This window comes from Jatrophihabitans sp. (assembly GCF_046262535.1).
In the GTDB taxonomy this organism is placed as follows: domain Bacteria; phylum Actinomycetota; class Actinomycetes; order Mycobacteriales; family Jatrophihabitantaceae; genus Jatrophihabitans.
Window position 1 is genome coordinate 1 of record NZ_JBHEMO010000139.1, and the last position, 48516, is coordinate 48516.

Sequence of the window (48516 nt, forward strand, 5' to 3'; positions counted from 1 at the left end):
CTCTACTCCTCGTCCTCATCGCTCCTGGCGAGATAGGTGGCGAAGCGGTCGATGGCGGTTTCGAACTCCGGGTTGGCGTCGACGAAGGCCTGCAGATGATCGGCCAGCCACTCGACGCTGACCTGTTCCTCGCCGCGGCGGGCGACCAGCTCTTCGATTCCGCGGTCGGTGAAATACACGGCTCAGTCCTCTCTGTCGGCTGAGTACCGGACGCCGAGCTGGCGACGCGTCTCGTCCAGCACCTCGAGGATGGCCACGGTCTGGTCGAGGGGCACCAGCGGGCTCTCCAGTTCGCCGGCGGCCAGGCAGCGCTGTACCTCGAGCACCTCGTAGCCGTAGCCGCTGCCCGGCGCCGGCTCACCCTCGACGATCTCTTCGCCCGACCGGTCGGACACCACCAGTCGCTCGGGCCGGTGGATGCGCGGCTCGACGCGGATCCACCCGTCCGTCCCGTTGATCAGCGCCGCGAACGGACTGTCGCCGGCGGCGCTGCAGTACAACTGGGCCAGCCGTCCGTCCGAGTAACGCCACTGCATCGCGGTGGTGAGGTCGGAGCCGGTCGGTGAGTACGACGCGACCGCCTGGATCGTGTCCGGACGCCCGAGGAACAACCACGCGACCGTGACCGGGTAGATCCCCAGGTCGAGCAGCGCACCACCGCCGGCGGCCAGGTCGAACAGGCGGTGGGCCGGGTCATAGGGGAAGTGCCGCGACAGGTCGCCGCGGACGCCGACCACGTCACCGATCCGGCCGCTGTTCGCGATTTCGACCGCCTGGCGGATCAGCGGGTTGAGGCGCGTCCACATCGCTTCCATGCAGAACAGGTTCCGCGCGCGGGCCTCGGCGACGACCTCTCGGGCCTGGGCCGCGTTGAGGGTGAACGCCTTCTCGACGAGTAGTGGCTTGCCGGCCCGCAGCGCCATCAGCGCGTGGTCGCGGTGCTGGCCGTGCGTCGTGGCGATGTAGACGACGTCGACGTCGTCGTCGGCCAGCAGCTCGGCGTAGGAGCCGTACGAGCGGGCCACCCCGTGCTCGGCCGCGAACGCCGCCGCCCGGTCGGCATCCCGCGCCCCGACCGCCTGCAGGACGTTGCCCGGCGTGGCAGCGATGTCGGCACCGACCGTGGCCGCGATACCGCCGGCCCCAAGGATCCCCCAGCGGAGCGGCGTGTCAGTCATGCCGCCATCCTTCCCGACCGAGTTGTCCGTGCGTCACCACGGCATGGTGTGGCGAAGCGCGGACAACTTCGGGGGAGATCAGCCGAACGCGGTGGCGACGACCTCTTGCTGCTGGGCCTCGTGCACGGCATGTGACCCGACGGCGGGGGACGCCGACGCCTTGCGCGAGGCCCGCAGCAGCGGTCGTCCCTCGAGGTGCTCGGGCAGGTTCAACGCCATGAAAGGCCAGGCGCCCTGGTTAGCCGGTTCCTCCTGCACCCACACGACCTCAACGCTCGGGTAGCGCGACAGCTCGGCCTGCAGCTCGGCGACCGGCAGCGGATAGAGCTGCTCGACCCGCACGATGGCGAAGTCGGTGCGGCCGTTCCGCTCGCGCTCCGCGACGAGGTCGTAGTAGACCTTGCCGGTGCAGAGCAGCACCCGCTTGACCCCGGCCGGATCGACCGCGGCATCGGGCAGCACCGGCTGGAACGTGCCGCTGGTGAAGTCCTCGACCTCGCTCACGGCAGCTTTGAGCCGCAGCAGCGACTTCGGGGTGAACGCGATCAGGGGGCGGCGCACCGGCGACAGACCCTGCCGACGCAGCAGGTGGAAGTAGTTCGCCGGCGACGAGCACATGGCGATCGTCATGTTGTTCTCCGCGGCGAGCTGCAGGAACCGTTCCGGCCGGCCGGACGAGTGGTCGGGTCCCTGACCCTCGTAGCCGTGCGGCAGCAGCAGCGTCACCGCGGACCGCTGGCCCCACTTGGCCTCGCCCGAGGCGATGAACTCGTCGATGATGATCTGGGCTCCGTCGGCGAAGTCGCCGAACTGGGCCTCCCAGAGCACGAGCGCGTCGTCGCGCACCACCGAGTAGCCGTACTCGAAACCCATCGCCGCGTACTCCGACAACAGCGAGTCGTAGGCGAAGAAGCGGGCCTGCTCGGGCGCGAGATCCTTCAGCGGCGTGTACTCCTCGCCGGTGTTGCGGTCGATCAGGGTTGCGTGCCGCTGGGTGAACGTTCCGCGCCTGGAGTCCTGCCCGGTCAGTCGCACGGCCCGGCCCTCGAGCGCCAGCGAACCGAGGGCGAACAGTTCGGCGGTGGCCCAGTCGACGTTGCCGGCGCTGGCCATCGCGACCCGGCGGTCGATCTGTGGCTTCAACCGCGGGTGGATCGTGAAACCCTCGGGTGGGTTCGCGTACGCCTCGGCGATGCGCTTCACCGTGTCGAGGGGGATCGACGTCGTGACCTGTTGCGACGGCGTCTCGCGCTCGAGGTCGGGCGCATCGGCCGCCTTGCCCGAGGCGTTGCGAGTCTCGACGAACACCTTCTCGAGCTGGGTCTGGAAGTCCTTGAGCGCGGCCTCGGCGTCCTCGAGGGTGATGTCGCCCCGGCCGACCAACGCCTCGGTGTAGAGCTTCCGCACACTGCGCTTGTGGTCGATGATGTCGTACATCAGCGGCTGGGTGAACGACGGGTTGTCGGCCTCGTTGTGCCCGCGCCGGCGGTAGCAGACCATGTCGATGACGACGTCCTTGCGGAACTCGCGGCGGTACTCGACGGCCAGCCGGGCCACGCGCACGCAGGCCTCAGGGTCATCACCGTTCACGTGGAAGATGGGCGCCTGGATCATCCGGGCGACGTCGGTGGCGTAGAGCGACGAGCGCGACGACGACGGCGAGGTCGTGAAGCCGACCTGGTTGTTGACGACGACGTGAACGGTCCCGCCGGTGCGGTAGCCGCGCAGCTGGGAGAGGTTGAGCGTCTCGGCGACCACGCCCTGACCGGCGAACGCGGCGTCGCCGTGCATCATGACCGGCAGCACGCTGTAGCCGTCGTCGCCCTTGTCGAGGAGGTCCTGCTTCGCTCGGACGATGCCCTCGAGCACCGGGTCGACCGCCTCGAGGTGGGACGGGTTGGCGGTCAGCGAGACGGCGATCTGCTTGCCGTTGGCGGAGCGGAAGGTGCCGTCGGCGCCGAGGTGGTACTTCACGTCGCCCGAGCCCTGTGCCGTGCCCGGGTCGATGTTGCCCTCGAACTCATTGAAGATCTTCGAATACGGCTTGCCGACGATGTTGGCCAGGACGTTGAGCCGGCCCCGGTGCGGCATGCCGACGACGACCTCGTCGAGATCCTGGTCGGCCGCCTCGGCGAGTACGGCGTCCAGCAGCGCGATGACGGTCTCGGCACCTTCGAGCGAGAACCGCTTCTGGCCCACGTACTTGGTCTGCAGGAACGTCTCGAACGCCTCGGCGACGTTGAGCCGGCCGAGGATGTGCAGTTGCTGCTCCCGCGTGGGCGCGGCGTGCTTCACCTCCACGCGGCTCTGGATCCACATCCGCTCTTCGGGGTCGCTGATGTGGCGGAACTCCACGCCGACGCGCCGGCAGTAGGCATCGCGCAGGACACCGAGGATGTCGCGCAGCTTCATCATCTTCTCGCCGGCGAACCCGTCGACCGGGAATTCGCGGTCGAGGTCCCACAACGTCAACCCGTACTTGATGATGTCGAGATCCGGGTGCTTGCGCACGGTGTACTCGAGCGGGTCGGTATCGGCCATCAGGTGGCCGCGGGTGCGGTACGCGTTGATCAGCTCGATGACCCGGGCGCTCTTGTCGATCTGGCCCTCGTGGTGGAAATCGCGATCGACGCGCCAGCGCACCGGCTCGTAGGGGATCTTCAGGGCGGCGAAGATCTCGTCGTAGAACTCGTCGGCCAGCAGCAGTTCGTGGATCTCGCGCAGGAACTCGCCGGACTGCGCGCCCTGGATGATCCTGTGGTCGTACGTCGAGGTGAGCGTCATGATCTTGCTGATCGCCCGGTCGACTAGCTGGTCGGGATTCATGCCGCTGAACTCGGCCGGGTACTCCATCGCCCCGACGCCGACGATCGTCCCCTGGCCGGCCATCAGCCGCGGGACGGAGTGGTTGGTGCCTATCGTGCCGGGGTTCGTGAGGCTGATCGTGGTGCCGGCGAAGTCCTCGGTGGTCAGCTTGCCGTTGCGGGCGCGCCGGATGATGTCCTCGTAAGCGTTCCAGAAGGTGGCGAAGTCCATCGTCTCGGCCGCCTTGATCGAGGCGACGACGAGTGACCGCGCACCGTTCTTCCCGGCCAGGTCGATGGCGATGCCGAGGTTGACGTGCTCGGGCGTGATCACGGCCGGCTTGCCGTCGATGTCGCCGAAGGCGTTGTTCATCTCCGGGTGGGCGATCAGCGCGTTCACCACCGCGTAGCCGATGATGTGCGTGAAGCTGACCTTGCCGCCGCGAGCGCGGCGCAGATGATTGTTGATGACCACGCGGTTGTCGAAGATGAGCTTGGCCGGTACGGCCCGCACGCTGGTGGCGGTCGGGACGTGCAGCGACTGCTCCATGTTGCTGACGACGCGGGCGGCGGCGCCGCGCAGCTGCACGGTGGTGGTCTTGATCGCCTCCTCGGCCGGGGGGCCGGACGTCGGTGGCTTGTCGTCCTTGCCGGCCGGCTTGGGCGGCTCAGCGCTCCGGACGGGTACCGGCTTGTTCTCGGCCGCCGGGCTCTCGGCCGGGGCTCCGGCCGCGGGGCGGGCGGCAGGGGTCGGACGGTTCTGCGATGACACCGGCTGGGCGACCGCGGCCTCGGCGGGCGAGCTCGCAGCTTCGGCCTTCGCACCGGCGGCCGGGGCGGCGTCGCTGGTAGGGGCGGTGCCGGAAGCCTTGCTCGGAGTAGAGCCGTTGCCCGCTGCCGCGCCGTTGGGGCGGTAGTCGTCGAAGAAGTCGTGCCAGGCGGCGTCGACGCTGTTCGGATCGGCGAGATAGCGCTCGTACATGTCCTCGACGAGCCACTCGTTGGCGCCGAAGTCGCCGAGGTTTGCCGGGGTTTCGGTACTCGTCGGCTGGTCGGTCGTCGCCACTTTTTCCAGGCCGTCCTCAGGTCGTCTCGGAGCTGTCCGCCACCTGACGAGCCTACGCGTCACGCGATGTCGGGGCATGCCCGACCGCCGGGATGTGCGCCATCAGACGCCCGGAATGAGCCGGGTCGCGGATCAGGTGATATCGCGGTTCATCGTGAAGGCGGCGCCGATCACCGCCGGCACGAACGCCCACAGCAGCAGCACGACAACTCCGCCGCCGGTGGAGAGCAGATGCACTCCGTTGTCGAACTCGCGGTCGCCGTGCGTGTAGAGCATCGCCTGGGTGGCGCCGTTCGGGGTGTAGGGCCACGCCTTCTTGACGACCGGGATCGCCAGCAGAATGTTCTCGAGCACGATCAGGAAGATGATGCCGACGACGACAGCGACGATCTGGTTGCGCAGCAGCGCGCCGATACCCAGGCCGACGATGCCGAACAGGGCCAGGACGCCGAACGTCGCGATGATCGCGTGCTGGACCTCGCCGTTGCCGAAGTGCACGTCGATTCCCTTGGCCGACAGCCAAGGGATGCCGACCACGGCCTCGGCCGCCAGGGCAGCGATCGAGTACAGGACGCCGACGATCGCGTAGGTGATCATCTTGGCCGTGACGATCGTCCAGCGCGACGGCGTCTGCAGCACCGTGGGGGTGATCGTCTCGTAACGGAACTCGGTGGTCACCCCGAGAACGCCCAGGACGAACAGGATGATGTATCCCGGGGCCGCCGCGAACGCGGCGAACAGATCCGGAACCGACTGCTGGCTGCGGATGCCGTCGTGCGGGGCGATCTGTGCGACCGCGAGCAATGCGCCCACGGCAACGGTGGACAACAGCAGCCAGAACCACACCTGGGTGGTGCGCAGCTTCAGGAACTCGCCGCGGATCAGCCGGATCATGCGGGCACTCCCTGCGGGTTGGGCGTTTGCTCGCTGGTGAGGGCGAAGAAGAGTTCCTCCAGATCGAAGCGCTGGCTGCTCAGCTCGTGCAGCTCCACACCGGCGGTGAAGGCAAGGTTGCCGACCTGGGGCGCCGACAGCCCACGGATCCGTAGGCCAGTGGCGTCGAGCGGCTCTACCTGGATCGCCTGGCCGGTCAGTGCGGTGTGTAGGGCGGCGAGATTGGGGGAGCGCACGATCACGGAATCCGATCCGGCCGTCAGCTCGTCGATCGAACCGGACTGGACGAGCCGTCCGTGGTTCAGGATCACCACGCGGTCGGCGATCTCCTGCACCTCGTTGAGCTGGTGGCTTGAGACGAGCACCGTCCGTCCCTGGTCGGCCAGATGGCGCAACAGACCGCGCAGCCAACGGATCCCGTCCGGGTCGAGGCCATTGGCCGGCTCGTCCAGCACCAGGACGCGCGGGTCACCGAGCAGTGCGGCGGCCAGCGCAAGGCGCTGGCGCATGCCCAACGAGTACCCGCGCACCTTGCGCTTGGCCGAGTCGCGCAGGCCGACGAGGTCGAGCACCTCATCGGCCCGCGCGACCGGGATGCCGCCGACCGTGCAGAGGATTCGCAGGTGGTTGCGGGCGGTGCGGGCCGGATGGAAGCTCGACGACTCCAACGCCGCCCCGACAGCGGCGGTGGGATTGGGCAGGTGCCGGTACACCTGGCCGCCGATCGTGGCCCGTCCGTTGGTGGGCCGTACGAGCCCGAGCACCATCCGCAGCGTCGTGGTCTTGCCGGCCCCGTTGGGTCCCAGGAAGCCGGTCACGGATCCCGGCTCGACGGTGAAGCTGAGCCGGTCGACGGCTCGCACGTTGCCGCGAAACACCTTCGTCAGGTCATCGACGACGATCCGCCCGTCGTCGCTCATCGGGCGAATGCCGGGATGACGCTGTCGGCGAACAGCCGCATGCTCTGCGGATCCAGCGCCGCGTCGACGAAGTATCCGATCATGTAGGCCAGCCCGGCCCGCTCGACCTCTTTGAGCCGTTCGACGATCTGTTCCGGAGTGCCGACCAGCGGGCCGGTCCGGAAGAGGCGATCGGTCCGGGCGACCTCGTCGGCTTGATCGACGTAGCGGCCGTAGTGCGCGTGGATCCAGTCGAGCTTGTCCTGCACGTCCTGCTCGCTCTCGCCGATGACGACGTTGTAGTTGGCCGACCGGGTGATCTCGGTGAAGTCTCGGCCCAGCTCGCGGCAGTGGTGCTCGAGGACGTCGGACTTGCGCTTGAACGTCTCGGGCGTCCCGTCGAAGTTCGTGTACTGCGCGTACTGCGCGGCGATCCGCAGTGTCTTCTTCTCGCCGCCGCCGGCGATCCACAGCGGGATCCCGTTGGGTTGCAACGGCAGCGGACGGCTGATCGCGCCGGCAACCTGGTAGTGCGTGCCGTCCAATGTGGCGGTGCCCTCGGTCCAGAGCTGGCGCATGATCTGCACGCCCTCGTCCAGCATGCCGAGCCGCGCGCCGGCCGATGGAAAGTCGTAGCCGTAGGCGTTCCACTCGTGCTCGTACCAGCCGCCGCCGATGCCCATCTCGACCCGGCCTCCGGAAATCACGTCGCAGGTCGCGGCGACCTTCGCCAGGTAGGCGGGATTGCGGTAGCCCATGCAGGTGCACATCTGCCCGAGGCGCACCCGTTCGGTGGTGGCGGCGAGTGCGGCCATCAACGACCAGGCCTCGTGGGTCGCGTCATCGGTCGGCACCGGAACGGTGTGGAAGTGGTCGTAGACCCAGATCGATTCCCACGGCCCGGCTTCGGCCTGCTTGGCCACGCCGAGCATCGACTGCCAGTGCCGCTCGGGCGGTAGACCAGCGAGATCGAGACGCCAGCCCTGGGGGATGAAGACTCCAAATTCCATGCGATCACTCTAGGGGCGTCGAAGGTCGCAGGAGCCTCGAACAGTCACTAGCGAAGGCCGATGGTCTGAGCGCCAGGCCCGGGCAAGGTCGAAAGGGCCTGACACAGAAAACATCCGTGCACGCGCTGGAGCGACCTGCGCGCTTGCTGACATCATTCCCCGCCCACTCAGGCTCGTGGACGCGCAGACCGATCGGCAGTTGTGGCGCTTCGAGGCTCTTGACAGGTCCCGCCAGGCGGCCCAGCCTGGGTGTACAGACGTGCACTGACTTTGCCTGATCGGAGTGGACCGATGGCTCGTGCCGCAGAGCAGATCGTCCCGAAGCGCGACCTGCACGCGCGGCGGATCAAGTTCCACTACTCGCCGCCGGCGAGGGACCGCCACTACGTGCAGGGCGACCTGGTGATGAGCCACGTCGTGTCGATGCTGTCGGCGATGTTTCCCGAGGGCGAGGACTTCTTCGTCCGGTCCGTTCGGGCCCACGCCCACCAGATTGCCGATCCGGAGCTCGCCCGGCAGGTGCGCGGCTTCGTCGGCCAGGAGGTGACGCACGGTCGGGAGCACCGCTCCATAAACGAGACGCTGGCCGAGATGGGGTTCCGGACTCGCGGCATGGACCGCTACATCCACCACAGCCTCGCGCTGATCGAACGGATCTGGTCGCCGCGGGTCTGTTTGGCGATCACCGCGGCCCTCGAGCATTACACCGCCACGCTGGCCGAGACGCTGTTGTCGGATCCCGCGGCGCAGGAACTGTTGGGCGACAACGAGGTTCGCTCACTGCTGCTATGGCACGCGTTGGAGGAGTCGGAGCACAAGGCGGTCGCGTTCGACGTGTATCAGCAGGTCTACGGCGACGAGACGATCCGGATCCGCTCGATGCAGCTCATCTCGATCGGGTTCTGGGTCTCCCTGATCGCCTGGACGGCGTACTCCCTCGCATGGGACCGCGCCACCTACCATCCCACGCGCCTCGTCCGGAGCTTGGCCAGGCTGCGTCACTCCCCGTTCTTGAAGCGCGCGGTGTTGCGGCGGCTGCGGCGCTATGACCAGCGCGGCTTTCACCCAGACGACTTCGACGCCGCCGAGCTGCTCGCGCGGTGGCGCACAGAGCTGTTCGGTGAGGACGGCATGCTGCGCGACCACCTCAGGTAGATGATCATGCTGGTCACCCGCGGGTCGCGTTTCGGGGCAACCTAGGTCAGCCGCGGAACCGCCGCGTGTTCCGACCCGGCAGATGCGGGCGAAGTAGGCCCGGACCTTCGGACGCAGCACGGAAAAGACGAGCGCGGCGCGGACCAGCGCCTGCAGGAGCGCCTCGACCCGCATCCACGCCGGGTACGGCGTGGCCTGGATCAGCAGTAGTCCGATGTTGCCGATCACCCGGCCGATCACCGCGCCGATGTAGCCGTCGCGCAGCGCGGCCCGCTGGCGGTGATGTGGCACGGTCGAGCTGGTAGTTGACGATGCTGTGCCGCGCCAGGACGGTGACCACAGTCAGCACGAGGGACAGCGTCAGGTTGGCGACGAGGAGGCCGACGAGCGGCGCAGCTCGCGAGGCGGCGGGGGAGCCGGCTCCTGCGGGGCGCCCCACGCCGGCTGTCCGAGCGTCGGGTAGGACGGATACCCCGACTGCGGATAGCCGGCCGCGGGATAACCCGGCGGTGGCGGCGGATACGACGACGGCGGCGAAGTGCCGTAGGGCTGGGATCCGCAGGGCGGCGGGGGCGGAGCGGTCACGGCCGACAGCCTGCCCGCTGGGAGGGCCGGCGTGCTCAGCGCCGGCGGCCCACCAGATGGAACACCCGGCTGAGCTGCCGGTACGGGTCCCGCAGACTCGCCTGCAGTTCGACCTCGGCCACGGCGGCGACGTCGGTGGACTCGACCTCCAGGTCCATCCAGTCGGCGAACAACCAGACGCCGTACCAGCTGTCCGGCTCGACGCCGGCGGCCCGCAGCAGATCCGAGAGCCCGTCGACGGTGTCGCCCCGCGTGTCGGTGCCGAGCACGCCCACCTCTGAACCGGCATCGAAGGCGGCCAGCGCATCGGCCCAGCGCTGTTCGAGCGCCGGCCGGACCGCCAGCGTCTGCGCGTTCAGCGCCATGATCGACACGACGCCCTGAGGCGCGAGGCAACGGCACAACGCGCTCACCAACGGTGCGGGGTCGTCGACATACATAAGCACGCCGTGGCAGAGCACGGCGGCGAACTGCTCGCCCTTCGTAGCGACGTCGGCCCGCTCACCCGGCGCTTCGATCAGCCGGACGCGCCCGCGGACCTCGTCGGGCTCGGCCGACAAGCGCTCGCGCGCCTTGGCCAGCATCGCGCTCGACGGGTCGAGCACCGTCACGTCGTAACCGAGCCGCGCCAACGGCAGCGACTGGTGCGCGGCGCCGCCGCCGACGTCGAGGACCGTTGCCGGTGGGGGAGGCAGATGCCGCAGCAACTGCTGGTGCAGGACGTAGGTGCGTACCCGTCCCTTCACCGAGGCATACGCGCCGTCGACGAACGGATCGGCCAGTTCGGCCCACGCGTCTTCGGGCACGGAGTCATCCTTGCAGTCGGCGATGCCGACCCGACCCCTGCGTGACGACGATCTCGCCGCGTCGCGTCAGGGCGCGAGGCGATCGAGCGGGTTGACGGTGATCCGGTCGGGCAGGCCGCCGCGCATCGCCTCGGCCGCCGAGCTGCCCGGCTTGCGCTCGGCCTGGTCGCGGAAGCAGGCGAGGAACCGGTCGACCAGATCCAGCCGCGGGTAAGCGGCGACGATCTCGCGCAACAGTTCGGGCGGCCACCCGTCGGGGCCGCGCCCGGAGATGTCCAGGCCGGTGGCGATGTCGAGCAGGTGACCCTCAGGGTCGGTCGCCGGGTCGGCGCCGACCATGTGCGCGACGACCACCCCCGCCGCCCGGCGCCGGCGCTCCGCCGGCCAGCCGGCGCCGGCGGCGAACACCCAGGCCACGTGGCCTCCGGCCTGCTCGAACGCGATCGTGTGGCTGTCGAACGCCGGCTCGAGGCCGATGTCGTGCAGCATCGCTGAGACGTACAGCAGCTCGAAGTCCACCGGGAGGCCGTCCAGCTGGGCGCGGGCCGCAGCGAACAGGTAGGCGCGGATGCAGTGGTTCACCAGCGCCGGGGCCGAGTATTGCGCCACCACCTCGGCCGCGGCTTCCGCGGCGGCGGTGGACGGGACGGGGATGTCGGCCAGGTGCATCGGGTCAGTATCCCGACCGCAGCCGCGCCAGGGGTATTGATAAACCGTGACGCAGACGCGACCCGAACTGACGGGTGACTTCGGCATGGTGGCCTCCACGCACTGGCTGGCGTCCGCGGTGGGCCTGTCGATGCTCGAGCGCGGCGGCAACGCCTTCGACGCGGCGGTCGCGGCCGGCTTCACCCTGCAGGTCGTCGAGCCGCACCTCAACGGCCCAGGTGGCGAGGTGCCGATGCTCATCCGCGTCGCGCCCGGCGACGAGATCACCGTCGTAGCCGGCCAGGGCGCCGCACCGGCGGCCGCGACGGCCGAGCACTTCGCCGGTCTCGGCCTCGACCTGGTTCCCGGTACCGGACATCTCGCCGCCTGCGTCCCGGGGGCGTTCGACGCCTGGCTCACCGTTCTCCATCGGTTCGGCACGATGTCGTTGCCCGACGTGCTCGCCCCCGCGATCGGGTATGCCCGCCAGGGTTACCCGGTGCTCCCGTCGATCAGCCGCACGATCGGCGCGGTCGAGCAGCTGTTCACCGAACACTGGCCGACCTCGGCCGCGGTTTATCTGAGCGACGGAGCGGTGCCCGCTCCCGGATCGCGCTTGCGCAATCCGCAGCTCGCCGACACATACGCGCGCATCGTCGTCGCGGCGGAGGGCCGGTCGCGCGACGCCGGCATCGACGCCGCTCGGGCCGCCTTCTACCGGGGCTTCGTCGCCGAGGCGATTGATTCCTTCGTGCGGACCCCGGCGATGGACACGACGGGGACGCCGCACGCCGGCGTGCTGACGGCGGCAGATCTCGCGGCGTGGCAGACACCGCTCGAGCCGCCGGCGACGTTCGACTTCGGTGCCTATCGGCTCGCCAAGACCGGGCCGTGGGGGCAGGGGCCGGTGCTCCTGCAGCAGCTCGCCCTCCTGGCCGGGTTCGACCTCGCCGACACGGGGCCGGCCGACCCCGCCCTCGTTCACACGGTGATCGAGTGCGCGAAGCTCGCGTTCGCCGATCGCGAGGCGTTCTACGGCGACGTCGCCGATGTGCCGCTCGATGCCCTTCTGTCGGGGGCCTACAACGACGAACGTCGTCGCCTCGTCACCGGCGACGCGAGCTCGGAGCTGCGGCCCGGGTCACCGGACGGCCGCACCGCGAGATTGCCGGCGCCGGTGACGGGCGAGGACGCCGCAGGCGTAGGGGAGCCGACGCGCGGCATCGAGCCGCAGGTCGACTCACGCGGCCTTACCCGCGGCGACACCTGCCACATCGACGTGATCGACCGGTTCGGAAACATGGTCTCGGCCACGCCCAGTGGCGGCTGGTTGCAGAGTTCGCCGGTGATTCCGGAACTCGGCTTCGGGCTGGGCACACGGGCCCAGATGTTCTGGCTGGAGTCCGGGCTGCCCAACTCGCTGGCCCCGGGCAAGCGCCCGCGCACGACGCTCTCTCCCTCGCTCGCGCTGCGCGACGGCGAGCCGTACATGGCCTTCGGAACTCCTGGGGGCGATCAACAGGATCAGTGGCAGGTCCCGTTCTTCCTGTTCCACACCGTTTTCGGCATGAATCTGCAACAGGCCATCGACGCGCCGACGTGGCACAGCACCCACCCCCCGTCGTCTTTCTACCCGCGGGCATCCATGCCGCGCGGGATGGAGGCGGAGGCCCGGCTGGGTGCCGCGACGATCGGTGAGCTGCGCCGCCGCGGCCACGACGTCACCGAAGTGGACGGCTGGTCGCTGGGTCGGTTGTCGGCGGTGACCCGCTCGCCGGACGGTTTCCTGCGGGCCGCCGCCAACGCCCGTGGCGCCCAGGGATACGCCGTCGGCAGATGACGTCGGCGTTTTCGGCAGGAAGGTACGGCCGGCAGGTGACACCATGGCCCGATGATCGCGAACGGGGGCGGGCGAGTGGATCGATTGAGCGCGGAGGATTACTTCCGCGAGGCCTTGGCCGTGCTCAGTGAGTACGGCAGCGAGGCGATGACGATCGCAGTGCTCTGTGAACGCCTCGAGGTCACCAAGGGATCGTTCTACCACCACTTCGGCGGCATGCCGGCCTTCACCAGCCAGTTGCTCGCGTACTGGGAATCCGAGCACAGCGAACGGCTCATCGCGATCTCCAAAGCTCAGCCCGACCCGACCTTGCGCATCACCACCTTGACCGAGCTCGGCGTCGGCCTCCCCCACGGTTCGGAGGCGGCCATTCGCGCGTGGGGGCGCAGCAACCCGGAGGTCGCCGAGGTGACCGCCCGTGTTGACAGGCGCCGCGAACGCCACGTGGTCGACGCCTGCGCCGCACTGGGCATCGACCGCCCACGGGCCCGACTGCTCGGCCGGATCGCGCTCAACCTGCTGGTGGGGACCCAGCAGCGCGAGCACCCCGTCGACCTCCGCCGCCTTCGTCAGATGTTCGAGGAGGTCAACAGGCTGGTCTTCCTCGAAGCCGACCCCGATCTCGTGGCTCGACTGATGGAGCTCACCGGAGCCTGATCAGGCGGCGCCATCGGTTGTCCGCCCGTTGAAGAACCAGTCGACGGCGAGCAGCCACGCGGTGCCGAGCAGCCACCCGCCGAGCACGTCGCTCAAGTAGTGGACGCCGAGCGCCATCCGGCTGAAGCCCACCGCCGCCACCGCAAGGACCGCGACAGCGACCGTTTCGCGCCGCCGGCGCCCGGCCATGATCACCGCCACCCCGAACACAGTCAGCGACGTCATGGCGTGCCCGCTCGGAAAGGACCCTCCGGCCGCGTGCGCCACGGGGTCGGAGAACACCGGCCGGGCCCGGCCGACGATCACTTTGGTCACCAACTCGAGCGTTGCCGCACCGACGACCGCGACGGCGACGAAGACGGCCGTACGGCGCCGGCCCCGAAGCCACAGCACGATGACGGCGACGAGGGCGACCACGCGCAGGACCGTCGGGCTGAGGCCGTCGCTGACCCAGCGCCACCACCGCGTCTGGTTGGGATCGTCGATCGCCGTCCGGTGCAGCGAACGCGCCGTACGCAGGTCGAGGCGATGCACCGGACCCCACCGCAACTCGACCACCGCGAGCAGCACCGCGAACGCGAGCAGCAGTACCGCCGGCAGCGCAGCGCGCCACGTCGACAACCGAGCCACCCACGTCATCGGCCGTTGTCCATGACCGCTATCGCCGCTTGGTCGAGCGGCCCTTCCCGCCGCCCCCGCTTCCGGTGTCCCGCGCGCTGCTCGGCTGATCGAACGCCAACGACCGGGGCTCGCGGCCCGGCGGCGGCGAGGGCGTCGGGGTCAGCGGCCGCACCGGGCGCCACGTGCGGGTGACCGGCTTGCCCGGCTTCACGGTGATCTCGGCCGTGCGCCGGCCGGAGCAGTGGGTGAGGTCGACCGCCTCGTCGCCATCGACGGAGTACTCGACGCGATCGGGAGTGATGTCGACGTGCAACCGCTGGCCCCGGGGCCGCACGGAGAAGTGCAGCCGCTGCCAGCCCGGCGGCAACTGCGGCCGGAACAGCAGGTGCTCGCCGCTGTCGCGCATGCCGCCGAAGCCGGCGACCAGGGCCAGCCAACCGCCGGCCAGCGACGCGATGTGCAGGCCGTCCTTCGCGTTGTGTTCGAGGTCGCGCAGGTCCATCAGGGCCGCTTCGGCGAGGTAGTCGGCAGCCAGGTCGAGGTGCCCGACCTCGGCGGCCAGCACCGCCTGCGTGCAGGCCGAGAGCGAGGAGTCCCGCACGGTCAGGGGCTCGTAATAGGCGAACGCCCGAGCCTTCTCCTCCGCCGTGAACGCCTCCCCGGCCCAGTGCAGGGCGAGGACCAGGTCGGCCTGCTTGATCACTTGGCGTGGATACAGCTCGAAGTACGGCGCGTGCAGGAGGAGCGGGTACTCCTCCTCGCGGGCCGACCGCTCGAAGTCCCATTTCTCGTGCGAGGTGAAGCCGCGCGACTGTTCGTGCACGCGCAACGTCACGTTGTAGGGCACGGCCATCGTTTCGGCGGCCCGCAACCATGCCTTCGGCTCGTCGCGGGAGACCTCGTACTCGCCGGGCCAGCGGCGCACCGCGTCGGCGGCGGCGCGAAGGTTCTGTGCCGCCATCAGGTTGGTGTAGGTGTTGTCGTCGGCCAGGGCGGTGTACTCGTCCGGACCGGTCACCCCGTCGATGTGGAAGCAACCGTCATCGCCGTCGTAGCCCAGGGACATCCACAGCCGGGCCGTCTCGACGAAGATCGGTAGCGCGCAGTGGCGTCCGAAGTCCTCGTCGCCGGTCCACCACAGGTGCCGGGCTGCCGCGACCGCGATGTCGGCGTTGACGTGGACGGCCGCGGTCCCGGCCGGCCAGTACGCCGAGCACTCGTGTCCGCGGATGGTCCGCCACGGGAAGGCGGCGCCGTCGAGGCGCAAGGTGCCGGCCCGTTCGAGGGCGAGGTCGAGGGTGGTGGCCCGCCACCGCAATGCGTCGGCCGCGGCGTCCGGCGCCGTCGCGCTCAAGAGGGGCAGGACGAACGACTCGGTGTCCCAGAACGCGTGCCCGTCGTAGCCGGTGCCGGTAAGCCCCTTCGCGGCGATCGCCCGCTGCTCGGCCCGCGCACCCGCCTGGTAGGCGTGGAAGATGCCGAATCGGACGGCCTGCTGGATCTCCGGCGGCCCGTCGAGCTCGACGTCGGCGCCGGCCCAGAAATCGGTGAACGCGTTTTCCTGCTCGGCGACCACGGCCTCCCAACCGGCCTCGCGGGCGTTGAGCAGCCCGGCCGCCACCTGGTCGCGCAGCGCCGACACCGAGCGTTGGCTCGACCATCCGTACGCGACGAACTTCGTCAGGTTCAAGGCCTCCCCGGGCGAGAGCGCCGTCGAGAGCGTGAGCCGGGCCCAGTCGGGATGGGCCGTGACCTCGGTGACCAGGTCGGCCGCCGTGGCGTCCACGACGTGGTCCATCATCGCCGCCATCAGCAGCTTGCTGGCGCGGGTGCGGTGGACCAGCAGGGCCCGCAGGCCCTCGCAACCGTGTTCGACGGCTTCGAGCGGGTTCTCGATCACGGCTGTGACGCGGGGGTCCCCGGACTGCGGTGGGGTGTGTTCGTTGGCGACGAGTTCAGACTGGGCGACGACCCGTACCCGGGCGTCGACCGGCTCGACGCAGTAGTCGATCGCCACGATCGAGCGCCGGGTCAGCGAGACCAGCCGGGTGCTGCGCACGCGCACCCGCGCACCGGCGGGCGAGCGCCAGACCAGCTCGCGCTCGAGCAGGCCACGCCGCAGATCGAGCACCCGTTCGTGCGACTCGACGGTGCCGTAGCGCAGGTCCAGCGGCTCGTCGTCGACGAGGAGCCGGATCAGCTTGCCGTTGGTGACGTTGACGACCGTCTGGCCTGACTCGGGGTAGCCGTAACCGGCCTCGGCGTAGGGCAGCGGCCGGGTCTCGTAGAACGAGTTGAGGTAGGTGCCCGGGAGGCCGTTCGGGTCGCCCTCGTCGAGGTTGCCGCGGATGCCGATGTGCCCGTTCGACAGGGCGAACAAGGACTCGGACTGGGCCAGTGACGCGTGGTCGAGCCCCACCTCGCGGACCGACCACGGCTCGACCGGAAACCGCTCGTCCGTCCTCATAGCAACTCAGAAAGGTCGCGGACGACGACGTCGGCGCCGTGCGCGTGCAGCGCCTCGCCGTGCGCGTCGTCGAGCCGGTTGACGCCGACGACGAAGCCGAAGTTGCCGCGGCGCCCGGCCTCGACCCCGGCGGTGGCGTCCTCGAACACCGCTGCCCGGCCCGGGTCGACGCCGACGCGTTGCGCTCCGGCGAGGAAGGAGTCCGGGGCCGGCTTCCCGGCCATCCCGGTGCTTTTGATCGTCACCCCGTCCACGCGGTCCTCGACGTAGGCGTCCAGCCCGGTCACGGCCAGGACGTCGGCGGTGTTGGCACTGGACGAGACCACCACCCGACGCAATCCCGCCTCCGTCGCCGCTTTGAGATACGCCAGGGAACCGGGGAACACCCTCACCCCGTCGGTCTTGATCCGCTGCAGCACGTCGCGATTCTTGCGCTCGGCGACCGCGTGGATCGTGTCGTTGCCGGGCTCGTCGTCGTCGGTGCCCTCGGGCAGGTCGATGCCGCGCGAGGCGAGGAAGTCCCGCACGCCGTCTAGACGGGGCTTGCCGTCCACGTATTCGTCGTAGTCGGCCTGGCTGAACTCCGGTTGCCCGTGCGCTTGCAGCACCGGGTCGAAGGTGCCGGCCCACGCGACCTTGTGCACCGCTGCGGTGTCGGTCAGCACTCCGTCGAGGTCGAACAGGCAGGCGTGGATCATGTCCGGCAGTCCCAGCATCCGCTCATCGTTCCCTACAGGCCGTGGGCTATATCGACCTGATATCGAACCCATGGCGTCGGAGGGTCTTTTTGGGGGTATGGTCGGTTGCAGTGCCGGCCCGATGGGCTCGGCGGTCGCCTCGAATCCGCAGGCGGGCAATCCAAGGGTCACGGCTATGACCGCTGAATCCACCGTCGTCTTCGCTGATCGAGTTGTGAAGATCACCTCTGTCCAGACCACGTCCAGCGACGAATGGCGCGCGGCGGTATCGCTGCGCGGCGAGCTGGACGTCGCCAATGCCCACGAACTGCGTGAGGAGCTGACCCGCCACCTCGACGAGGGCCGCCGCGTCCTCCGGGTCGACGTGCGGCGCGTCGAATTCATGGATTCCACCGCCATCGGCGAGCTGATCACCGCCAGTGAGCGGTGCCGCAGCGAGCACGGGTCCCTGATCCTCACCGGTGTCCACCGCCGCCTGCTGCGGCTGTTGACGATCGCCGGCCTCGACCAGGTGCTGCTCGTGGACACGGCAGCCAACGAAGCCGAGCAGTCGGCGGCGGTCTGACGTAGCGCGTCGGTTTGACCCGCCAACGGGTCGGGGTATCGGAGTCTGGTGACCGACTCTGCGCGCGGCGTCCTGTTCGATGTCGACGGCACGCTCGTCGACACCACCTTCATCCATGCTGTGTGCTGGGCCGAGGCGCTGCGCCAGCACGGTCATCACCTACCGATGGCCGATCTCCATCACGCCATCGGGATGTCCAGCGACCAGCTGCTCGGGCACTGCCTGGGTGAGGATCGGGACAAGGACGATGACGAGGCGATCGTCGCCGCCCACAAGACGCTGTCCAAGCAGTGGTGGGGACGGCTTACCCGGTTGCCCGGCGCGCAGGACCTGGTCCGGGCCTGCGCCGAGCGCGGACTCGACGTGGTCCTGGCATCGTCGGCCGCCGAAGAGGAACTGTCCGCGCTGCGGTCGGCCCTGGACGCCGACGACGCCATCACGGCCGCGACCAGCTCGAGCGACGCCGACGAGGGCAAACCGGAGCCGGACATCCTGCAGGCGGCCCTGGACGAGAGCGGTTTGTCCGCCGATCAGGTCGTGTTCGTCGGCGACGCCGTATGGGACGGGCGGGCCGCGGAGCGAGCCGGCATCACCTTCATCGGGGTGACGTGCGGCGGAACGCCGGCCGAGGACCTGCGCGCCGCCGGCGCGGTCGAGGTGTGGGACGACCCGGCCCACCTTTTAAGCAACCTCGACAACAGCGTGATGGGGACCGGCTAACCGGCGTCGGGCGTCGCGCGCGACCGCTTCCGCCTGCGGAGCCGCCGGACGAAGAGGACCACGACGAGGACGCCGCCGACGGTGACGGCGGTGCGCTGCTTGTCCTCGGCTGCCTTGGCCAGCACCGGCTGGGCCGCTTGCTCGGCCTTGCCGATCGCGTTCTGCACCGGCTCGGGCGCGGCCGCGCGCACCTGGTCCACCTTCGCGGCGAGTCGGTCGCCGGCCACCTGGGCCTTCTCCTTCGCCTGCGCCTTCACGTCGAGTTTGGCCGCCAGCGCGTCGGCCGTCTCGGCCAGCTCCGCTCGCGTCGCCTCGATCTCGGCTTTGATCTCGTCCGGGTCGGTCATCGGTTCTCCGCGTGCGTCGGTGTCTTCGGGCTGCCTCAAGGCCTCCCCACCGCGGTTCGGTCGGTAAACCGCTCCGGATGGGTAGAAGTGAGCACGAAGAGAGGAGACCGAGATGCCGCAGAAGGCCTGGAGCAAGAAGCGTGAGCGCCAGTACGAGGACATCAAGGAAAGCCTCGAGAAGCGTGGTCGCAAGGACAGCGAGGCGAAGGAGATCGCCGCGCGGACCGTGAACAAGGAACGAGCGCGGTCCGGCGAGGCGGCGCAGAAGAGCAAGACGTCCACGAATGACGTCTCCTCCTCGCGCCGAGGCGGGCTCCGGTCGCACTCCGGTCCCGGCGGGCGCACCAAGGCGCAGCTCTACGCCGAGGCGCGGAAGAAGAACGTGCGCGGCCGGTCGAGCATGACCAAGGACGAACTGGCCGACGCGGTCGGTCGCCGCTGACCTTTCGAGAATTCGGACGGGCGGAAGCTCAGCGCAGCCCTTCCGCGGCGGCCCGGAGGTCGCGGACCAGCCCGTCGTAGGCCTCGGCGCGGTCCTCGTCGCGCGCTCGCAGCACCGCCGACGGGTGGACGGTCGCCAGCGCCGCCTGGATCGGGGTGGGGTCGCCGGCGAAGTCGCCCTTCTCCGGCGGCCAGGGCAGCATCGTGCCGCGCTGTTGCGTGACCCGGAATGCCGGCCCGAACAGTGAGCCGGCCGCCGTGGCGCCCAGAGCCACCAGGACCGTCGGGCGCACCGCGGCCAGTTCCGCGGCGAGCCACGGCCGACAGGCGGCCGACTGCCCGGCCGACGGCTTCTCGTGGATGCGTCGTTTGCCTCCGCGAGCGCCCTTCCAGCGGAAGTGTTTGACGGCGTTCGTGACGTAGGTGGCGGTCTCGCGGAGCCCCGCGTCGCCGACCGCCCGATCGAGCAGGCGGCCGGCCGGGCCGACGAACGCCTTGCCCTCGGTGTCCTCGACATCGCCGGGTTGCTCGCCGACCAGCATCAGGCGCGCCTCGCCGGGGCCGCGCCCGAATACGGTCTGGGCCGCGTTCTCGTACAAGTCGCAGCCCCGGCAGCGGGCGGCCGCGCTGCGCAGCGCGTCCAGGGACCTGGTGTCGGGAAGGAACTGCTCGGCTCCCGGATGGGACGGTCGGACTGCCACGGGTCAGTGGGCGTGCTCCGCCGGGGACTCGGTTTCGTACCAGGCGGGTGAGGGATAGCCGAACATCCACGGTCGACGCAGCGCTTCGGCGCCGGCGTCGGTCTTGCCCGCCGCGTCGCGCAGGGTCCACGTGCGGACGGTGCGCTTGCCGCAGCGGGCGAACATCACCGCGTGCGGCCCGTCGTGACCGGCGAAGAGCTGGCAACGGGCCTCGGTCGCCGCTTCTCTCGGAAGCGCCGCGGAACACCTGACGTCGATCTCATAAGGTGTCTGCGCTGAACGGGAAGTGCGCGCGATCGTCGTCATCGCCAGTCCGTTCTGCCTCCGCCGCGGTTGTTGCGCAGCAGCCGATCGTGATTCAGATTACTCGTCGCTTGGGTCATATCCAGCCCCCAGGCGTTTCAAACAAATTCCGACGCCCGGGGAGCGGCGGCTGTCGCCGACCGCGTCAGGACGGGTCGGCCCGGCGGCCGGCGATCCGGGGGACGATCAGCCAGAGGATCAGCAACATCAACGCGGTCATCGCGGCGGCGATGATGCCGCCGGCCGTACCGACGACGACGTCGAAGATCAGCAGCGCCACGGCCACCACCGCGAAGGCGAGGAACACGATGCCCACGATGGCCAGTTTGTGGGCCACGAACACGGTTTCCTTGCGCCGGTGCTTACGGAACAGCGCCCGATGGAGGCTGACCGGTGCCTGCAGGAAGCCGGTGGCGACGACGGAGGTCGCGACCGCGAACAGGTAGACACCGCGCTCGCCGTCGGTCAGCCGGGTGAACTTCTGTTGGAAGGGCAGGGTCAGCAGGAAACCGGTCAGCAGCTGCACGCCGGTCTGCACGACCCGCAGTTCCTGTAACAGATCCGACCAGTTGCGGTCCAGCCGCTCGGTCGGGGTCTCGTGGCGCTCCTCAGCGTTCCAGGAATCGTCGGCCTGGGAGTCGGTCATGTCCACGTCGGCACTCAGCCGAGCAGCTGGCCGGCGTTGAGCCGCCCCTCGACGATGCCGCGGGCCGTGTCGGCCAGGTGCAGCCGGTTGCTGCGGCAGTAGCGCCGCAGGGCTTCGAAGGCCGCGTCCATACCGAGGCCGCCCCGTTCGGCCAGCACGCCCTTCGCCTGCTCGATGATCGTGCGGGTGTCCAGCGCCGACTGCAGCTGCTCGGCCAGCTCTTCGCTGCGGTGGATGGAGCGCTGCTGCAGAATGCCGATCGTGGCCACGTCGGCCAAGGCCTGGGCGACGTGGGCACCGGACGGATCGGACTGCTGATCGGCCCGGTAGAACAGGTTGAGCGCGCCGATCGTCTGGTCGCGGAGCCGCATGGGGTGCGCCTGCACTGCGTCGAAGCCGGCGTCGGCCGCGGCGTCGACGAAGCGGGGCCACCGATCCTGCGCCTCACCCAGTCCCGTCAGTTCGACCGGCTGCGACATGCGGAAGCAGTCGAGGCAGGGACCCTCGTCGTTCTGGAGCTCGAACAGTTCCAGCAACCGGGCCTGCTCGGTGGACGACGCCATTACCCGCAGGTTGCCGCCCTGGTCGCTGAGCATGATGCCGGCGGCTGCCGTGCCCAACAGGTCGACGCACGCGCTGGTCAGCGCGTGCAAGAGGTCCATGAGGTCGTAGTCGCTGACCAGCGTGTCGGCAAGAGCTACGAACGTCGAACTGAGCCGCCGTTCTCTCGACTCGCTGCTCTTATCCATCGCCATAATTCTTCCATCCGTCGCGCACGTTATGTCATTTTCCGTCGGTATCGAACCGTAGTTTCCGCTCGACCACCTGACGAGCCACATCCTGGAGCAGGACGTCAAGGGCGAAGGGATAGGCCCGCAGCCGGGCCATGGCTTCGTCGATGGTGCAGTTCAACTGGGCCATGATCATGCCCGACGCCTGATGAATTTCGGCGCGGTAATAGACGACGACCTCGGGGGTCTCTCCGTCCTGGGGGAGCGCAGCCGCCGCGGTCGTGGCGTCGGTTTCGTCGACGGTCTCCTGGCCGGCCAGCAACGTCATGGTGACCTGGTCGGCCGTCGTCTTCGCGCGCGACAGCCGCTGCTCGTCGATGCGCACGACGTCGGAGCCGTAGACGGTCATGACACCCAGGCTGCGGGCGCCGCCAGCAAGGGGAAGGACAACGCCGCCCGCACTGACAGGCGTTCCGCGGCGGTGACGAACGGCGGCCAGCGGGTCGGCCACGGGGCGGATCGCAGGTCGAGCGCCAGCACCTCGGATGCGCTGTCGAAGGCGTCGAGTATCGGCCCGGAGACGGGGCGGCCAGGGTCCGAGCCCGACCTACGACCGCGATGTGGCCCGCGCGCGACCGCTGCTGCTGTTTAGCACCGCCGCGCGCACGCACGACGGGTCTCGCTACCTCCCCGCACTATGGCGACCGCGGGGACCCCGTGCGCTGAGCCTGACGCCCGGGCGGGCGCCTTCCTGCCGAGCACGGCCGCCGCGCGGGCCCCATGCCGCGCTGCGTCAGCTGTCGGTGGCACCGATGTGGGTGGCTTCCGCCTGTTCCGATCGGGCCGCCACCTGCACCGCGTTGCGACCCACCAGCTGTTGGTGGGTCGTCGTGCGCTGTGCGCGTCCACGGCCGATGAAGGAGACGGCCCAATGCAGCACGGTGGTGACCCGGTTCTTGAAACCGACGAGGTACATCACGTGCACGGCCAGCCAGAGCAACCACGCGATGAAGCCGGCGAAGCGGAACGGTCCGATGCTCGCGACCGCCCGGAACCGGGAGATCGTGGCCATGCTGCCCTTGTCGAAGTAGTGGAACGGCTTCTGGTCCGGCTTGCGGTTGAGCCGGCGGCGGATCTGGTCAGCCGCGTACTTGCCCTGCTGCATCGCCACCTGGGCGACACCGGGATAGTCGTTGAGGGTCATCATGTCGCCGATGACGAAGACCTCGGGGTGGCCGGGCAGCGAGCAGTCGGGCTGCACCTTGATCCGGCCGGCCCGGTCGGTCTCCGCGCCGGACTGCTCGGCGAGCGTGCGGCCGAGCGACGAGGGCTTGACGCCGGCTGCCCACACGATCGTCCGCGCCTGGATGCGCACCTGTGTGCCGCTCTTGTCCTCCACGGTGAGCCCGCGATCGTCGACGGCCACGACCTTCTCGTCCAGCCACACCTCGACGCCGAGCTTCTCGAGCTGCTTGGCGGCGCCGGCGGACAGCTTCGTGCCGAACGCGCCGAGGACGTCGTCGAGGGCGTCGACGAGCACGATGCGGGTCCGGCGGGTGTCGATGTTGCGGTAGTCCTTCACCAGCGTGCGCCGCGCCAGTTCGGAGATCTGACCCGCCATCTCCACACCGGTCGCACCGGCGCCCACGACGGCGAACGTCAGCCACTCCTCGCGGGCCTTCGCGTCCTGTTCGAGCTCGGCGAACTCGAAGGCGGTCAGGATGCGGCCGCGCAGCTCGAGGGCGTCGTCGATCGACTTGAGCCCGGGCGCGTAGGCCTGGAACTCGTCATGGCCGAAGTAGGAGGTCGTTGCACCGGCGGCGACGATCAACGAGTCGTAGCGGGTCGTCGTCACGTCCGGGCCGACCTTGGAGAAAACCGTGCGCGCGGCCAGATCGATGTCGGTGACCTCGCCCAGCAGCACCTTGATGTATCGGCGGCGTCGAAGGATCTCCCGCGTGGCCGGGGCGATCTCGCCCTCGGAAAGGATGCCGGTCGCGACTTGGTAGAGCAGCGGCTGGAATAAGTGGTGCGTGGTACGGCTGATCAGCGTGACGTCGACGCCGGCGCGTTTGAGCCGCTTGGCGGCGAACAAGCCACCGAAGCCCGAGCCGATCACCACCACGTGGTGCCGGCGGGAGATGCCCTCGGTCATCGGAGCCTCCAGACGGGGCGGACGGACGAACTGCCCTACTCGAGTCAACTACCCAGCATGGGGGCGCTGTTCCGGAGAGTCGCGCGTCCGGCGGTGTCGGTCTCGTCACCCTTCGCGGCGCCGAGGGGGCTTGGCTTCCGGCAGGGCGCCGGTCTCCATCACTTCGGCGGCGACGTCTCGGATCTTGCGGTGGGTGTGCTGGCTCACCGTGCGCAACTCGTCGAAGGCGCGATCAGCCGTGATGAGCCGGCTCGACATCAGGATCCCGATGGCCGTGCCGATCTGGCGGCTGGATTCGAGCGCGACCTTGAGATTGTCGGTCTTGCGCTGCGCGACGGCGTTCTGCAGCGCCAGCGAGGCCATCGCCGACAACATTGCCCCGATGCCCAGGTCGAGGTCGGTGAAGGCGCCGGGCTCGGGGGCGTAGAAGTTGAGGGCCCCGCGGTCGTCGCCGCCGAGAAAGACCCGTACGCCGAACATGCTCCGGATCGGAGTCTCCTCGATCGCCTTCGCGCTGAACTTCGGCCACCGGGGATCACGTTCGAGGTCGGCAACCGCGGTGATGTCGTCGTCGTCGATCGCATCCAGACACGGGCCTTCGCCGGAGTCGTACTCGAGTTCGTCGACCCGCCGCGCCAGTTCCGTCGTCGCGGCCAGCGTGATCGGGCGCGCGTCCCCGCGGACGAGCGTCAGTCCGGCGGCGATGGTGTGCGGAACGGCCTCGGCCGCGAATTCGACGATCTCATCCGGCTCGACCGCCCGCCCGGCCCACAGGCCTGAGAACCGCCGCGCGAACTCCTGCAACTGGCGACCGATGTCCCGCCGGGTGTCGCTGGAACCGTCGCTCACTGGCGCTCCCGCCCGTTGACCGCCGATGTTTCCCGTCGCTCACACCATAGTCCTGCGTTGATCGGCTCCGGCGGGCTGGGGAGGGCCCCGTGGCTTGACCAGCTGATGTGAGGGGTAGACGTTCAGGATGGATGCTGTAGTCGTCGGCGCGGGCCACAACGGACTGGTCGCTGCGATCCTGCTCGCCGACGCCGGCTGGGATGTCGTCGTGCTGGAGGAGCAGCCGCGGCCCGGCGGCGCGATCTTCTCCGATCGGACACTGCATCCGGACTATGTGACCGACTGGTTCAGCGCCTTCTATCCCCTGGGCGCCGCCTCGCCCGTGCTGTCCGCGCTCGACCTCGACCGGTGCGGTTTGCGCTGGTCGCACGCTCCGGCGGTGCTGGCGCACGTCCTGCCCGACGATCGGTGCGCACTGATGTCGCGCGACGTCCTGGCCACGGCCGCCTCGCTCGACAACTTCGCCGCAGGGGACGGTGCGGCGTGGATCGGGTTGGTCGAGCAGTTCGAGCGGATCCGCGAGCCCTTCCTCAACGCGCTGTTCACTCCGTTCCCGCCGGTGCGGGCCGGGCTCACCCTCGCCCGCGGAATGGGTGTGGCCGACCTGCTGCGCTTCGCGCGGTTCGCGCTGCAGCCGGTGCGGCGGGCGGGGGAGGAGCTGTTCAACGGCGAAGGGGGGCCGCTGCTGCTCGCCGGCAACGCGCTGCACACCGACCTGCCACCCGAGGCGTCGGCCGGCGCCGCCTACGGCTGGCTGCTGGCCATGTTGGGACAGACGGTGGGGTTCCCCGTTCCCGTCGGCGGCTCGAGCGGCATCGTCGACGCGCTCATCAACCGGCTGAAGGCGGCGGGTGGAGAGGTGCGGCTCAACACGCCGGTGCGCCGCTTGGACGTCGTAGGCGGACACGTGCGCGGCGTGCACACGGCCGACGGCGAGTACATCGCGACCCGGACCGTGCTGGCCGACGTGGCCGCTCCGTTCCTGTTCGACTCCCTGATCGGGGCGGAGCACCTGCCCGCCCGCCTGTTGGCGGATCTGCGGCACTTCCAGTGGGACAGCCCGACGATGAAGATCGACTGGGCGTTGTCGGCGCCGATCCCGTGGGCGGCCGAGGACGCGCGACGCGCCGGCACCGTTCACCTCGGTGCGGACATGAACGGCCTGACCCGCTATGCCAGCGATCTCGCGACCCGGACGGTGCCCCGCAACCCGTTCCTGCTGCTCGGGCAGATGACCACGTCCGACCCCTCCCGGTCACCGGCCGGCACGGAGTCGGCCTGGGCGTACACCCACGTGCCGGACGGTGTCGAGTACACACCGGCCCTGATCGCCGACCACGTCGAGCGGGTCGAGGCGGTGATCGAGGCCCGCGCGCCCGGGTTCATCAGCAGCGTGGCGGCCCGCAACGTGCAATCACCGGCCGACCTGCAGGCCGCCGACCGCAACCTGGTCGGCGGCGCCGTCGGCGGCGGGACGGCGAACATCCACCAGCAGTTGTTCTTCCGCCCGGTGCCCGGCCTGGGACGGCCTGAGACCCCGGTCGACGGCGTGTACCTGGCCAGCTCCGCCGCGCATCCGGGGGGCGGCGTCCACGGCGCGCCAGGGGCCAACGCCGCCCGGGCCGCGCTGCGCCGGGCCGGCCTGGCCGGCCGGGCCTGGCGCCGCGCGCTCGATTCGGCCTACGGCCGCATCTACCGCTGATCCGACTCCTGCTGATCGGAGCCGGCGCCGGACGCGGCCTCGGGCTTGCCCCGTAGGCGCTGCACCTTTTCGGCTTCCCGGGTTTCGGCGTCGTCGAACTTGCGGGTGTCTTTGGGCCGCGCGAACAGCGCGCTGTCCTCGGGAACCCCCTCGCGCAGAGCGCGCTCGTGCTCGAGTTCGGCGTCGAACTCGACGCCGAGAAGGATCGCCAGGTTGGAGATCCAGAGCCAGACGAGGAACACGATGACGGCGGACAGCGACCCGTAGGTCTTGTTGTACGAGCCGAAGTTGGCGACGTACACCGCAAACAGGCCGGACGCGGCCAGCCAGACGACGACGGCGAGCGCCGCGCCCGGGCTGATCCACCGGAACCCGCCATGCCGCACGTTCGGAGCAGCTGCGTAGAGCACGGCGAGCATGAGTGCGAAGATCAGCAACAGCACCGGCCACTTGGCGATCTCCCACACGGTGACCGCGGTCGAACCGATCCCCAGCGCCTTGCCGATCTGGTCGGCCAGCGTGCCGGTGGCCACGACGATGACCAGGCCGACGACGAGGCAGAGGACGGTGAAGACGGTGACCCCGAGGCGGGTCGGCGCGGTCTTCCAGATCGACCGCCCTTCCGGCATCGAGTAGACGCGATTCGACGCCCGCATGAACGCCGCGACGTAGCCCGAAGCCGACCACAATGCGAGAAGGATGCCGACGATGCCGAGGATGCCGGCGGCACCCTTCTGCTTCTGCGCGTTCTGGATGACCGTCTGCAGGAAGGACTTCACGCTGCCCGGCGCCACTTGGCCCAGGTTGTCGATCAGGGACTGGGCCGTCGAGTGGCCGAGCAGGCCGAGGATCGAGACCAGCACGAGGATCCCGGGGAAGATCGCCTGCACGCCGTAGTAGGTGAGAGCCGCGGCGCGATCGGTGAGTTCGTCGGGCTGGATCTGTTTCACGGCCCGGCGCAGCACCGCCACCCACGACTTCTTCGGCAGTTCCGTGGGCGAGCGCGGCGTCTCGCCGGACTCGGCCGCGTTCGGTTCGTCGTTCGTGCGTTCGTCGGCGCTGTGCCCGTTGGCGTTGCGCCCGTTCGCTCCGTGCGGGGAGGGATGGCGCGAGGTGTCGGTCATGGTGTTCGGGCCCGTTCCGTTTCGCCGATGGACGACGCACTTCGCCGTCGGCGTCGGCGTACCCACCTGCGGGGGCCGCGTAGCGGAGGAAGCCGTCGCAGCGGTGACCCCGCTATCCCGCTGCCTGCTGCAACTTTGCGAACGCGTACTGCAGGAAGTCTGCTCCGGCGACGGCGGTGAAGATCGACATCGCCGTGCGGGTAGCCGTCGGCGCGAAGACGAGCCCCATCGTGAACCCCGTCGCCACCCACTGCGCCAAACACATCGGGCAGGTGACCAGTTCGCCGACGGAGTGGTGGATCCCGTTGTGCGAGCGCACCTCCTCGTGCAGCTCGCTGGGCGCGCTGACCCCCTCATAGACGGTGAACGGCGCCCGCAGGGGGCTGGTGACCGCGTCCTTCGCCAACGTGCGGCTGAGGCGGTGCGTGGCGACGCTGAGTTGTACCGCGTCCCACGGCGTGAGCTGCGCCGGGGGCAGCCCCAGCTTCTTGGCCGCCAGCAACGCGCCGCCCGTTCCGGCGGCGTACACGGACATCAACTTCAGGTAGCCCCCGAGCGGGCGGTCCTCGCCGTTGCGATATTCGGCGGCCTGACGCTGCGCCCAGCCGCGGACGCCCGCCTTGGTAATCGTGTCGGTCACGGCCATGCGGTACCCGCAACCGGTGGGCGGGTAATCCAAGCGGCATGCGGACCTGGCAGCCACTCGAACAACTCATCGGACGGATCGAGCAGCTCTCCGTCCTCGACCGGCCGGCCGATCTCGTCAATGGCGTGCTGCGCAAAGCGATACCTCAGGGGTCGGTGGAAGATGCGCTGAGCGGCACGCCGATCGGCCACCCCCTTCATCCGGCCATGGTCACCGTGCCGATCGGTGCCTGGACGTCGTCGCTGGTCTTCGACGTCATCGGCGACGACACAGCGGCCCGGCGGCTGATCGCGATCGGGTGCGTCAGTGCCCTGCCGACGGCTGCGGCTGGAGCGGCGGACTGGATGTCGACGCACGGGCCCGAGCGGCGAGTGGGTCTCGTCCACGCCCTGCTGAACTACACGGCGCTCGGGGCATACGCAATGAGCTGGCTGGCCCGACGCCGGGGTCGGCGGGCGCGGGGAGTCATGCTCTCGCTCGCCGGGGCCGGGTTGGTCTCCGCCTCGGGGTGGCTGGGCGGTCACCTGTCCTACTCGCTCGGCATCGGCGTGGACACCACGGTCTTCGAGCAGTTGCCGGAGGACTGGACCGACGTGACAGCCGAGACGGTACTGCCGGCCGACGGCGAGTTCGTCGCCGCCGATGCCGGCGGTGTGCCCGTGCTGCTCTCGAGGCACAACGGGACAGTCACCGCGTTGGCCGACCGCTGCACGCACCGTGGCGGCCCGTTGCACGAAGGCGAACTCGACGGCGGATGCGTCGTCTGCCCATGGCACGGAAGCGCCTTCTCCCTGGCCGACGGGTCGGTGCAGGCCGGTCCGGCGACCCGTCCACAGGCCGTCCTTGAGACGCGGATCGAGAACGGGCGCCTGCAGGTCCGGCGACAGGATCGCCGCACCATGCGCACCCAGCTGGCGGACCCCTGAACCCCGAACGCGGCCATGAGCACCCTTGCGTCGATCCTCTGGATGAATGTGTTTGCTGACGTTCCCGCTCCGGTGGTCCCCGCGGCGCTGGATTACTGGGAGAGAGCCACGGGCGCAGAGCGAGGAGAGCCGACCGGCTCTCGACGGGAGTTCATCCCGCTCGTGCCGCCGGACGGGGACCGCTATTTCTGGGTGCAGCGGATGCAGGGCGGCTCCGCCGGCTGGCACCTGGATCTCTACGTCCCGTCCGCGGCCGAGGCGACAGCGTCGGCCGTCGAGGCGGGGGCGGGGGTGGTCGGCGAGCAGCCGTGGTTCTTCGCGTTCACGAGTCCAGGCGGGCAGCCGTTCTGTCTCGTCGACGAGGACCGTCCCGGCCGTTGTCGTCCGGTCCCGTCGACGTGGCGCGACGGTCGGCGCAGTCTTGTGGACCAGCTGTGCATCGACATTCCGGCCGACCGCTTCGAGGCGGAGTGCGACTTCTGGGCCGAGCTCACCGGGTGGCCGCGCGAACGTGGCAGCGAACTGCCGGAGTTCGACCGACTCACCGTGCCGACCCGGCTACCCCTGCGGATCCTGCTGCAGCGGCTCGGGGCCGACGACACCAACGGCATCCGGGCACACGTCGACATGTCCTGCGACGATCGCGACGCCGAGGCCGCCCGTCATCAGGAGTTCGGCGCCACCCTGCAGCTGCGCGCCGAGCACTGGACGACCCTGCGTGACCCGGTCGGGCTGACCTACTGCATCACCGACCGCGGCGTCAGCTGACGATGCCTTCCGCGGCGGCCACCGAGATTCCGGTGCGCGTCCACAGCTGCAACAGGAAGTCGTCCTCGACGTGGCTGACGACGAGGTGCCGGCCGGCGCCGATCGCGGCGTGCACGGCCCCCGCGGTGTGCGGCTGCATGAGCGACGAACGCCGCCAGTGGCAGGCGACCAGCACGCCGTCGTCGTCGAGGGAGTCCTCGATTCGCTGCGCGAGGGCGTCGAGGTCGGCACAGTAGTACCCGACCTCGCTCAGAACGATCAGGTCGAACCGGCCGCCCGGCCATTGATCCGGAATCGCGCCGACGCCCACCTCCACGTGGGCGAGGTCGCCGAGCCGCTGGGCGGCCCGTTCGACTGCCGCTCCGGCTATGTCCCAGGCCACCACCTCGTCACACCGGGTCGCCAGGTCGGCGGTGAGCAGGCCGGTGGCGCAGCCCGGCTCGAACGCCCGGTGGAAACGCGGCTTGGTCAGGGCCGCCAGGATCGCAGCTCGCTTGCGCCGCTCGTAGAAGCGCTCGTTCAGCTTCCAGGGGTCGTCCTCCCGCGCGTACAACTCTTCGAAGTAGTCGCGGGAAACGACCTCGCCGGCCGACTCGACGACGAAGATCTCCGTCTCGCGACGGAAGTGCTCGAGCATCGCCGCGTCGAGGATGGGCTCCTGGGCGCCACCAGCGGCCAGGGGCTGGTGCTGGCTGACGTGACACTCGATGGCGGCGGCCTTGGCCTGGACGGCGGCGTGGTCGAGCCGCACTCCGCGCAGCTGCCCGGCCGGCAGGTCGCCCCCGTCCCGCTCGGCCCAGGCCCAGACCCGGATCGGGAACTGCCAGTGCCGGGCCCCGGTTCGCTGGCAGACCTCAGCGGCCGACCGGGCGCAGGCCTCGTAGTCCGGATGGCGGTCACCACTCCAGGTCGACACCACGTGAGTGCAGTTCCGGGCGACGCGCTCGAGCGCGTCGACGAGCTCGTCGGCGTGCTGGTCCAGGTGCCCGTCGGGCAGGCCGAGGAGCTGCACCTGGGCCCGTGGGGCGAGCGCGGAGACCGCTGCATAGACCTCGCGGCGGCGCAGGGACGTCAGGGCGTCGGCCGACTGGGCGCCATACGCGGGGTTGGACGTGTCCCCGTCGGTGGCAACCACGACGGTGACGTCCGCCCCCGCCGCCGCCGCGCTGGCGATCAGTCCGCCTGCTCCGAGCGTCTCGTCACCCGGATGCGCCGCGACGACCAGGAGGTGGTCTGCGGGGCCGGGGGGCGGCACGGTCGGCGGCCGGTCCAGGAGCTGCGCCCAGGCTGATGCCGACATGTTCACCTGCCGATCGTTTCATGACGTTCGTCCGGTTACGACCGGCGTACAGCGGGGAGTGCTCCCACGCGGCCTAGTCGCTGATCCCGAGCCGATCGGTCAGGAAGAGAAACGCGGCGGCGAAGTCGTGCTCGGCGTTGTCGCGCCGGATGCGCTCCCAGTCGAGCTGCTCGCGCACAGCCCGGATGGGAGGCAGCAGCGCGCCGAAGTCGCAATAGTGCTCGCTGAGGGCCTGCAGCTTCGTGGTGACGACCTCGGTGGCGCGCAACACCGGAATCCGGATGCCGAGGACTTCCAGCTCGTCGACCGCCGACAGCGTGTCGCCGGTGACCGGTGTCCCGTTCAGCCGGTGCAGCACGTCCACGAACACCCCGTCCGCGTGCGCTTTGAACAACCAGTCCTCGGGAGTCCGCTCGATCTGGAAGCCCGCCTCGTGCAACGTCGCGGCGGCCGGGTCGGCGTCGTCCTCGGCAACCACCAGGTCGACGTCGTGGACCGGCTCGGGCGCCCCGTGCGCCCAGAGCGCATAGCCCCCGCCCAGCGCGAAGTCCGGCCCGTGCTCCTTCAAGGCGGACGCAGCGCGTTTGAGGGTCTCGCGCAATTGGTCGTGGCGGTCGGTCACGCCGGCTCCTTCTGCTTCGACTGGTGTCGGGTGGGTACCCCTTTGCCCATGCGGCTTGCCACTTTCAACATCCTGCACGGCCGGACCGTGGCCGACGGCATCGTCGATCTGGACCGGCTGCGGGACGCGGTGCGCACGATCGACGCCGACGTCCTGGCTATGCAGGAGGTCGACTGCGACCAGCCCCGCTCGGAGATGGCCGACCTGACGGCGGTCGCCGCCGAGGCGATGGGCGCCGTCAGTCACCGGTTCGTGGCCGCGCTCGCGGGAACGCCCGGTGCCACGTGGATCGCCGCGACCGGCGAGGAGCAGCCCGGCACCGCCGGCTACGGCGTCTCGTTGCTGTCGCGGTATCCGGCGCTCAACTGGCAGGTGCTGCGGCTGCCCCGGATCCCGGTGCGGTTCCCTATGTTCCTGCCCGGCCCGCGCCGGGTGATGGTAGTTCGTGAGGAGCCGCGCGCGGTCGTGGTGGCGCAACTCGAAACCCCGGCCGGGCCGCTGACCGTCGCCAACACGCATTTGTCGTTCGTACCCGGATGGAACCGGGTGCAGCTGCGTCGACTGCGACGGGATCTGTCCGGGCTGCCAGGACCACGGATCCTCATGGGGGATCTGAACCTGACCCCGCCGACGGCCGCCCGCTGGACGGGGCTGCGCTCCCTCGCCGCGGCGCCGACCTTCCCGGCGCATGACCCGTGCCGGCAGCTCGACCACATCCTCACCGACGACGACCGGATGACGGCCGCGTCATGTGCAACACCCGACGTCCCTGTTTCCGATCACCGGCCGCTCGTGGTCGACATCCGCGGGTTCGGATGACCAGGTTCTGGGTAACTTCCACATGGTCGAGCCGTCGGCCTACCTCCCGCTCGAAAGTTAGCCGTGATGACTGTCTCGACCGCCCTCCGCCCCACCAGTCATGACCTCATTCGCTTCCTGCTCGCCCGCGTGGACGACGACGTCGCCGAGTTGAAGCGGCTCATCCGCCAGCAGGGCGACAGCCCGGACACCACCGAGGGCGTGCGGGCGATCGTGCGCCAGCAGGCCGAGGCGGCGTCAAAGCGGCGGATGATCGGCGCGCTCCAGCAGCTGTTGGTCCTGCGCGACCAGCCGCTGGAGAAGACGGTCCGCGATGCTGCGACGCAGATGCTGCGCGTGCTGGCCATGCCCTACGACGGCCACCCGGCCTACCGTGCGGAGTGGCGGCCCGCCGGAGCGCGGTGAGCTCGTCCCGGTCTGCGGGCGGAATCGCCAGCCTGCCCGAGCGCGACCAGGCGCTGCTGCGCCCCGCCCCGCTGCCGCAGACGGTGCCGGCGATGCTGGCGACACTGACCGAGGACCGATTCTCCCGCTCCGACTGGATCTTCGAACGCAAGCTGGATGGTGTCCGCTGCCTGGCCCGCCGCGACGGTCGCGGGGCGGTCCGGCTGTTGTCGCGCCGTGATCAGGACATGAGCCGGACCTATCCCGAGATCGTCGATGCCCTCGCCGAGCAGGCCGACACAGACCTCGTCGTCGACGGTGAGGTGGTGGCCTTCGTGGGGCGCCGGACCAGCTTCGAACGGCTGCAGGGACGGCTCGGGTTGACCGATCCGGATGCCGCCCGGGCGGCCGGCATCGCCGTATTCTTCTACGTCTTCGATCTGCTGCACCTGGACGGTCGGGACACGCGGCGCCTGCCCCTGCTCAGCCGCAAGAAGCTGTTGCGGGCGGCGCTCACGTTCGACGACCCGCTTCGCTACACCACACACCGGCGCGAGGCCGGCGAAGAGGCGTTCCGCGCCGCCTGCGAGCGCGGCGACGAAGGCGTGATCGCGAAGCGCGCCGCCGCACCGTACAGCGGCGGACGCTCGAAGGACTGGCTGAAGTTCAAGTGCGTTCGCGACCAGGAATTCGTGATCGCCGGCTGGACCGATCCGCAGGGCAGCCGGTCGGCGTTCGGCGCCCTGCTGCTCGGCTACTACGGCGACGGCAAGCTGCACTACGCGGGAAAGGTCGGTACCGGTTTCGGCGACGCCATGCTGCGCCGCCTCGGTGCCGAGCTGTCGGCCCGAGCGGTGGAAAGTTCACCGTTCGGCGAGCGGGTCAAGGAGCGCGACGTGCACTGGGCCCGGCCCGAGCTGGTTGCCCAGATCGGTTTCACCGAGTGGACGCGCGACGGGATGCTGCGCCATCCCCGCTTCCAGGGACTGCGCACCGACAAGGCCGCGCAGGACGTCGTCCGCGAGTAGGGACAGGCGTTGCCCACCGGCCCACAACGGTGGTATCCAGCGGTGTGCCTTCCACTGTCGAGACGCGACTGCGGTGCCCGCTCTGTGGTCAGCCCGCGACGGCGACGATTCGCTGGACCCAGCGCGGCGGCGCGCCGCACGCCGAGGTGGCGGAGTTCCGCTGCCCCAACGGCGATCAGGTCGACGCGGAGACGGTCCGCGAGATCATCGGCGCCCCGTGAGGCCGCCGCTCACTCGGCGGTGATCGTGGCCGCCTCGATGGCGCCGGCCGGACCGTCGCCTTCTGCCGCCGCGCGCTGTCGCTCGGCTCCGGTTCCGTCCGTCTTGATCTGCTTCAGCGCCCGGCGGACATCGTCGGTGTCGCCGGCGGCGTCCAACGCGGGTTGTACGTAGGTCACCAGCGCGTCCACCAGCTCCCAGGCCGGCGCGAGCGGCGTCGCTCCGGCGGCGCGGGTGAGGTCGACGAGGTCGCGGGTCATGCCGAAGCGGGCCGCCCGCCACGAGGCGGCGCGCAGCAGCTCGCTCGGCAGCTCGACGGTTCGATCTTCAGCTGCCGCCGTGTCGACGAGCGCCCGGCTCAGTCCGGCGAGTGCCGCAGCGGTCGCGACGTCGATGCAGACGTCGCACACGCGCAGCTCGACGGTGGGGTAGTCGGCCGACAACCGGGCGTCGAAATAAATCATGCCTTCATCGCGGGCCGCGCCCGTGTCGATGAGGTCCTGGACCAGGGCACGATAGGCGGCCGGGCCGGCGAAGCTGTTGGTCGGGCCCGCGGTCGGCCACTGGTTCCAGACGATGCGGCGATAGCTCGCATAGCCGGTGTCGCGGCCGGCGTGGAACGGTGAGTTGGCGGTCAGCGCGGCCAGCACCGACAGCCAGGGCGCGATGCGGTTCAGCACCGCGACGGCCTCGTCGTCGGACTCGACCGACACATGGATGTGCATCGCGCAGGTCAACTCGCTGCGCTGCAGCGCCGCGAAGCGCCGCTCCATGTGGTGGTAGCGCGGGTCGTCGGTGGTTCGGCTGTCGTCGCCGACCGGGCTGGTACCGGAGGCGATGAGACGGGCGCCGCGGCGTCGCGCCACCTCGACGAGCCGGCGTCGCTGGCCGGTCAGTTCGTGAGCCAGCTCGGCCAGCGACGTGGCCGGTGACGAGGCGTGCTCCGTCTGGGCCTGCTTGAGTTCCTTCTCGAACTGGCCTTCGCCGTCGCCCGTGCGTTCCGCGGCAGCCGCAACATCAGGACCGACGTCGACCAGCCGGTCGCGGTCGGCGTCGAACAGCAGGAATTCCTCTTCCACTCCCACGGTGCGCACCCGCTTGTTGTGCCCACGATGCGGGAACGCTTGTCAGTGACGGAGGGAGCATGCGGTGGCTGTGAAGAACGACAAGCAGTACGAGGCGCTCAAGGACAAGGGCATGTCGAAGGAGCGCGCCGCGAAGATCGCCAACTCGCCGAACGCGTCGAAGAACGGTGGCAAGAAGAGCGGCTCGGGCGGGAGCTCGAAGCAGGGTGGGACCACGGCGCAGAAGAAGGAAGCCGGCCGTAAGGGCGGCAAGGCCGCGGCCGCGAAGTCGTAGGAGTAGCGCTCAGTCGGCCGGGATGTCGGCCAGGTCGCGGATCCGCCAGAAATGGCCGACCGGCCCGCGGCCGGCGCCCAGGGGGAACGACCCTCGCACGGCGCCTGTCACGAACCGTTTGCCGAAGGTGACCGCGGTGGGCACGTCGAGGCCGCGGGCGAGCGCCGCGGTGATCGATGCCGCGAGCGTGTCGCCGGAGCCGTGCGTGTGCACGGTGTCGGTTCGAGCGGCCCGGAACTCGGTGAAGGTGGAGCCGTCGTAGAGCACGTCGACAGCGTCGCCGCTCGGCAGGTGACCGCCCTTGACGAGGACCCATTGGGGACCGAGGGCGTGCAGCGCGCGGGCCGCGTCTTCCATGTCGGCGCGACGCTGCACATCGATCCCGGTGAGCAGCCGGACCTCGTGCAGGTTCGGGGTGACGATTGTGGCCAGCGGGATGATCAGCGAGCGAAGCGCGTCCATCGCGTCCGGCTGGAGCAGCGCATTCCCGTGCTGCGACGCGGCGACCGGGTCGACGACGAGCGGCGTGACAGTCAGTCGCGCGACCGTCTCAGCGATCGCGGCCATGATCGGCGCGGAGGCGAGCATGCCGGTCTTGGCCGCGCCGATCCCGATGTCGCCGGCCACGGTCTCGATCTGCTCGGCGACCGCGTGCGGGGGCAGCTCGTAGAACGCGCTGACGCCCAGCGAGTTCTGCACGGTGACCGCGGTGATCGCCGACATCCCGTGCACCTGACAGGCCAGGAACGTCTTGAGGTCCGCCTGCAGCCCCGCCCCGCCGCCCGAGTCAGAGCCGGCGATGGTGAGGGCGGTTGGGGGTTGGTTGGGGGCGCTCATGCCGGCCAGTATTTCGGCCGGCCGAGCGTCACGGCCAGCCGGCCTCGCGCGCGATCCGATGGCATCGACCCGGTTGCGCGCGTTCAGCGTGGCCAGCGCATTGGACAGGTAGTTGCGCACCGTGGCGGTCGCAGGAACAGCGTGGACGCGATGAGTTCCGTGGACGAGCCGTCGCGGCACAGCGCAGCACGTCGGTCTCGCGCGGAGTCAACGGGCTGATCCCGGTCTTCAGCGCGGCCGCGACGAGTTCGGGGTCCAGCACCCGCTCGCCGGCGCCGACACGACGGATCGCCTGGGTCAGGTCGGCGGCGGGCGCGTCCTTCCGCAGGAAGCCGCGCACATGCATCTGCAACGCCCGCAGGACGTGACTGGGCTGGGTGAGCCCGGTCAGGATCAGGCAGCGGCAGCTGGGCAGCACGTCGTACAGCTGCGCGGCCGCCGCCAGTCCGTCCATGCCGGGTAGGTCGATATCGAGCACCGCGACGTCCGGATGATGCTTGCTGCTCACGTCCGTCGTCCTGGACGCGTTCGACCTCATCGCCGGCGACCAGCTGGACCTCGTGCGCGAGTGCGAGGCCGAGGAATGCACGCGGTTGTTCGTCGACTCCTCCCACGGGCGGACCAGACGGTGGTGCGGCATGGCCGAATGCGGCAACCGGGCGAAGGTCCGCGCGTACCGGCAGCGGCACGAGGCGGCGAGCGCGGCGGACGCCCGGTCGCGCCGGGCGTAGCCTCGCCGGTGATGAAACCAGCCGGTTTTGACTCGTCGACGGGCGCCGCCCCCGCGAGCGGTGTGCTCGGTGCGCTCGAGCGCGCACGGGCCGCCTTCACGGCCGGCAACCCCCGGAGCTACGCCGCCCATCAAATCGCCGCGCGGGTGATGCCGGGAGGCAACACCCGGACGACGCTGTTCCATTCACCTTTCCCGCTCACCATGCTCGGCGGCGCCGGCTGCCGGATGACCGACGTCGACGGCCACGAGTACGTCGACCTGCTGGGCGAGTACACCGCGGGCCTGTACGGGCACAACAATCCCGTCATCCGGGCAGCTATCGACGAGGCCCTGGACAATGGCTGGAACCTGGGTGCCCACGGGGTGCCGGAGGCTCGGCTCGCGGCCCTGCTCACCGAGCGATTCCCGTCGCTCGACCTCGTCCGATTCACCAACTCCGGGACCGAGGCCAACCTCCTCGCCCTCGCCACGGCCCGCGCGCAGACAGGCCGGACGAAGGTGCTGGTCTTCGACGGCGCGTACCACGGGTCGATCCTGTCCTTCGGCCGCGGCGGCGCCGCCGCGATCAATGCCCCCCACGAATGGATCATCGGGACGTACAACGACACGCGCGGTACCGCCGAACTCATCGCTGAGCACGCGGCGGAACTCGCCGCGGTGCTGGTCGAACCCATGCTGGGCAGCGGGGGATGCGTTCCGGCCGCCCCGTCGTTTCTCGAGATGTTGCGCGTCCGGACCCGCGAAGCCGGAACCCTGCTGATCTTCGACGAAGTGATGACCTCACGGATGTCGGCCGGCGGGATGCAGGCCCGGCTCGGCATCACGCCGGACCTCACCACTCTGGGCAAGTACCTCGGCGGCGGCATGACGTTCGGCGCGTTCGGCGGCCGATCCGACCTCATGGCGATGTACGACCCGCGAAGTCCGGTCGCGGTACCGCACAGCGGAACCTTCAACAACAACGTCCTGAGCATGGCCGCCGGCTTCGCCGGGCTCAGCGAGATCTTCGGCGCCGACGTCGCGTCCGCTCTGTTCGACCGGGGCGAGGTGCTCCGCCGCCGTCTGAACGAGTTGTGTACAGGCACGGACATACCGATGCAGTGGACCGGCCTGGGCAGTCTCATGACCGTCCATTTCCAGCGGGAGGCGATCCGCTCGGCCAAGGACATCCGCGAAGCGCCCGAGTTGCGGGAGCTGTTTCACCTGGACATGTTGGCCCGCGGGTTCTACCTCGCCCGGCGGGGCATGGTCGCGCTCAGCCTCGAAATCGGCGACGCCGAATGTGATGCCTTCGTAGCGGCTGTCGCGGATTTCCTCAGGAGACCGCCATCTTCACCAACTGCGTGACCTTCTTCTCGACCGCCGGACTCCATTTCTTGAGCGCGTAGGACGATGGCCACATGTCACCGTCGTCGAGGTTCGCCGTGTCCTGAAAGCCGAGGGTCGAGTAGCGGTACTTGAACTTGCCGGAGTCCTGGAGGAAGACGACGACCTTCCCGTCCTCGTCGGCGTAGGCCGGCATGCCGTACCAGGTCTTCGGCGCCAACCCCGGCGCGGCGGCGGTGACGGCGACGTGAACGCGCTCGGCGAGTTCACGGTCGCCCGGCGCCATCTTCGCGATGGCGTCCATCACCGCCTGCAGCCCGTCGGCCTTCTTGACCCCCTTCTTACCTTCCGCGCGCAGCTCGTTGGCGCGCTGTTGCATCGCGGCACGCTCCTCCGCGCTGAAACCGTTGGACCTCTCATTGGCTGTCTTCGCGGGCATTGCGTCTCCTTCAGGGCGGACCGGGTCATCGCTTCGGTTCCGAGGCTAGGGAGGCACGGACGAGGATTGCTTCTCGATTCCTGATCGATCGACAACAAGGGTAGGGCCGGTCGCCGCGCCCCTGTTGCCCACGTTGCATTCGGTGTAGTCGCCGCCATTGGCCTGCACACGGTCGTCCGGGGTCCTCGCGGCGAACTGATCAGGAATCGAGAAGCGTCCGCCCGCAGGTCCTACCTAGCGTGTCCGTCATGGAAAACACCAAGCATTCGCAAGCACAACCCGCCGTGACGTCGATCGAATCGGTCACCCTCGAGGTGCCCGACCCGACCGTCGCCGAGAGGTTCTACGCCAACGCTTTCGACCTGGGCACTCGACTGGCCGTCCGCGCAACGAAGGCGCCGACAGCCGGGTTCCGCGGATTCACGCTGTCGCTCGTCGTGTCGCAACCGAGCACGGTCGACGCGCTGCTCACGGCCGCCCTGGACGCCGGTGCGACCACGCTGAAGCCGGCCAAGAAAGGGATGTGGGGTTACGGGGGCGTCGTAGCGGCTCCGGACGGCGCGATTTGGAAGGTCGCGACCTCGGCGAAGAAAGACACCGGTCCGGCCACCAGGCAGATCGAGGACATCGTGCTGTTGCTGGGCGTCGCGGACGTGAAGGCGACGAAGCGGTTCTACACCGAACGCGGCCTGAGCGTGGCGAAGAGCTTCGGCAGCAAGTACGTCGAGTTCGAGGCTGCGGCCGGACACATCAAACTCGCGCTCTACGGGCGCCGGGCGCTCGCGAAGGATGCCGGCGTGCCCGAGCACGGCAGCGGATCCCATCGGATCCTGATCCATGGTGGCGCCGCTCCGTTCACCGACCCCGACGGATTCCAATGGGCCGCTCCGCCCACCGAGGGCTGACTCCCGCACCATGGCGTCAACCCGTGGACCTCACTCGTTCGACCGCGAGGTCGCGCACCCGCAGCAACATCGGCTGAGCTGCTCCCTACGTCGAGGGCCGCCTGAATGCGCGTGCCCCGTAGGGTCGGCGTCGGTGTCGGCGCCGGTGGAAACGGAGAAGTCGTGGCGATTGAGCGCGGGCTGGCCGGGGTCGTTCCCTATGCCGCCGTGGGTTCCGGGCGTCCGGTCGTTATCTGCACCGGTCTCTGGCACACCACCGGCGTGCAGAGCGACTCCCTGGTCCGAGGCGCCATCGGGCCCATGCGCGAGCTTCGCCCCGGCCACCGGTTGATCATCATCAACCGACGTCCCGGTCTGCCGACCGGTGTATCGATCGGCGATATCGCGGCCGAGTACGCGCACGCGATCCGCGAGCACTTCGGCGAGAGGGTCGACGTCATGGGGAACTCGACGGGGGGCAGCATCGCCCAGCAGCTCGCCGCCGATCACCCCGCCACGGTTCGGCGGCTCGTGCTGATCAGCACGGCCTGCCGTCTCGGCCCGGAGGCTCTTGAGAGCCAGGCTCGCATCGCTGCCGCGCTGCGCGAGGGACGTGAGCGTGATGCCTTCGCCGAAATGGCGGAAGACCTGGCACCTCGCGGATTGCGAACCGTTGCGCGTGGGGCGGGTCGAGTCGTTGCTCGCCGCGCGATTCCCGACGCTCAGACGCAGGCAGACCTGGCGGCGACGTTGGAGGCAGAAGACGCCTTCGACCTCGCCAAGTGCGCAAACCCGATCCAGGCGCCCACGCTGATCGTCGGGGGCGGTCGCGACCGTTTCTACTCCCGAGACCTGTTCGAGGAGACAGCCGCGCTGATTCCGAACAGCCGGCTTGCCCTGTTCCCGCGCCGTGGCCACATCACCGTTGCCACCGACCGCACTGTTCGAGCGACGGTGGCTGAATTCGTCCGCGCACCCTAGGTCCGAGGCGCCAGCTTCGGACCTAGGGTGCCGCGCGAGGGGGCGGGACTTCGTCCTCAACGGCCGTCGTGCATCAGGGCGACGTCTACTACCGGTCGGGGTACGGGTCGTTGACGCTGTCGCCACCAGTGATCGTGTCCCAATACCCGTTCTCGCACTGCGGGCACGGCGGCAGATGCTTGGTCGACCCGACGTCGATGGAGTAGCCACATTTCGTGCACTTGTAGGTGCCAGCGCTGACGTCGCTTCCTGCCGGGACTGGGTCCGCCATGATCGATCCTCTCGTAATTTCAAGCAGGCCTACCCACGAAGACGTAAGACTGTTGTCTGGCAGGCGTCCGCGGACGCTTGTGTCAGAGGCCTTGCCGCAATCCCCCCATCAATTGGCCCAGCTACCGATCGGGCGAGCGCATGATCATGGACCAGACCTTCGTTTGGCGAGACCGCGAAATCGCATGGCACAGCCGAGGTTCAGGCCCGGCAGTCGTGTTCTGCCACGGCACGCCATGGTCGTCCGCGTTATGGGCGCCGTTCGCGCGCGCGCTGGCAGATGACTTCACCGTCTACCTGTGGGACATGCCCGGATACGGCGCCTCATCGAAGAGCGCCGAGCATGACGTGGACCTGAACGTGCAAGGCCAGGCGTTCACGGCACTGCTCGACCACTGGGGGCTGCAGCGTCCGCACGTCGTGGCCCACGACTACGGCGGCGCAGTCACGCTGCGGGCCCACCTGCTGCACAAAGTCACGTTCGGTTCCCTGTGCCTGGTGGACGTGGTCGCGCTTCGTCCGTGGGGGTCGGACTACTTCACCTTGGTCAAAGACAACGCGGAGGTGTTTGCTCAGTTGCCCGCCGCGATACACCGTGGCGCGTTGGAGGCCTACATCGCCGGCGCCAGCCACGTCGGTCTGCGTCCGACCGATATGGCGATGCTCATGGCTCCCTGGTGTGACGACGCCGGTCAACCTGCTTTCTACCGTCAGATCGCTCAGGCCGACGAGCGGTTCACCGCGGACTTCGAAGGACTGCTCGGTGAAGTTTCCGCACCAACCCACATAGTGTGGGGCGAGAACGACCGGTGGATACCGATCGATCGAGCGCATCGTTTGCATGAAGCCATCCCCGGAAGCTCATTGAGTCTCGTGCCTGATGCCGGCCACCTCGTCCAGCTCGATCAACCCGTCGTCATCGCTTCGGAGATCCGCCGCTGGCTAACCCACGTGGCCTTTCTTGAGTGAATCCGCTTCGGATCAAGATCGCACGGACGGCTCCGCCGCTGACGTGCGCTCCTGTGCCGACGCCTGCACAACCCGCGCACCATGGAATCGGGTGGTGTCTGCTGACGCCAGATCGCCGATATTTGCGCCGCTAGATTTCGCGATCTTGTGCAGACACGCCGGCAGCGGCCGGCGTGTCTGCACAAGATCACCGTGAAACGCAGACCAATCGACCGCTCGGCGCGCGAAGCTGCGAGAGGCGCGGGGGGTTGATGACCTGCCGACGTGCGCGGACGTGCGGTCCGGGGCCGGTGAGGTGTATCGACCTGGAACGGTGTTGCTCGTAGACCCCAACACTCCCGCCTCGGCAGATGTGCGTCGTATGCGTCGGAGACTGCAGCCGACACCGGCCGTGCCGGCACCGTCGCGACCGTGGGCACGGTGCTGTTAGGCGTGGCTGTCTTACTCGCGGCGCCGTTCTCGCTGCACCCGTCGATAGCGAACCTGCCGTCGCCGTACCTGGTTCGCGCAGATCAGTCCGTATGTACCTGGCGGGGCGCGTGAGTTTCGATCATCGGGACGAGCTGTCATGCCGCCAAGCGCACGCTGCGTAGCGTGCAGGACATGTTCGACGGATTCACTCTGGACTATGTGACGGTTGGCGAGGTCACGCTTCGGGTCCGGTACGGCGGCCTCGGCACGCCCGTCGTGCTACTGCATGGACATCCGCGCACGCACACCACGTGGCACGCCGTCGCTCCGCTGCTGGCCGCAGACCATCTGGTCGTGACACCTGACCTTCGCGGGTACGGCCGGTCGACGCTCCCTCCGGACGCTGTCGGGCACGCTCAATCCAGCAAACGCGCAATGGCGACCGACGTTGCGATGCTCATGTCGCACCTTGGTCATGAGCGCTTCGCTGTCGTAGGCCATGATCGCGGTTCCCTTGTAGCCTTCCGCGCGGCGATGGACTATCCCGGCCGCATCACGCATCTCGTCGTCATGGACGGCCTTCCCGTGATCGAGCACCTCGAACGAGTAGACGCTCGGTTCGCTGCTGCGTGGTGGCACTGGTGGTTCCTCGGTCAAACAGACAAACCAGCCGAACGCGTGATCAACGCCGACCCCGACGCCTGGTACAGCACGCCGCCACCACAGCTGATCGGCGAGGGAAATCATGCTGACATGTGGGTTGCGTTTCGCGATCCCGACGTCGTCCACGCGATGGCCGAGGATTACCGAGCGGGACTCGGCATCGATCGCGATCATGACGCCGCCGACCGCGACGCGGACCGCCGGGTCACATGCCCAATGCTGCTGCTTGAGTCGGCCCTGGACGATCTGAATATTCAGGGCGACCCAGCAGCGATCTGGGCGCGTTGGGTACTTGGCCCGGTCAACCATCACATCATTGACAGTGGTCACCACCAGGCCGAAGAAGCACCCGAGGCCGTTGCTGCCGCGATCCGACGCCATCTGCTTTCCGCGGGCCCAACGAACTGAACCTTGCGCGCGACAGGAACACACGCCTCTGCCGCTTGGTCTCCCCAACTCGTTCACGACGTGCTGAGGCACTTGCAGCCGCGTAGGGCCCTCACCGGTGTTCTCGAGGAGTAGTTCGAACTCGATGGCGGCAGCGGAGCCACCGCCACGCCGGCGAGACTGACGATTCGGGTTCGCCTCGAGGGATTGAATCGACGCATCAATTTCGGACACCGCGGAACCGTGGCGTCGACGGGGTTGCACTCGGCAGTTATCTCCGCGGCGAGGCGCCAGCGGCGCGGGCCGCCCCGATTTGTTTGTGAAGGTGGCAGACAGCCGAGTATTCGACGCGTTCTACATTGCGATGTCAGGTTGGCTAATTTCTAGCCGCGCGCGCCGAGTGTTCGAGTCACTGATCGCGCAGGATGTTGTATTTGTTCCCGTGGCAGTCAACGGGGAGCCGTTCTGGGGAAGCACACCGACGCTGACCGCCACCACGACCACACCGGCCGTTCGACCACGTGAAACCACGACAACCTCCAGCAAGATGCGCTTGAGTCCTTCAGCGGACGCATTGACGAACGGACGGTAAGCACAAGATCGCCTCCGCGACACGCGGCCAGCAGACCACAAGCGGACTGGTCGCTTCCTGCCACACCCCTGGTGGCACGAACAGCCGCCGCGGACTGCTGACGTTCGGTTCAACGGTGGCCTCGAGGCGAGGTCGGCAGTCGGCGGCGCCGTCGAGTCCGGTCTACGTCTGGCTGCTGGCGTACGCGAGGCTGGCGTACGCGTCGAACGTCCCCGGGCCACCGGCGTCCGGACGCGGGGGAATATTTGGCGTGGGTGGCCCCGGGACGGACCCGGAAGGAGGGGCCCTAAGGGTGGCCGTGGGAAGGGATCGCGGTGGGGGCTCCGGTCGGGTGGCTCGGCGTCGGCACCCGCACCGGCGGTGTCACTGACGGGCGGCCGTGTACCGGCGGGACGCTGAACGGCGCACCGCCGGGGTGAGCCACGCTGCCCACGCCGGCAGGCTTTCCGGCGGTTGCCGGCCTGCCAGCGTCACCGGGTTCACCAATCATCACGCCGGCCGGCCTCCGGGTGCCGTGGCCGCGCCCGTAAGCGTGACCGCGTCCCCGGCTCGAGTGGGACGAGTGGCCGGCGAGGACAGGGCCCGCGTGCTGCTGTGCCTTCGACGCAGCGGTGCTCGGCAGGGTGCGACCCGGTTCGGAAGGCCTACTGCCCGACGCGGCAGCCAGCGCTACACCGCCCGTCGCCGCCACCGCCAGCACGGCGAGGGTAGCTGACTTGACCAAACGCATGAGACTTCCCATCCGAGGATCCGGCTCCGTACACACAGCAGCGTCCAACCCAACGGAAATGTCACACCTGAAGCGGAGGTGGGTCATCGAAGGATTTGGTCAGAGACGGCGACCTACTGCTGGGCGAAGAATCGGAGTTCCTGTGCCTGCCTAAACGGCGACTTGACGTAGCGTGAGATCTACGTAATGTCGGAGTCATCGTGCGCGCTCATGGCACGGTGCCGTGACGGGTCGACCACCCCCGAGTCGACCCGTCACGGCATGTCGAAGGAGTCCGGGCAGGGGCCCACCTTTCGTTGCTGAGGAACGTAAGTTGACCCGACCCACACCGATCCCGCTGCGGCCAGTAAACGACCTGCCGGCTCACCGGCCGTCCGCGGCGAACGAGCGCGCGTCACAGGGCGCGTGCCGACCGCGGCCGACGCGCGGCAACGCGTCCGGCCCGAGGCAGCCCCGTCCCGCGGCGGCGATTAGCGGGGGAGCGGGCAGGCCCCGCGCGACATCGCCGATATTCGTCGACGAGTCGGGTCGGCGTACTCGGTTAGCCCGACTGACCGTGCGCGCGATCGTCGCGCTCATGGTCCTCGGTATCGCAGCTCTCGGGCTGAGCGTCATCGGCGGGGTTCCGCTGCCTGGCGTGACCCCGCGTGTCGCGCTACCGAGCGGTGAGCGCGCGCACCCGCGCACCACCGGCATCAGCAAGCCTTTGCGACCCGTGCCCGAACCTACGAATGTAGCCGCGCGGCGGGGCATTACGCCGGCGTCCGGTGGGACGCCGACCGCCTCCGATGCGGCGGGCGGCGGGGGTTCGCGTGCCTCGGCCGGCGTTCAGGCTCCTCCGTCGGGGAGTTCGACGACTAGCGGGGCGACGCAGTCTGTCCCGAGACGTACGTCCGCCGTCCCGACGCAGGCGTCGACCCAGCCGGGATTGGGCTACGGTCGCAAGTCCGCCCCGGCGGCCCACACAACGCCGCCCAATAGCAACGGCCTAAGTACTCGCTCCTCCACGCGACCAACACCTCCGTGAAACGCCCCCATGAGGTCCGGGCGCACTGGGGCCTTCTCGCGCTGCTGCTGATTCTGGTCGCGGCACTGCTCACGGTGTCCGCGGTCACGAGTGGTGCGCTGGGCGAGCATCCCTACAATCCGCCGCGCGGGGAGAGGGATGCACCGGTGCCTGCGGCTGTTCTCGCTGGCGGCCCGATCCTTGATGCGACACACCCGTCGGTCGCGGGTCTGCGAGTCGCTCCGCGCACTGTCGTGTTGACGTTCGATGACGGCCCCAGCCCCTACACGCCGCAGGTGTTGGACATTCTCGAGAAGTTCCATGTCCCGGCGACCTTCTTTGTCATCGGGACACACGTCACCGGCAACAGCGCGGCATTGCGCCGCATGGTGGCCGACGGCGACGAGATCGGGGTGCACACCTTCACCCACTCCGACCTCGCAACCATCCCAGCCTGGCGTCGGCAATTGGAACTGGACACGACGCAACTGGCCATCGCTTCGGCGACCGGCTACACGACCGACCTGCTGAGGCCGCCGTTCTCCTCAGAACCGGGGAGTCTGACGCCGGGCGAATGGGGAGCGATCACCCGGGCGGGCAGTTATCGGATCGTGCTCGCCGACCGGGACACCGAAGATTGGCGCCGGCCGGGGGTGGACAGCATCGTGGCCGCGGCCGCGCCCGGGGGTCCGGCCGCCGGCGTGGTGATGCTGCACGACGGCGGGGGTAACCGCAGCCAGACCGTGAGCGCCTTGAAAATCCTCATCCCGGAGTTGAAGGCGCGCGGCTATCGCTTCGCAACCGTCTCGCACGCGATCGGCGTCCGCTCGCCGTGGACGCGCGCATCCGGATGGCAACGAGCACGCGGCAGCGTGGTAATCGGCGCCGTCGTCCTTTCGGGCTGGTTGCGTAACGGGCTACAGGTCCTGTTTCTGACCGTCGGTGTGCTGGCCGTTCTCCGAGTCCTGTTACTCCTCGTTCTTGCCCGCCGCCATGACCGGCTGACCGCCGCCCCTCACCGCCCCGGACCGGCCTCACTGCCGGGCCTGTCGATAGTGGTCCCCGCGTTCAACGAGGAGGCCGGTGTCGAGGCGTGTGTCCGCTCGCTGGTCGCTTGCGATTATCCGCAGTTCGAGGTGATCGTCGTCGATGACGGATCCACAGACGGCACGGCCGACGTCGTCGCAGGGCTCGGCCTGCCTGGACTTCGCCTGCTTAGGCAACCCAACGCGGGGAAGCCGGCGGCCCTCAACGCGGGGATCGCTGCTGCCGTGTACGACGTTCTCGTCCTCGTCGACGGCGACACCGTGTTCGAGCGGGACGCGCTGCGTGAACTGGTGGCGCCCCTACGGGACCCGGCTGTGGGGGCAGTGTCGGGGAACACGAAGGTGGGCAACCGGCAGGGGCTGCTCGGGCGCTGGCAGCACGTTGAGTACGTCATCGGCTTCAATCTTGACCGTCGGATGTTCGATCTGCTGCGGTGCATGCCTACCGTGCCTGGAGCAATCGGGGCGTTCCGTCGCGTGACCCTGACCGACGTGGGTGGCGTCAGCGACCAAACCCTTGCCGAGGACACTGACCTGACGATGGCGATCTGTCGCGCCGGCTGGCGCGTGGTCTACGCCCCGAACGCGCGAGCCTGGACAGAAGCACCAGCCTCGCTGAGCCAGCTATGGCGGCAACGCTACCGGTGGTGCTACGGAACGCTGCAAGCGATGTGGAAGCACCGCGGGGCAGTCCTCCAACGCGGCGCGGCAGGTCATTTCGGCCGCCGTGGGCTGCCCTACCTGCTTCTCTTCCAAGTCCTCCTGCCGCTGCTCGCACCGGTCATCGACCTGGCCGCACTGTTCAGCATCATCACCGGCGACATCGGACTCATCGGCGCGAGCTGGCTCGGTTTCCTCGCGCTGCAATTCATCGCCGCCGGCTACGCGTTCCTGCTCGACGGCGAACGACTCCGCACGCTCTGGGTGCTTCCCATCCAGCAATTCGTGTACCGGCAGCTCATGTATCTCGTGGTCATCCAATCCGTCGCCAGCGCGCTATACGGCGTGCGACTGCGCTGGCACAAACTCGAGCGCACCGGGACATTCGACTCCGTGCCGAGAACCGTCGCACTGGCCGACGTCGGCGGCACGGATGACGGACTGCACGCTTTAGCAGCAGCCCACTTCCACCAGCCATCACCGGCTCCTCGTGCCCATCCGGAATCGCCCGAGTCGCCACGGACACCGGCAACCCTGGCATTGAAGCCCTCGCCCTCGCAGCATCCCTCCGCAGGTCGGCCCGCTGATCGTTCTCCTGTCGTTATCGACGATGCCACCGTCACGCCGGCTGCAAGGCAGCAGTCAGGCGAAGACCCGCCCGCGCGACTCAGACCAAACGCAGCACGACGTCCGCGGCCCCGGAGCCCTCGTGATCAACTTCGCCACACTCGGACTGGCACACCACGATCCTCAAGCTGACGACTGGACCCGCGCCCGCACTACCAGCAGGGTGCCCGAGAGCGCATCAAACTAGAGGTCACGAAATGCCCCGAGCGCGGCCACGTCACGACCGGCCTGTCGGGCAGCCTCACCGTTGACCCATTCGCTCCCTTCGCCGG

Annotated in this window: 50 protein-coding genes and 1 pseudogene; 21 read left to right on the plus strand and 30 right to left on the minus strand. The window is 69.2% G+C overall.

From position 1 onward, the window contains the following. Positions 1-2: 2 nt before the first annotated feature. The 6 genes from ABR571_RS18245 to ABR571_RS18270 all read right to left on the minus strand — a co-directional run bounded on the left by ABR571_RS18245 (position 3) and on the right by ABR571_RS18270 (position 7851). The gene (locus ABR571_RS18245; protein WP_409454634.1) at positions 3-179 is read right to left on the minus strand and encodes a DUF6104 family protein; all 177 of its coding nucleotides are present in this window, start codon (positions 177-179) and stop codon (positions 3-5) included. 3 nt (positions 180-182) lie between these two features. After that, a complete protein-coding gene (locus tag ABR571_RS18250) occupies positions 183-1178 on the minus strand; it encodes a Gfo/Idh/MocA family protein (protein ID WP_409454635.1) in 996 nt (331 codons plus the stop codon). Between the two features lie 78 nt (positions 1179-1256). Next, entirely contained in the window at positions 1257-5126 is a 3870-nt protein-coding gene (locus tag ABR571_RS18255) for a multifunctional oxoglutarate decarboxylase/oxoglutarate dehydrogenase thiamine pyrophosphate-binding subunit/dihydrolipoyllysine-residue succinyltransferase subunit (protein ID WP_409454636.1), read from the minus strand. A 54-nt stretch (positions 5127-5180) separates the two neighbouring features. Next, entirely contained in the window at positions 5181-5942 is a 762-nt protein-coding gene (locus tag ABR571_RS18260; RefSeq protein WP_409454637.1) for an ABC transporter permease, read from the minus strand. Further along, positions 5939-6862 (minus strand): ABC transporter ATP-binding protein, encoded by a 924-nt coding sequence (locus tag ABR571_RS18265; protein ID WP_409454638.1) that lies wholly within the window; start codon positions 6860-6862, stop codon positions 5939-5941. Before ABR571_RS18265 ends, ABR571_RS18260 begins: the two co-directional genes overlap by 4 nt. Further along, on the minus strand, positions 6859-7851 hold the full coding sequence (locus ABR571_RS18270) for an LLM class F420-dependent oxidoreductase (RefSeq protein WP_409454639.1): 993 nt from the start codon (positions 7849-7851) through the stop codon (positions 6859-6861). Before ABR571_RS18270 ends, ABR571_RS18265 begins: the two co-directional genes overlap by 4 nt. A 291-nt stretch (positions 7852-8142) precedes the next feature. On the opposite strand from ABR571_RS18270, the gene ABR571_RS18275 reads away from it, so the two are divergent. Next, positions 8143-9006 (plus strand): metal-dependent hydrolase, encoded by an 864-nt coding sequence (locus ABR571_RS18275; RefSeq protein WP_409454640.1) that lies wholly within the window; start codon positions 8143-8145, stop codon positions 9004-9006. Between the two features lie 360 nt (positions 9007-9366). On the opposite strand, the gene ABR571_RS18280 is transcribed toward ABR571_RS18275, so the two are convergent. The 3 genes from ABR571_RS18280 to ABR571_RS18290 all read right to left on the minus strand — a co-directional run bounded on the left by ABR571_RS18280 (position 9367) and on the right by ABR571_RS18290 (position 11066). Beyond that, positions 9367-9591: a hypothetical protein gene (locus tag ABR571_RS18280; protein WP_409454641.1), complete on the minus strand. Its 225-nt coding sequence runs from the start codon at positions 9589-9591 to the stop codon at positions 9367-9369. Between the two features lie 35 nt (positions 9592-9626). Beyond that, positions 9627-10397 carry a methyltransferase domain-containing protein gene (locus ABR571_RS18285; RefSeq protein ID WP_409454642.1) on the minus strand — a complete coding sequence of 257 codons (771 nt, stop codon included), beginning with the start codon at positions 10395-10397 and terminating at the stop codon, positions 9627-9629. 66 nt (positions 10398-10463) lie between these two features. Next, complete coding sequence (locus ABR571_RS18290; RefSeq protein WP_409454643.1) at positions 10464-11066, minus strand: cyanamide hydratase; 603 nt, start codon at positions 11064-11066, stop codon at positions 10464-10466. Positions 11067-11151: 85 nt separating this feature from the next. Between ABR571_RS18290 and ABR571_RS18295 the strand changes: the two genes are divergently transcribed. Both ABR571_RS18295 and ABR571_RS18300 read left to right on the plus strand, forming a co-directional pair. Further along, entirely contained in the window at positions 11152-12885 is a 1734-nt protein-coding gene (locus tag ABR571_RS18295) for a gamma-glutamyltransferase family protein (RefSeq protein WP_409454676.1), read from the plus strand. 51 nt (positions 12886-12936) lie between these two features. After that, positions 12937-13542: a TetR/AcrR family transcriptional regulator gene (locus ABR571_RS18300; RefSeq protein WP_409454644.1), complete on the plus strand. Its 606-nt coding sequence runs from the start codon at positions 12937-12939 to the stop codon at positions 13540-13542. Here ABR571_RS18300 and ABR571_RS18305 read toward each other — a convergent pair whose 3' ends face one another. From ABR571_RS18305 to ABR571_RS18315, 3 genes are read right to left on the minus strand one after another with little or no spacing between them, the layout of a single operon-like run. After that, on the minus strand, positions 13543-14181 hold the full coding sequence (locus tag ABR571_RS18305) for a phosphatase PAP2 family protein (RefSeq protein ID WP_409454645.1): 639 nt from the start codon (positions 14179-14181) through the stop codon (positions 13543-13545). It abuts the gene before it with no gap. A gap of 19 nt (positions 14182-14200) precedes the next feature. Next, positions 14201-16630 (minus strand): glycoside hydrolase family 65 protein, encoded by a 2430-nt coding sequence (locus ABR571_RS18310; protein WP_409454646.1) that lies wholly within the window; start codon positions 16628-16630, stop codon positions 14201-14203. Then, the gene (locus ABR571_RS18315) at positions 16627-17346 is read right to left on the minus strand and encodes a beta-phosphoglucomutase family hydrolase (RefSeq protein ID WP_409454647.1); all 720 of its coding nucleotides are present in this window, start codon (positions 17344-17346) and stop codon (positions 16627-16629) included. The genes ABR571_RS18310 and ABR571_RS18315 overlap by 4 nt, the downstream gene beginning before the upstream one ends. A 157-nt stretch (positions 17347-17503) precedes the next feature. Between ABR571_RS18315 and ABR571_RS18320 the strand changes: the two genes are divergently transcribed. Then, positions 17504-17893 carry an STAS domain-containing protein gene (locus ABR571_RS18320; protein ID WP_409454648.1) on the plus strand — a complete coding sequence of 130 codons (390 nt, stop codon included), beginning with the start codon at positions 17504-17506 and terminating at the stop codon, positions 17891-17893. 45 nt (positions 17894-17938) lie between these two features. After that, positions 17939-18613, plus strand: a complete 675-nt coding sequence (locus tag ABR571_RS18325) for an HAD family hydrolase (protein WP_409454677.1) — start codon at positions 17939-17941, stop codon at positions 18611-18613. Here ABR571_RS18325 and ABR571_RS18330 read toward each other — a convergent pair. Both ABR571_RS18330 and ABR571_RS18335 read right to left on the minus strand, forming a co-directional pair. Continuing rightward, the gene (locus tag ABR571_RS18330) at positions 18610-18675 is read right to left on the minus strand and encodes a hypothetical protein (protein ID WP_409454678.1); all 66 of its coding nucleotides are present in this window, start codon (positions 18673-18675) and stop codon (positions 18610-18612) included. The genes ABR571_RS18325 and ABR571_RS18330 overlap by 4 nt on opposite strands. Before the next feature lie 159 nt (positions 18676-18834). Further along, a pseudogene (locus tag ABR571_RS18335) lies at positions 18835-19122 on the minus strand (DUF3618 domain-containing protein); the annotation flags it as partial. On the opposite strand from ABR571_RS18335, the gene ABR571_RS18340 reads away from it, so the two are divergent. Beyond that, positions 19073-19402, plus strand: coding sequence for a plasmid stabilization protein (locus ABR571_RS18340; protein WP_409454649.1), 330 nt, complete (start codon positions 19073-19075; stop codon positions 19400-19402). The pseudogene ABR571_RS18335 and the gene ABR571_RS18340 overlap by 50 nt on opposite strands. Positions 19403-19430: 28 nt before the next feature. On the opposite strand, the gene ABR571_RS18345 is transcribed toward ABR571_RS18340, so the two are convergent. The 7 genes from ABR571_RS18345 to ABR571_RS18375 form a co-directional block, all read right to left on the minus strand. Further along, positions 19431-20102, minus strand: a complete 672-nt coding sequence (locus tag ABR571_RS18345; protein ID WP_409454650.1) for a UdgX family uracil-DNA binding protein — start codon at positions 20100-20102, stop codon at positions 19431-19433. 3 nt (positions 20103-20105) lie between these two features. Continuing rightward, positions 20106-20408: a hypothetical protein gene (locus ABR571_RS18350; RefSeq protein WP_409454651.1), complete on the minus strand. Its 303-nt coding sequence runs from the start codon at positions 20406-20408 to the stop codon at positions 20106-20108. A gap of 142 nt (positions 20409-20550) precedes the next feature. Next, positions 20551-21051 carry a DUF6328 family protein gene (locus tag ABR571_RS18355; RefSeq protein WP_409454652.1) on the minus strand — a complete coding sequence of 167 codons (501 nt, stop codon included), beginning with the start codon at positions 21049-21051 and terminating at the stop codon, positions 20551-20553. 14 nt (positions 21052-21065) lie between these two features. Further along, positions 21066-21800, minus strand: a complete 735-nt coding sequence (locus tag ABR571_RS18360) for an ANTAR domain-containing protein (RefSeq protein ID WP_409454653.1) — start codon at positions 21798-21800, stop codon at positions 21066-21068. 34 nt (positions 21801-21834) lie between these two features. Then, positions 21835-22293: an ANTAR domain-containing protein gene (locus ABR571_RS18365; protein ID WP_409454654.1), complete on the minus strand. Its 459-nt coding sequence runs from the start codon at positions 22291-22293 to the stop codon at positions 21835-21837. 282 nt (positions 22294-22575) lie between these two features. Next, positions 22576-23937: an NAD(P)/FAD-dependent oxidoreductase gene (locus tag ABR571_RS18370; RefSeq protein WP_409454655.1), complete on the minus strand. Its 1362-nt coding sequence runs from the start codon at positions 23935-23937 to the stop codon at positions 22576-22578. Positions 23938-24042: 105 nt separating this feature from the next. Beyond that, complete coding sequence (locus ABR571_RS18375; RefSeq protein ID WP_409454656.1) at positions 24043-24786, minus strand: GAF and ANTAR domain-containing protein; 744 nt, start codon at positions 24784-24786, stop codon at positions 24043-24045. 127 nt (positions 24787-24913) lie between these two features. Between ABR571_RS18375 and ABR571_RS18380 the strand changes: the two genes are divergently transcribed. Further along, positions 24914-26488 carry a phytoene desaturase family protein gene (locus ABR571_RS18380; RefSeq protein ID WP_409454657.1) on the plus strand — a complete coding sequence of 525 codons (1575 nt, stop codon included), beginning with the start codon at positions 24914-24916 and terminating at the stop codon, positions 26486-26488. Here ABR571_RS18380 and ABR571_RS18385 read toward each other — a convergent pair. After that, complete coding sequence (locus ABR571_RS18385) at positions 26479-27612, minus strand: YihY/virulence factor BrkB family protein (RefSeq protein WP_409454658.1); 1134 nt, start codon at positions 27610-27612, stop codon at positions 26479-26481. The genes ABR571_RS18380 and ABR571_RS18385 overlap by 10 nt on opposite strands. Positions 27613-27724: 112 nt before the next feature. Beyond that, positions 27725-28258: a DUF1360 domain-containing protein gene (locus ABR571_RS18390; protein ID WP_409454659.1), complete on the minus strand. Its 534-nt coding sequence runs from the start codon at positions 28256-28258 to the stop codon at positions 27725-27727. Positions 28259-28296: 38 nt separating this feature from the next. On the opposite strand from ABR571_RS18390, the gene ABR571_RS18395 reads away from it, so the two are divergent. Both ABR571_RS18395 and ABR571_RS18400 read left to right on the plus strand, forming a co-directional pair. Further along, complete coding sequence (locus tag ABR571_RS18395) at positions 28297-29184, plus strand: Rieske 2Fe-2S domain-containing protein (RefSeq protein ID WP_409454660.1); 888 nt, start codon at positions 28297-28299, stop codon at positions 29182-29184. A gap of 42 nt (positions 29185-29226) precedes the next feature. Further along, complete coding sequence (locus tag ABR571_RS18400) at positions 29227-29952, plus strand: VOC family protein (protein ID WP_409454679.1); 726 nt, start codon at positions 29227-29229, stop codon at positions 29950-29952. Here the strand turns inward: ABR571_RS18400 and ABR571_RS18405 are convergent. Both ABR571_RS18405 and ABR571_RS18410 read right to left on the minus strand, forming a co-directional pair. Continuing rightward, the gene (locus tag ABR571_RS18405) at positions 29945-31252 is read right to left on the minus strand and encodes a PIG-L family deacetylase (RefSeq protein ID WP_409454661.1); all 1308 of its coding nucleotides are present in this window, start codon (positions 31250-31252) and stop codon (positions 29945-29947) included. The two genes, ABR571_RS18400 and ABR571_RS18405, sit on opposite strands and share 8 nt — an antisense overlap. A gap of 73 nt (positions 31253-31325) precedes the next feature. Beyond that, positions 31326-31874, minus strand: coding sequence for a nucleotidyltransferase (locus tag ABR571_RS18410; RefSeq protein ID WP_409454662.1), 549 nt, complete (start codon positions 31872-31874; stop codon positions 31326-31328). 48 nt (positions 31875-31922) lie between these two features. Between ABR571_RS18410 and ABR571_RS18415 the strand changes: the two genes are divergently transcribed. The 4 genes from ABR571_RS18415 (at position 31923) to ABR571_RS18430 (ending at position 34326) form a co-directional block, all read left to right on the plus strand. Further along, positions 31923-32693 carry an endonuclease/exonuclease/phosphatase family protein gene (locus ABR571_RS18415; RefSeq protein ID WP_409454663.1) on the plus strand — a complete coding sequence of 257 codons (771 nt, stop codon included), beginning with the start codon at positions 31923-31925 and terminating at the stop codon, positions 32691-32693. 66 nt (positions 32694-32759) lie between these two features. After that, on the plus strand, positions 32760-33098 hold the full coding sequence (locus tag ABR571_RS18420; protein ID WP_409454664.1) for a DUF6221 family protein: 339 nt from the start codon (positions 32760-32762) through the stop codon (positions 33096-33098). 92 nt (positions 33099-33190) lie between these two features. Continuing rightward, entirely contained in the window at positions 33191-34105 is a 915-nt protein-coding gene (gene ligD, locus ABR571_RS18425) for a non-homologous end-joining DNA ligase (RefSeq protein WP_409454680.1), read from the plus strand. Between the two features lie 44 nt (positions 34106-34149). Continuing rightward, on the plus strand, positions 34150-34326 hold the full coding sequence (locus tag ABR571_RS18430; protein WP_409454665.1) for a hypothetical protein: 177 nt from the start codon (positions 34150-34152) through the stop codon (positions 34324-34326). Between the two features lie 9 nt (positions 34327-34335). On the opposite strand, the gene ABR571_RS18435 is transcribed toward ABR571_RS18430, so the two are convergent. Next, positions 34336-35409 carry a glutamate--cysteine ligase gene (locus tag ABR571_RS18435; protein WP_409454666.1) on the minus strand — a complete coding sequence of 358 codons (1074 nt, stop codon included), beginning with the start codon at positions 35407-35409 and terminating at the stop codon, positions 34336-34338. Positions 35410-35473: 64 nt separating this feature from the next. Here ABR571_RS18435 and ABR571_RS18440 point away from each other — a divergent pair, with 64 nt between their 5' ends. After that, complete coding sequence (locus ABR571_RS18440; protein ID WP_409454667.1) at positions 35474-35683, plus strand: hypothetical protein; 210 nt, start codon at positions 35474-35476, stop codon at positions 35681-35683. A 9-nt stretch (positions 35684-35692) separates the two neighbouring features. On the opposite strand, the gene thiD is transcribed toward ABR571_RS18440, so the two are convergent. Both thiD and ABR571_RS18450 read right to left on the minus strand, forming a co-directional pair. After that, on the minus strand, positions 35693-36520 hold the full coding sequence (gene thiD / locus ABR571_RS18445) for a bifunctional hydroxymethylpyrimidine kinase/phosphomethylpyrimidine kinase (RefSeq protein WP_409454668.1): 828 nt from the start codon (positions 36518-36520) through the stop codon (positions 35693-35695). Between the two features lie 28 nt (positions 36521-36548). Further along, positions 36549-37028, minus strand: coding sequence for a response regulator (locus tag ABR571_RS18450; RefSeq protein WP_409454669.1), 480 nt, complete (start codon positions 37026-37028; stop codon positions 36549-36551). On the opposite strand from ABR571_RS18450, the gene ABR571_RS18455 reads away from it, so the two are divergent. Then, positions 37018-37251, plus strand: a complete 234-nt coding sequence (locus ABR571_RS18455) for a CGNR zinc finger domain-containing protein (RefSeq protein ID WP_409454670.1) — start codon at positions 37018-37020, stop codon at positions 37249-37251. The genes ABR571_RS18450 and ABR571_RS18455 overlap by 11 nt on opposite strands. Before the next feature lie 11 nt (positions 37252-37262). Next, on the plus strand, positions 37263-38600 hold the full coding sequence (locus ABR571_RS18460) for an aspartate aminotransferase family protein (RefSeq protein ID WP_409454681.1): 1338 nt from the start codon (positions 37263-37265) through the stop codon (positions 38598-38600). On the opposite strand, the gene ABR571_RS18465 is transcribed toward ABR571_RS18460, so the two are convergent. Next, positions 38569-39018, minus strand: coding sequence for an iron chaperone (locus ABR571_RS18465; protein WP_409454671.1), 450 nt, complete (start codon positions 39016-39018; stop codon positions 38569-38571). The genes ABR571_RS18460 and ABR571_RS18465 overlap by 32 nt on opposite strands. Before the next feature lie 284 nt (positions 39019-39302). Here ABR571_RS18465 and ABR571_RS18470 point away from each other — a divergent pair, with 284 nt between their 5' ends. Both ABR571_RS18470 and ABR571_RS18475 read left to right on the plus strand, forming a co-directional pair. Then, positions 39303-39923 (plus strand): glyoxalase, encoded by a 621-nt coding sequence (locus ABR571_RS18470; protein ID WP_409454682.1) that lies wholly within the window; start codon positions 39303-39305, stop codon positions 39921-39923. Between the two features lie 162 nt (positions 39924-40085). Then, positions 40086-40883, plus strand: a complete 798-nt coding sequence (locus tag ABR571_RS18475; protein WP_409454672.1) for an alpha/beta fold hydrolase — start codon at positions 40086-40088, stop codon at positions 40881-40883. A gap of 88 nt (positions 40884-40971) precedes the next feature. On the opposite strand, the gene ABR571_RS18480 is transcribed toward ABR571_RS18475, so the two are convergent. After that, positions 40972-41154: a zinc ribbon-containing protein gene (locus tag ABR571_RS18480; protein WP_409454673.1), complete on the minus strand. Its 183-nt coding sequence runs from the start codon at positions 41152-41154 to the stop codon at positions 40972-40974. A 140-nt stretch (positions 41155-41294) separates the two neighbouring features. Here ABR571_RS18480 and ABR571_RS18485 point away from each other — a divergent pair, with 140 nt between their 5' ends. The 3 genes from ABR571_RS18485 (at position 41295) to ABR571_RS18495 (ending at position 48376) form a co-directional block, all read left to right on the plus strand. Next, positions 41295-42122, plus strand: coding sequence for an alpha/beta fold hydrolase (locus ABR571_RS18485; protein WP_409454674.1), 828 nt, complete (start codon positions 41295-41297; stop codon positions 42120-42122). A 603-nt stretch (positions 42123-42725) separates the two neighbouring features. Continuing rightward, positions 42726-43604 carry an alpha/beta fold hydrolase gene (locus tag ABR571_RS18490; protein ID WP_409454683.1) on the plus strand — a complete coding sequence of 293 codons (879 nt, stop codon included), beginning with the start codon at positions 42726-42728 and terminating at the stop codon, positions 43602-43604. 2324 nt (positions 43605-45928) lie between these two features. Next, a complete protein-coding gene (locus tag ABR571_RS18495) occupies positions 45929-48376 on the plus strand; it encodes a glycosyltransferase (RefSeq protein WP_409454675.1) in 2448 nt (815 codons plus the stop codon). Positions 48377-48516: the final 140 nt, after the last annotated feature.

Bases quoted from the DNA above. Each gene is read 5' to 3' on its own strand.
- ABR571_RS18315 (WP_409454647.1), bottom strand. From the start codon at position 17,346: ATGCTGGGACTGCCGGACATGATCCACGCCTGCCTGTTCGACCTCGAC.
- ABR571_RS18300 (WP_409454644.1), top strand. From the start codon at position 12,937: ATGATCGCGAACGGGGGCGGGCGAGTGGATCGATTGAGCGCGGAGGAT.
- ABR571_RS18275 (WP_409454640.1), top strand. From the start codon at position 8,143: ATGGCTCGTGCCGCAGAGCAGATCGTCCCGAAGCGCGACCTGCACGCG.
- ABR571_RS18305 (WP_409454645.1), bottom strand. From the start codon at position 14,181: ATGACGTGGGTGGCTCGGTTGTCGACGTGGCGCGCTGCGCTGCCGGCG.
- ABR571_RS18385 (WP_409454658.1), bottom strand. From the start codon at position 27,612: ATGACCGACACCTCGCGCCATCCCTCCCCGCACGGAGCGAACGGGCGC.
- ABR571_RS18380 (WP_409454657.1), top strand. From the start codon at position 24,914: ATGGATGCTGTAGTCGTCGGCGCGGGCCACAACGGACTGGTCGCTGCG.
- ABR571_RS18415 (WP_409454663.1), top strand. From the start codon at position 31,923: ATGCGGCTTGCCACTTTCAACATCCTGCACGGCCGGACCGTGGCCGAC.
- ABR571_RS18420 (WP_409454664.1), top strand. From the start codon at position 32,760: ATGACTGTCTCGACCGCCCTCCGCCCCACCAGTCATGACCTCATTCGC.
- ABR571_RS18465 (WP_409454671.1), bottom strand. From the start codon at position 39,018: ATGCCCGCGAAGACAGCCAATGAGAGGTCCAACGGTTTCAGCGCGGAG.
- ligD (WP_409454680.1), top strand. From the start codon at position 33,191: ATGCTGGCGACACTGACCGAGGACCGATTCTCCCGCTCCGACTGGATC.
- ABR571_RS18350 (WP_409454651.1), bottom strand. From the start codon at position 20,408: ATGACGACGATCGCGCGCACTTCCCGTTCAGCGCAGACACCTTATGAG.
- ABR571_RS18265 (WP_409454638.1), bottom strand. From the start codon at position 6,862: ATGAGCGACGACGGGCGGATCGTCGTCGATGACCTGACGAAGGTGTTT.
- ABR571_RS18390 (WP_409454659.1), bottom strand. From the start codon at position 28,258: ATGGCCGTGACCGACACGATTACCAAGGCGGGCGTCCGCGGCTGGGCG.
- ABR571_RS18490 (WP_409454683.1), top strand. From the start codon at position 42,726: ATGTTCGACGGATTCACTCTGGACTATGTGACGGTTGGCGAGGTCACG.
- ABR571_RS18360 (WP_409454653.1), bottom strand. From the start codon at position 21,800: ATGGATAAGAGCAGCGAGTCGAGAGAACGGCGGCTCAGTTCGACGTTC.
- ABR571_RS18250 (WP_409454635.1), bottom strand. From the start codon at position 1,178: ATGACTGACACGCCGCTCCGCTGGGGGATCCTTGGGGCCGGCGGTATC.
- ABR571_RS18340 (WP_409454649.1), top strand. From the start codon at position 19,073: ATGCCGCAGAAGGCCTGGAGCAAGAAGCGTGAGCGCCAGTACGAGGAC.
- thiD (WP_409454668.1), bottom strand. From the start codon at position 36,520: ATGAGCGCCCCCAACCAACCCCCAACCGCCCTCACCATCGCCGGCTCT.
- ABR571_RS18460 (WP_409454681.1), top strand. From the start codon at position 37,263: ATGAAACCAGCCGGTTTTGACTCGTCGACGGGCGCCGCCCCCGCGAGC.
- ABR571_RS18310 (WP_409454646.1), bottom strand. From the start codon at position 16,630: ATGAGGACGGACGAGCGGTTTCCGGTCGAGCCGTGGTCGGTCCGCGAG.
- ABR571_RS18480 (WP_409454673.1), bottom strand. From the start codon at position 41,154: ATGGCGGACCCAGTCCCGGCAGGAAGCGACGTCAGCGCTGGCACCTAC.
- ABR571_RS18295 (WP_409454676.1), top strand. From the start codon at position 11,152: ATGGTGGCCTCCACGCACTGGCTGGCGTCCGCGGTGGGCCTGTCGATG.
- ABR571_RS18320 (WP_409454648.1), top strand. From the start codon at position 17,504: ATGACCGCTGAATCCACCGTCGTCTTCGCTGATCGAGTTGTGAAGATC.
- ABR571_RS18270 (WP_409454639.1), bottom strand. From the start codon at position 7,851: ATGGAATTTGGAGTCTTCATCCCCCAGGGCTGGCGTCTCGATCTCGCT.
- ABR571_RS18405 (WP_409454661.1), bottom strand. From the start codon at position 31,252: ATGTCGGCATCAGCCTGGGCGCAGCTCCTGGACCGGCCGCCGACCGTG.
- ABR571_RS18355 (WP_409454652.1), bottom strand. From the start codon at position 21,051: ATGACCGACTCCCAGGCCGACGATTCCTGGAACGCTGAGGAGCGCCAC.
- ABR571_RS18485 (WP_409454674.1), top strand. From the start codon at position 41,295: ATGATCATGGACCAGACCTTCGTTTGGCGAGACCGCGAAATCGCATGG.
- ABR571_RS18370 (WP_409454655.1), bottom strand. From the start codon at position 23,937: ATGACCGAGGGCATCTCCCGCCGGCACCACGTGGTGGTGATCGGCTCG.
- ABR571_RS18400 (WP_409454679.1), top strand. From the start codon at position 29,227: ATGAATGTGTTTGCTGACGTTCCCGCTCCGGTGGTCCCCGCGGCGCTG.
- ABR571_RS18255 (WP_409454636.1), bottom strand. From the start codon at position 5,126: ATGCCCCGACATCGCGTGACGCGTAGGCTCGTCAGGTGGCGGACAGCT.
- ABR571_RS18290 (WP_409454643.1), bottom strand. From the start codon at position 11,066: ATGCACCTGGCCGACATCCCCGTCCCGTCCACCGCCGCCGCGGAAGCC.
- ABR571_RS18260 (WP_409454637.1), bottom strand. From the start codon at position 5,942: ATGATCCGGCTGATCCGCGGCGAGTTCCTGAAGCTGCGCACCACCCAG.
- ABR571_RS18395 (WP_409454660.1), top strand. From the start codon at position 28,297: ATGCGGACCTGGCAGCCACTCGAACAACTCATCGGACGGATCGAGCAG.